This window comes from Cetobacterium somerae (assembly GCF_022430525.1).
Classification (GTDB): Bacteria; Fusobacteriota; Fusobacteriia; order Fusobacteriales; family Fusobacteriaceae; genus Cetobacterium_A.
The window spans coordinates 346,028-403,698 of the sequence record NZ_CP092520.1 but is presented as its reverse complement, the minus strand read 5'-3'; the positions used below and the strand labels follow the sequence as shown (position 1 = coordinate 403,698).

54 protein-coding genes (2 of these 54 running past the window's edge) are annotated in these 57,671 nt (G+C 28.4%); 37 read left to right on the top strand and 17 right to left on the bottom strand.

All coding sequences use genetic code 11. The annotated features are described in order from the left end of the window. The 7 genes in view from MKD34_RS10845 to MKD34_RS10815 are tightly spaced (at most 17 nt apart) and all read left to right on the top strand, a layout consistent with a single transcriptional unit that may run on beyond the window. Positions 1-1,582, top strand: the 3' portion of a protein-coding gene (locus MKD34_RS10845) for an aldehyde ferredoxin oxidoreductase (protein ID WP_240220246.1). Its footprint begins 527 nt before the window's first position; only the last 1,582 of its 2,109 coding nucleotides appear in the window; its start codon lies beyond the left edge, outside the window; its stop codon occupies positions 1,580-1,582. Positions 1,583-1,599: 17 nt separating this feature from the next. Next, positions 1,600-2,124: a hypothetical protein gene (locus tag MKD34_RS10840; protein WP_240220244.1), complete on the top strand. Its 525-nt coding sequence runs from the start codon at positions 1,600-1,602 to the stop codon at positions 2,122-2,124. A gap of 11 nt (positions 2,125-2,135) precedes the next feature. Further along, positions 2,136-2,855, top strand: coding sequence for a formate dehydrogenase accessory sulfurtransferase FdhD (gene fdhD, locus MKD34_RS10835; RefSeq protein ID WP_240220235.1), 720 nt, complete (start codon positions 2,136-2,138; stop codon positions 2,853-2,855). Positions 2,856-2,870: 15 nt separating this feature from the next. Continuing rightward, positions 2,871-3,071 carry a twin-arginine translocase TatA/TatE family subunit gene (locus tag MKD34_RS10830; protein WP_240220233.1) on the top strand — a complete coding sequence of 67 codons (201 nt, stop codon included), beginning with the start codon at positions 2,871-2,873 and terminating at the stop codon, positions 3,069-3,071. Further along, positions 3,061-3,771 carry a twin-arginine translocase subunit TatC gene (gene tatC, locus MKD34_RS10825; protein ID WP_240220231.1) on the top strand — a complete coding sequence of 237 codons (711 nt, stop codon included), beginning with the start codon at positions 3,061-3,063 and terminating at the stop codon, positions 3,769-3,771. The genes MKD34_RS10830 and tatC overlap by 11 nt, the downstream gene beginning before the upstream one ends. After that, positions 3,771-4,976 carry a molybdopterin molybdotransferase MoeA gene (locus MKD34_RS10820; RefSeq protein WP_240220228.1) on the top strand — a complete coding sequence of 402 codons (1,206 nt, stop codon included), beginning with the start codon at positions 3,771-3,773 and terminating at the stop codon, positions 4,974-4,976. Before tatC ends, MKD34_RS10820 begins: the two co-directional genes overlap by 1 nt. Then, on the top strand, positions 4,969-6,867 hold the full coding sequence (locus MKD34_RS10815; protein ID WP_240220225.1) for a molybdopterin biosynthesis protein: 1,899 nt from the start codon (positions 4,969-4,971) through the stop codon (positions 6,865-6,867). The genes MKD34_RS10820 and MKD34_RS10815 overlap by 8 nt, the downstream gene beginning before the upstream one ends. Positions 6,868-6,884: 17 nt before the next feature. Here MKD34_RS10815 and panF read toward each other — a convergent pair whose 3' ends face one another. Genes panF through MKD34_RS10800 form a run of 3 tightly spaced genes read right to left on the bottom strand, consistent with a single transcriptional unit; the run spans position 6,885 to position 9,846 of the window. Next, positions 6,885-8,333 carry a sodium/pantothenate symporter gene (panF, locus tag MKD34_RS10810; protein ID WP_240220222.1) on the bottom strand — a complete coding sequence of 483 codons (1,449 nt, stop codon included), beginning with the start codon at positions 8,331-8,333 and terminating at the stop codon, positions 6,885-6,887. An 8-nt stretch (positions 8,334-8,341) separates the two neighbouring features. After that, a complete protein-coding gene (locus MKD34_RS10805) occupies positions 8,342-8,575 on the bottom strand; it encodes a YhdT family protein (protein ID WP_240220221.1) in 234 nt (77 codons plus the stop codon). Positions 8,576-8,634: 59 nt separating this feature from the next. Further along, positions 8,635-9,846 (bottom strand): FprA family A-type flavoprotein, encoded by a 1,212-nt coding sequence (locus MKD34_RS10800; protein WP_240220218.1) that lies wholly within the window; start codon positions 9,844-9,846, stop codon positions 8,635-8,637. A 255-nt stretch (positions 9,847-10,101) separates the two neighbouring features. On the opposite strand from MKD34_RS10800, the gene lgt reads away from it, so the two are divergent. The 3 genes from lgt (at position 10,102) to MKD34_RS10785 (ending at position 13,123) form a co-directional block, all read left to right on the top strand. After that, positions 10,102-10,974, top strand: coding sequence for a prolipoprotein diacylglyceryl transferase (gene lgt / locus MKD34_RS10795; protein ID WP_240220215.1), 873 nt, complete (start codon positions 10,102-10,104; stop codon positions 10,972-10,974). Continuing rightward, positions 10,974-11,384, top strand: coding sequence for an META domain-containing protein (locus tag MKD34_RS10790; RefSeq protein WP_023050487.1), 411 nt, complete (start codon positions 10,974-10,976; stop codon positions 11,382-11,384). Before lgt ends, MKD34_RS10790 begins: the two co-directional genes overlap by 1 nt. 134 nt (positions 11,385-11,518) lie before the next feature. Further along, the gene (locus MKD34_RS10785) at positions 11,519-13,123 is read left to right on the top strand and encodes a CTP synthase (protein WP_240220212.1); all 1,605 of its coding nucleotides are present in this window, start codon (positions 11,519-11,521) and stop codon (positions 13,121-13,123) included. Here MKD34_RS10785 and MKD34_RS10780 read toward each other — a convergent pair. Further along, positions 13,120-14,238 (bottom strand): alanine racemase, encoded by a 1,119-nt coding sequence (locus MKD34_RS10780; protein WP_240220210.1) that lies wholly within the window; start codon positions 14,236-14,238, stop codon positions 13,120-13,122. The genes MKD34_RS10785 and MKD34_RS10780 overlap by 4 nt on opposite strands. Before the next feature lie 161 nt (positions 14,239-14,399). On the opposite strand from MKD34_RS10780, the gene MKD34_RS10775 reads away from it, so the two are divergent. Beyond that, positions 14,400-16,022, top strand: a complete 1,623-nt coding sequence (locus MKD34_RS10775) for a nitrite/sulfite reductase (protein WP_240220207.1) — start codon at positions 14,400-14,402, stop codon at positions 16,020-16,022. Positions 16,023-16,037: 15 nt separating this feature from the next. Here the strand turns inward: MKD34_RS10775 and pncA are convergent, their stop codons facing one another. Then, positions 16,038-16,658 carry a bifunctional nicotinamidase/pyrazinamidase gene (gene pncA, locus MKD34_RS10770; RefSeq protein ID WP_407933868.1) on the bottom strand — a complete coding sequence of 207 codons (621 nt, stop codon included), beginning with the start codon at positions 16,656-16,658 and terminating at the stop codon, positions 16,038-16,040. 130 nt (positions 16,659-16,788) lie between these two features. On the opposite strand from pncA, the gene MKD34_RS10765 reads away from it, so the two are divergent. Beyond that, complete coding sequence (locus MKD34_RS10765) at positions 16,789-17,364, top strand: GNAT family N-acetyltransferase (protein ID WP_266187488.1); 576 nt, start codon at positions 16,789-16,791, stop codon at positions 17,362-17,364. A gap of 19 nt (positions 17,365-17,383) precedes the next feature. Beyond that, entirely contained in the window at positions 17,384-18,568 is a 1,185-nt protein-coding gene (locus MKD34_RS10760) for a MalY/PatB family protein (RefSeq protein ID WP_240220194.1), read from the top strand. Between the two features lie 46 nt (positions 18,569-18,614). On the opposite strand, the gene MKD34_RS10755 is transcribed toward MKD34_RS10760, so the two are convergent. Then, the gene (locus MKD34_RS10755; RefSeq protein ID WP_240220191.1) at positions 18,615-19,226 is read right to left on the bottom strand and encodes a nitroreductase family protein; all 612 of its coding nucleotides are present in this window, start codon (positions 19,224-19,226) and stop codon (positions 18,615-18,617) included. A 62-nt stretch (positions 19,227-19,288) separates the two neighbouring features. Continuing rightward, positions 19,289-20,341 (bottom strand): alanine racemase, encoded by a 1,053-nt coding sequence (locus tag MKD34_RS10750; RefSeq protein WP_240220189.1) that lies wholly within the window; start codon positions 20,339-20,341, stop codon positions 19,289-19,291. Between the two features lie 104 nt (positions 20,342-20,445). On the opposite strand from MKD34_RS10750, the gene MKD34_RS10745 reads away from it, so the two are divergent. After that, positions 20,446-21,159, top strand: a complete 714-nt coding sequence (locus MKD34_RS10745; protein WP_240220186.1) for a 2-phosphosulfolactate phosphatase — start codon at positions 20,446-20,448, stop codon at positions 21,157-21,159. Here the strand turns inward: MKD34_RS10745 and MKD34_RS10740 are convergent. Further along, positions 21,152-22,468 (bottom strand): MATE family efflux transporter, encoded by a 1,317-nt coding sequence (locus MKD34_RS10740; RefSeq protein ID WP_240220184.1) that lies wholly within the window; start codon positions 22,466-22,468, stop codon positions 21,152-21,154. The two genes, MKD34_RS10745 and MKD34_RS10740, sit on opposite strands and share 8 nt — an antisense overlap. A gap of 98 nt (positions 22,469-22,566) precedes the next feature. On the opposite strand from MKD34_RS10740, the gene MKD34_RS10735 reads away from it, so the two are divergent. The 16 genes from MKD34_RS10735 to MKD34_RS10660 all read left to right on the top strand — a co-directional run bounded on the left by MKD34_RS10735 (position 22,567) and on the right by MKD34_RS10660 (position 39,877). Beyond that, positions 22,567-23,388: a MerR family transcriptional regulator gene (locus tag MKD34_RS10735; protein WP_240220182.1), complete on the top strand. Its 822-nt coding sequence runs from the start codon at positions 22,567-22,569 to the stop codon at positions 23,386-23,388. A gap of 52 nt (positions 23,389-23,440) precedes the next feature. Next, positions 23,441-24,601, top strand: a complete 1,161-nt coding sequence (locus tag MKD34_RS10730) for a CD0519/CD1768 family membrane protein (RefSeq protein WP_240220179.1) — start codon at positions 23,441-23,443, stop codon at positions 24,599-24,601. Positions 24,602-24,625: 24 nt separating this feature from the next. Beyond that, entirely contained in the window at positions 24,626-25,375 is a 750-nt protein-coding gene (locus MKD34_RS10725; protein WP_240220176.1) for a phosphatase, read from the top strand. Between the two features lie 17 nt (positions 25,376-25,392). After that, complete coding sequence (locus MKD34_RS10720; protein ID WP_240220174.1) at positions 25,393-26,349, top strand: nitronate monooxygenase; 957 nt, start codon at positions 25,393-25,395, stop codon at positions 26,347-26,349. Between the two features lie 66 nt (positions 26,350-26,415). Continuing rightward, the gene (locus MKD34_RS10715; RefSeq protein WP_240220172.1) at positions 26,416-27,228 is read left to right on the top strand and encodes a purine-nucleoside phosphorylase; all 813 of its coding nucleotides are present in this window, start codon (positions 26,416-26,418) and stop codon (positions 27,226-27,228) included. Between the two features lie 26 nt (positions 27,229-27,254). Then, positions 27,255-27,971 carry an HAD family hydrolase gene (locus MKD34_RS10710; protein ID WP_023052291.1) on the top strand — a complete coding sequence of 239 codons (717 nt, stop codon included), beginning with the start codon at positions 27,255-27,257 and terminating at the stop codon, positions 27,969-27,971. A 355-nt stretch (positions 27,972-28,326) separates the two neighbouring features. Then, entirely contained in the window at positions 28,327-29,310 is a 984-nt protein-coding gene (gene asnA / locus MKD34_RS10705) for an aspartate--ammonia ligase (RefSeq protein ID WP_240221574.1), read from the top strand. Positions 29,311-29,385: 75 nt separating this feature from the next. Continuing rightward, positions 29,386-30,432: a [FeFe] hydrogenase H-cluster radical SAM maturase HydE gene (gene hydE, locus MKD34_RS10700; protein WP_240220170.1), complete on the top strand. Its 1,047-nt coding sequence runs from the start codon at positions 29,386-29,388 to the stop codon at positions 30,430-30,432. Continuing rightward, positions 30,417-31,808 carry a [FeFe] hydrogenase H-cluster radical SAM maturase HydG gene (gene hydG / locus MKD34_RS10695; protein ID WP_240220167.1) on the top strand — a complete coding sequence of 464 codons (1,392 nt, stop codon included), beginning with the start codon at positions 30,417-30,419 and terminating at the stop codon, positions 31,806-31,808. Before hydE ends, hydG begins: the two co-directional genes overlap by 16 nt. Before the next feature lie 9 nt (positions 31,809-31,817). Beyond that, positions 31,818-33,005, top strand: coding sequence for a [FeFe] hydrogenase H-cluster maturation GTPase HydF (gene hydF / locus MKD34_RS10690; protein WP_240220164.1), 1,188 nt, complete (start codon positions 31,818-31,820; stop codon positions 33,003-33,005). A gap of 174 nt (positions 33,006-33,179) precedes the next feature. Next, positions 33,180-34,478, top strand: coding sequence for a Na+/H+ antiporter family protein (locus tag MKD34_RS10685; RefSeq protein WP_240220162.1), 1,299 nt, complete (start codon positions 33,180-33,182; stop codon positions 34,476-34,478). Between the two features lie 18 nt (positions 34,479-34,496). After that, positions 34,497-36,029, top strand: a complete 1,533-nt coding sequence (gene hutH / locus MKD34_RS10680; RefSeq protein WP_240220159.1) for a histidine ammonia-lyase — start codon at positions 34,497-34,499, stop codon at positions 36,027-36,029. A 12-nt stretch (positions 36,030-36,041) separates the two neighbouring features. Continuing rightward, positions 36,042-36,938: a glutamate formimidoyltransferase gene (gene ftcD / locus MKD34_RS10675; RefSeq protein WP_240220156.1), complete on the top strand. Its 897-nt coding sequence runs from the start codon at positions 36,042-36,044 to the stop codon at positions 36,936-36,938. 20 nt (positions 36,939-36,958) lie between these two features. After that, positions 36,959-38,215, top strand: a complete 1,257-nt coding sequence (gene hutI / locus MKD34_RS10670) for an imidazolonepropionase (RefSeq protein ID WP_240220147.1) — start codon at positions 36,959-36,961, stop codon at positions 38,213-38,215. Next, positions 38,216-38,854: a cyclodeaminase/cyclohydrolase family protein gene (locus MKD34_RS10665; RefSeq protein ID WP_240220145.1), complete on the top strand. Its 639-nt coding sequence runs from the start codon at positions 38,216-38,218 to the stop codon at positions 38,852-38,854. Between the two features lie 75 nt (positions 38,855-38,929). Then, a complete protein-coding gene (locus tag MKD34_RS10660; RefSeq protein WP_240220143.1) occupies positions 38,930-39,877 on the top strand; it encodes a Gfo/Idh/MocA family protein in 948 nt (315 codons plus the stop codon). Between the two features lie 38 nt (positions 39,878-39,915). Here the strand turns inward: MKD34_RS10660 and MKD34_RS10655 are convergent, their stop codons facing one another. The 5 genes from MKD34_RS10655 to MKD34_RS10635 form a co-directional block, all read right to left on the bottom strand. Next, positions 39,916-41,379, bottom strand: a complete 1,464-nt coding sequence (locus MKD34_RS10655; protein ID WP_240220141.1) for a DUF4403 family protein — start codon at positions 41,377-41,379, stop codon at positions 39,916-39,918. A 76-nt stretch (positions 41,380-41,455) separates the two neighbouring features. After that, positions 41,456-43,387: a [FeFe] hydrogenase, group A gene (locus tag MKD34_RS10650; protein WP_240220139.1), complete on the bottom strand. Its 1,932-nt coding sequence runs from the start codon at positions 43,385-43,387 to the stop codon at positions 41,456-41,458. Further along, the gene (locus MKD34_RS10645) at positions 43,384-46,245 is read right to left on the bottom strand and encodes a UvrD-helicase domain-containing protein (RefSeq protein ID WP_240220137.1); all 2,862 of its coding nucleotides are present in this window, start codon (positions 46,243-46,245) and stop codon (positions 43,384-43,386) included. The genes MKD34_RS10650 and MKD34_RS10645 overlap by 4 nt, the downstream gene beginning before the upstream one ends. A 110-nt stretch (positions 46,246-46,355) precedes the next feature. Further along, positions 46,356-48,188, bottom strand: coding sequence for a sigma factor-like helix-turn-helix DNA-binding protein (locus MKD34_RS10640; protein ID WP_240220135.1), 1,833 nt, complete (start codon positions 48,186-48,188; stop codon positions 46,356-46,358). A gap of 53 nt (positions 48,189-48,241) precedes the next feature. After that, positions 48,242-48,934, bottom strand: a complete 693-nt coding sequence (locus MKD34_RS10635; RefSeq protein WP_240220133.1) for a hypothetical protein — start codon at positions 48,932-48,934, stop codon at positions 48,242-48,244. Positions 48,935-49,111: 177 nt separating this feature from the next. On the opposite strand from MKD34_RS10635, the gene MKD34_RS10630 reads away from it, so the two are divergent. The 7 genes from MKD34_RS10630 (at position 49,112) to MKD34_RS10600 (ending at position 54,695) form a co-directional block, all read left to right on the top strand. After that, complete coding sequence (locus MKD34_RS10630; RefSeq protein ID WP_240220131.1) at positions 49,112-49,318, top strand: hypothetical protein; 207 nt, start codon at positions 49,112-49,114, stop codon at positions 49,316-49,318. A gap of 94 nt (positions 49,319-49,412) precedes the next feature. After that, positions 49,413-49,829 carry an RrF2 family transcriptional regulator gene (locus MKD34_RS10625; RefSeq protein WP_240220129.1) on the top strand — a complete coding sequence of 139 codons (417 nt, stop codon included), beginning with the start codon at positions 49,413-49,415 and terminating at the stop codon, positions 49,827-49,829. A 45-nt stretch (positions 49,830-49,874) separates the two neighbouring features. After that, the gene (locus MKD34_RS10620) at positions 49,875-50,114 is read left to right on the top strand and encodes a TIGR03905 family TSCPD domain-containing protein (protein ID WP_240220127.1); all 240 of its coding nucleotides are present in this window, start codon (positions 49,875-49,877) and stop codon (positions 50,112-50,114) included. 78 nt (positions 50,115-50,192) lie between these two features. Next, the gene (locus MKD34_RS10615; protein ID WP_240220125.1) at positions 50,193-50,417 is read left to right on the top strand and encodes a YMGG-like glycine zipper-containing protein; all 225 of its coding nucleotides are present in this window, start codon (positions 50,193-50,195) and stop codon (positions 50,415-50,417) included. Between the two features lie 108 nt (positions 50,418-50,525). Beyond that, positions 50,526-51,935, top strand: a complete 1,410-nt coding sequence (locus MKD34_RS10610; RefSeq protein WP_240221566.1) for an alpha/beta hydrolase — start codon at positions 50,526-50,528, stop codon at positions 51,933-51,935. Positions 51,936-52,067: 132 nt separating this feature from the next. Continuing rightward, complete coding sequence (locus MKD34_RS10605; RefSeq protein WP_240221564.1) at positions 52,068-53,582, top strand: ABC transporter substrate-binding protein; 1,515 nt, start codon at positions 52,068-52,070, stop codon at positions 53,580-53,582. Between the two features lie 84 nt (positions 53,583-53,666). Next, the gene (locus MKD34_RS10600; protein WP_240221562.1) at positions 53,667-54,695 is read left to right on the top strand and encodes a M42 family metallopeptidase; all 1,029 of its coding nucleotides are present in this window, start codon (positions 53,667-53,669) and stop codon (positions 54,693-54,695) included. A gap of 52 nt (positions 54,696-54,747) precedes the next feature. On the opposite strand, the gene MKD34_RS10595 is transcribed toward MKD34_RS10600, so the two are convergent. The 4 genes in view from MKD34_RS10595 to MKD34_RS10580 are tightly spaced (at most 31 nt apart) and all read right to left on the bottom strand, a layout consistent with a single transcriptional unit that may run on beyond the window. Beyond that, positions 54,748-55,536 carry a sulfite exporter TauE/SafE family protein gene (locus MKD34_RS10595; RefSeq protein WP_040406909.1) on the bottom strand — a complete coding sequence of 263 codons (789 nt, stop codon included), beginning with the start codon at positions 55,534-55,536 and terminating at the stop codon, positions 54,748-54,750. Between the two features lie 15 nt (positions 55,537-55,551). Next, positions 55,552-55,839: a GIY-YIG nuclease family protein gene (locus tag MKD34_RS10590; RefSeq protein ID WP_240221561.1), complete on the bottom strand. Its 288-nt coding sequence runs from the start codon at positions 55,837-55,839 to the stop codon at positions 55,552-55,554. Positions 55,840-55,870: 31 nt separating this feature from the next. Continuing rightward, positions 55,871-57,358, bottom strand: a complete 1,488-nt coding sequence (galT, locus tag MKD34_RS10585; protein ID WP_240221559.1) for a UDP-glucose--hexose-1-phosphate uridylyltransferase — start codon at positions 57,356-57,358, stop codon at positions 55,871-55,873. After that, positions 57,358-57,671: the 3' portion of a galactokinase gene (locus MKD34_RS10580; protein WP_240221557.1), read on the bottom strand. 874 nt of this gene lie beyond the right edge of the window; only the last 314 of its 1,188 coding nucleotides appear in the window; its start codon lies off the right edge, out of view; its stop codon occupies positions 57,358-57,360. The genes galT and MKD34_RS10580 overlap by 1 nt, the downstream gene beginning before the upstream one ends.

Below are 57,671 nucleotides of genomic sequence, written 5' to 3'. Positions count from 1 at the left end.
TGTAATTATGAACGGATTAAGTCATTCAGCAGGAGGACATGGCGGTGTATTAGGATCAAAGATGTTAAAGGCTATTGGAGTAAAAGGGACTAATGCTGTTAATATTGCTGGAAAAGGTAGAGAATTACTAAAGTTAAATAATTATATGATGAAAGATTTAATTGGAGCAAATAATCAACATGTTGTACCAAGTACTCCACAACCGTGGTCTGAGTTTCATCATAAAGGTAGCAGATGGACAGCTAGAGAAGGTTTAACTTGGGGTGCAGCAGAGGGTGGACCGATAGAAACTGGAATTGCAGCAGCAGGCGATGTAAATAAAGTGGGCTATAGAACAATGAAAGCTACATTTGATTTAGGTCCTTCAGCAGAAAAATATACAGTAAGAATGGGAGGATGTCAATCATGCCCAATTAGATGTATGAGCCAATTAAAGGTACCTAAATTACAAGATTATGGACTATCACCTTATGTAGCAAATACTTGTATGGGTTACTTTTCACCTCAAAGAGTGATGTTTAAAGGAAATAAAGATATAGAAGAGAAAGGTGACGGAAAAATGTTTGCTGCAGTTATTGGAGCATCATTAGCTGATGACTATGGAGTATGGTGTAACTATGGTCTTATTGGAACAGATTTAAAACATGGATATGAAAGTGGAATTTTTAAAAAGGTCTTACCAGAAGATGAGTATAACTCTATTCCCTGGAATTTATTAGAAGAAAAAGATCCGGCATTCTTAATTGATTTTTATAGAAGAATAGCTTATAAGGAGGGAGAATTGAGTCATCTCGGAGACGGAGCATATTGGGTTGCTAAAAGATGGGACTTTGGAGATGATTATTGGAATAACCCTAAATATGGATTATGGTCAAGATTAGGATTTCCAAAACATCATTCTAATGAAACAAATGGTCAAGTAGGGTCATTAATAAGCTGTATGTTCAACAGAGATGCTCAGAGTCACACCTTAGTAAATTTAGTTGGAAGCGGTTTACCAATAGAGATTCAAAAAGAGGTTGTAGCAGAAATTGTAGGTTCACCTGATGGAATAGACCCACCATTAAATTATAGCCCAATGAATGAATATAAAGCTAAGTTAGCTAAATGGGCTATTGTAAAAAATTGTTTACATGATTCTTTAACTCTTTGTAATTGGATGTGGCCAATGACAGTTTCTCCACATAAATCAAGAAATTATAGAGGAGATTTAGCTTTAGAATCTAAGTTTATGACTGTGGTAACTGGAGAAAATTATACAGAAGAAAGTTTAGATTTAGCTGCAGAAAGAGTATTTACTTTACATAGAGCATTAACAGTAAAAAATATGAATACGATTAATATGAGAGAAGAACATGATGGAATGACTGATTGGGTATTCGATAAAGATCCAGATATTAAAGCATTTACTCCTGGAACAGATAAGATGGATAGAGAGGATATGCAAGTTGCACTGACAATGTTCTATAAAGAGATGGGATGGGATGAAAAAACAGGAGCTCCTACAAAAGAAACTTTAAATAGATTAGGTATGGCTGATGTTGCAGTAGAGCTTGAAAGATTGAATTTATTACCAGCATAGTATTAAAAGGAAAAAATATGAATAAAGAGATTCTAGTTGAAATTATAAGAGAAGCCTCAAAATTGGGGAGATTAATTAGTGGAAAAGAATTAGAAGAGAAGCCTTTAAAATTAAAGGCTTCTAAAATTGAAAAAATAATAGATGAACTAAAAATAGATGAAAAAACAAAAGATATTGATATGATTAGAGGAAAAGTCGAAGTATATTTTTATTCAAAAGACTATATTAGTAATACATATAGAGATGTATTGTATAATTTAAAGGAAAAAAATATTGAAGAAACAATAGTAGAGTTGGTTAGAATGGAATCTAAGTTATATCCAAGACCAACTTCTTTAGAAACCTTTAAATTAAATCCTTTTAATAGAAAAGATATTGACTATTTACTAGAAAAAATATTAACAACTAAAGAATATACAGATATAAAAAGTGTGGAAGCTTCAAATGGAGCTAGATACCTATTTTCAGATATATACATGGTATTAGGCCATGCAAAAGGATTATGTGAATGGGTAGAAGTAGGTCAATTTGAAAATCCATAAAGAGGAGTAATATGTTAAGAAAAAGCAATGTATGTGAAGAAGCACCCGTAGAGCTTAGAATAAATAGAGAGAAATTGGTAACGTTTATGTGTTCACCATATGATTTAGAGGATTTAGCTTTAGGTCACCTTTACACAAGAGGAATAGTAAAGAGTAAAAATGATTTAGAAAGTATTGCAGCTTGCAAAGATGCTAGACTTATTGCTACGTATACTTTAGGAGAAGTAAAAGATGATTTATTTACTATTCCAAAGGTAGTTTTAAGTGGATGTGGAAGTGGAGCACTTTTTGATGAAAAAGTTATGCAAAAAGAAAAAATAGAATATCCTCATCAAATATCTTTAGAAAGAATAAAAAATATTGCAAGAGAGATGTTAGAGGGTGCAATAATGTATAAAAATAGTGGTGGAATGCATTGTGCATCAATTGGAAATACAAATGGTGAAGTTGTTATAAGAGAGGATATAGGAAGACATAATGCTGTTGATAAAGTCATTGGAGCAGCTTTAAATAAAGAATTTGATTTAAAAAATTCGGTTATAACAACTACAGGAAGATTATCTTTGGATATGGTACTTAAAGCCGTAGCAACTAAAATACCTGTTGTAGCTACAATTAGTATTCCAAGTAGTTTAGCAATAGAATTAGCGGAAAAATTGGGAGTTTGTTTAATTGGAAGGGTTGGAAAAAATGATCCAATAATTTACACTTTTGAAAATAGAATAAAATAAGGGGAGAGATAAAATATGTTTGGAAGATTAGGACCGTTTGAATTGATATTAATATTATGTATAGCGTTAGTAGTTTTTGGACCATCAAAGTTACCAGAAATTGGAAAAAGTTTGGGAAAAGCTATAAAAGAGTTTAAAGGGCACGCTAATGATATTAGTAAGGATATAGATCCAAATAATACGCAATCAAAGAATGAGGGAAATAGTGAAAAATAAAAATTTAACAATGCTAGGACATTTAGCAGAGTTGAGAAAAAGGATGTTATATATCGTTGTTGCTAATTTAATTACAACGTTTATTTGTTATGAATATTCAAATATATTAATTGAAATATTTTTGAAAATGAATAAAAGTATGAAGTTGGTTTATTTAACTCCTCCAGAGTTATTTTTAGCTTATCTCAAAATATCTTTAATAGGAGGAATAATTTTAGCATTACCGATAACAATTTTACAGATATGGACCTTTATATCACCAGGTCTTTATAGAAATGAAAGATTATATATAGTTGGGTCTTTTATAGGAGGATTATTATTTTTTATAACTGGAAGCTACTTTGCTTATAAGATGGTATTACCAACAATGTTAGAGTTTTTTCAAAAATTCCAAAGAGATGAGATTGCTCAAATGATTTCGATAGGGTCATATTTAGATTTCGTATTAAGTATTATTTTTACTTTTGGAGTTGTATTTGAAATGCCTGTTTTAGCAGCTTTATTAGCAAAATTAAAGCTTATAAAAGCAACAACATTAAAGAAAAAACAACCAATTATGATATTAATAATATTTATAGTAGCAGCAGTAATGACACCACCAGACATAATATCTCAAATTATGTTAGCACTTCCAATGATATTATTATTACAGTTAAGTATAGGTATTTGTTGGTTAATAAATAAATATCAGGAGGAATAATGAGATTTTTTAAAACAGTGAGTTTAAAAGAAGCTATAGATAGTATAGTATCAAAATTAGATAAAGAATTAAAAATAGAAGAGGTCTTATTAAAGAACTCTTTAAATAAAATTATAGCAGAAAATATAGTATCAAATATAGATTTACCATCATTTAATAGGTCTACAGTAGATGGTTATGCTGTAAAAGCTAAAGACATTTATGGAGCTAGTGAATTTTCTCCAATCCCTTTAAAAAATATAGGAGATGCGAAAATGGGAGAGGAAAATATTAGTAAGATAGAGTTAGGCCAGTGTATGTATATTCCAACTGGAGGTATGCTTCCTGTTGGAGCAGACGCTATGGTTATGATAGAGGATTGTGAAGCTTTAGGTGAAGAGATATTAGTTAATAAAGGTGTCGCACAACTTTCAAATATAATTGTAAAGGGATCTGAGATAAAAAAAGATGATTGCTTAGTTAAATCAGACGAAAGAATAACATCAAGTCATATAGGTGTTTTATCTTCTATTGGAATCTCTAAAGTTAAAGTTTACGAGAAAATAAAATTTGCAATTATTTCTACAGGAGATGAAATTGTAGAGTTAGGAAAAGAATTAAAAATAGGTGAGGTTTATGATATAAATACAAATATTTTTAGAGCTCTAATAGAGGAGGGATTAGGAGAGGTTACCAACACATTTTTAGTAAAAGATAATTTAAGCATACTATCATCAACATTAAAGGAAGCTTTGGAAACAGCTCATGTTGTATTAATCTCTGGTGGAAGTTCTGTAGGAGTGAGAGATTTTACAGAAAAAGCGATAGAAGATATAGGTGGTAATATATTTGTTCATGGAATATCTTTAAAACCTGGAAAGCCCACAATAATAGCAAAATATAAAAATAAATTTATCTTTGGAATGCCAGGACACCCTCAATCAGGAGTAAATGTTTTTAAAGCTCTGGTTGAACCAATATTTTTAAATAAAAAAAGAGTGAAAATATATGGGAAGTTAAAAGAAAATATTTATGGTGACCCTGGAAAAACATGCTTCATAAATGTTAAGTTAAAGACAGAGGATCAAAAAGTACAAGTTTATCCAGTTGTTAGTAAGTCTTCTATGATAAGACCAATTTTAGATGGAGATGGTTATATAGTTATACCAGAACATAAAGAAGGGCTTTATAAAGGAGAGTTAGTGGAGGTTGTATTAAATGTCTAAAAGAAATATTTATATAGATAATATTGATGTAGAATTAGCTTTAGAAAAATATTTTTCAGAAATATCTTTTGATTTTAAAAGTGAAAAAATATCAGTTTTAGATTCAGTAGGAAGAGTTACTTATAAAGCAGTTTATGCTAATTATTGTTCTCCTACATATGCAGCAAGCGCAATGGATGGAATTTTTCTTTTTTCAGAAAAAATAAAAGAAGCGACGGAAGTAACCCCTGTGTACTTAAATGAAAATGATTTTAAATATGTAAATACAGGAAATCCACTGGATTTATCTTTAGGGGATTGTGTTGTTATGATTGAAGAGTTAATTGAATTAGAGGATGGAAACTTTAAAATTATAAAGAATGCAAAGCCGTGGCAACACATAAGGCCAATAGGTGAAGATATTGTAGTAGGAGAAATGTTAATAAAGTCGAATCATAAAATTTTACCTCAAGATTTAGGAGCACTTATAACTGGAGGAATAAAGGAGATAGAGGTTTATAAAAAACCAATAGTAGCTATTATTCCAACAGGAGATGAAGTTATAGACATATTTAAAGAGGAATTTAAGGAGAAATCGGTAATCGATTGTAATTCATATATATTTTCAGCTCAAATAAAAGAGTGGGGTGCGATACCTCATATTCAAGAAAAGTTAAAAGATAATTATAATGAAATGAAAAAAACATTAAATGAACTTTCTAAAAAATATGATGTTTTAGTTGTAAATGCGGGGTCTTCAGCAGGTAGTAAAGATTATACAAAAAGTGTGATTGAAGAGATAGGAGAGGTTGTTATTCATGGGGTAGCAATTAAACCTGGAAAACCAACAATATTAGGAAAAATAAATGGAAAACCAGTTATAGGAATACCAGGCTATCCAGTTTCAGCATATTTAGCGATGGATATATTTATGAAACCACTTTTAGAAAAGATGACTAATATTTTTAATGTTGAAAATTTTATAGAGGGAAAATTAGGAAAAAATATAGCATCGTCTTTAAAACATAAAGAGCTTGTGAGAGTAACTTTACATAAAAGCAAAGATGAATATATAGTAATGCCTTTAGCTAGAGGAGCAGGTATTACAACGAGTTTATCAAAAGCGGATGGAATTTTGGAAATATCTAAATCAGTTGAAGGGATTGGTTTAGGAGAGAGAGTAAAGGTAAGGTTATTAAAACCATTAAAAGAGATAGATAATAATTTAGTATCAATAGGAAGTCATGATATTATTATGGACTTAATTGGAGATTCTATAAAGTTATGCTCTACTCATGTGGGAAGTTTCGGAGGGATATTAGCAATAAAACAGAGAAATACAGATATTGCACCTATTCATATGTTAGATGAAGAAAATGGAGAATATAATGTTTCTTTTATAAAAAAATATTTTCCCGATGAGGATATGATGTTGGTAAAAGGTGTAGAAAGAATCCAGGGGTTAATAGTCCAAAAAGGAAACCCTTTAAATTTAAAAGAAATCAAAGATATATTAGAAAAAAATGTTAAATTTGTAAATAGACAAAGAGGATCAGGAACGAGAATACTTTTAGACTATTGGTTGAGAGATGAAAGCTTAGATTATAGAAATTTGAAAGGCTATGATTATGAAGTTGCAACTCATTTAGATGTAGCAATGGCTATAAAAAATGAAACAGCTGATGTTGGATTAGGAATAATGGAAGCTGCTAAAATAGCAGATTTAGATTTTATTCCCTTGGCTAAAGAGGAGTATGATTTTTTAATAAATCCAGAGATAAAAAATAGTGAAAAAATTAAAGAATTTATTAAATTTTTAAAATCTGATTTTATAAAGAGAAAAATAGAGAGTTTAGATGGATATAGTTTAAATAAACCAGGTGAAGTTATAGAAATAAAATGCTCGAGATAATCTCGAGCATTTTATATTTAAAGATTGAAGAAGGTATCAATAGTTTCCTCATCAGGTTTTTCACCTAAGAAAGAACCTAAAATGAAGACTAATAAACTCATAGCAATAACTGGAACAATTTGATGAAGACCAGAAAAGCTAATTTTAAAAACAGAAAAATATATGTATGAAGCTACACCAAAAATCATAGAAGATATAGCACCAAGAGCGTTAGCTCTCTTCCAATATAATCCCATAATAATAGGACAGAAAAATGCCGCTTCTTGACCTGCTAGAGCAAAAAGATTTATCCAAACTAAAAGTTCAGGTGGATCAAGAGATAAAAGGAAAACAATTACTCCTATAAATAATGAAGTAAATAGTGAAAGCTTTTTAATTTTTTTATCTCCAGGATTTGGATTAATATAGTTAATATATAAATCTTTGACAATAGTTGCAGATGATAAAATTAAAAATGAATCAACGGTAGACATAATAGCAGCAAGAGGCCCACCTATAAATACACCAGCTAAAATAGGATGTAATTTTGAAATTGCTAAGGTTGGAATTATTTTATCACCAATAGTTATTCCAGGAAGAATAGCAACTCCCATAACTCCAATTAAATGCATAACAAGCATTAAAATTCCAACAACAGATGTTCCAATAATCATAGCATTGTGCATTGATTTACTATCTTTAAATCCCATACATCTAACAGATGTAGCAGGAAGACCAAGAATAGCGACTCCTACGAGCATCCAGAAAGAAAGAATAAAAGGTTTAGCAATTGCTCCACCAGAATCTGGTGTCAAAAGAGCAGGATTTGTTTGTTCAATTGTTCTCATAATATTTTCCATTCCACCACCATTTTTTAAAAGAGTGAAAAATAAAATACCTGAAGCAATTAACATAACCCCACCTTGAATAGCATCTGTTAAAGCAACAGCTCTAAATCCACCAATAGTTGTATAAGTAATTATGACAAAGGAAAAAATAACTAATCCAACAATATAAGGAAGACCAGTAACACTTTCAAAAAGTCTTGCTCCACCAACAAAGTTTGCAACAACAGTTCCAATAAAGAAAACTAACATAATAACAGATCCTAGAATAACAACAATATCGTTTTTATACCTTGCTCTAAGTAAATCAGTGATAGTAAGGCCACCAATTTTACGTGATATTATAGCTAAACGCTTTCCTAAAATTCCTAAGGTTAAAAAAGCAGTAGGTGTTTGAATACATGCAAGTAAAACCCAACCAAGTCCCAATTTATAAGCAACTCCAGGTCCCCCTATAAATGAACTAGCACCAATATAAGTAGCAATAATTGTCATAGCAAGAACAAATCCACCCATATTTCTGCTTCCAATAAAGTATTCTTCCATAAAATCAACGTTGTTATTATTTTTAATTTTATTAACTTTCCAAGCTACACCTAACATTAAAAAAAGATATAAAATAATTGGTAAAAGTATAAGCATTAATCCTCCTAATCTAAATTGATATCTTTAAAAAAGCATTTAACAGCTACAAAAACTAATATATTTATAACAACTAATCCTAAAACACAAGAATAAAAAAACCAACTAGGTAGTCCTAAAATAAATTCATTGGTATCTGATTTATAAATATATGCAAAATAGTACCACCAACAAAAGTAAAAAAGATATAGTAAACAAGTAATAATTGCTTCTTTATTGATTTGTTTAATATTATTTTTCATAAAAACCTCCTTAACGTAAAAAAAGAGAGCAAATTATGCTCTCCTTAAAGTTTTAGACACTATTGTCTTTCACTTTTTAGCTTTTCAGCCATAGCTTTAGCAATATTTTCTAATTTTCTTTGATCTTCTGGAGTTGGTTCACCTTTAGCTTCAACAGCATCAGCAATAACTTCTAAACCAGGAAGTGCATCAGCAAAAGCTTGTATTCCTCTTACTCCACCACCACTCCATAACATGTTTCCAAAAATTCCAAGATATCTATTTTTTAAACCGTAATTTTTTAATTTATGTAAAAGTCCTTGTAAAACAGGATAAACATCATTGTTATGAGCTGCAGATCCAATAATAAGCCCTTTGTATTTCCAAATATCGCTAATAATATAAGAGTGATCAGTTTTTGAAGCATCATATATTTTTATATTTTTAATTCCATTCCAAGCAAGTTCTCTAGCAATAACATTTGCCATTTTTGCAGTTGTTCCATATAGTGTACCGTAAACGATAACAACGCCTTCTTCTTCAGGAGTAAAACTTGCCCAATTAGCAAAGTGATTAATAACTACAGATATATCTTTTCTCCATAAAATTCCGTGAGAAGGACAGATATATTTTATTTCAAGTCCACCTAATTTATTAATAGCATTTAAAACTTGAGGTCCGTATTTTCCAACGATATTAGAATAGTATCTTCTCATTTCATCTTCATAGAAAGAGAAATTGATTTCATCATCAAAAATTCCTCCGTCTAAAGTTCCAAAACTTCCAAAAGCATCATTCGAGAATAAAATTTTATCAGTCATATCGTATGTAACCATTGATTCAGGCCAGTGAACCATAGGAACCATAGCAAAAGTTAAAGTGTGATGTCCTAAACTTAATTGATCTCCTTCTTTGATACAAATAAATTTAGCTTCATCAAAATCAGGTATAAAAGCTTTAATCATTTTTAGTGTTATTACGTTACCGATAAGTTTTGCCTCAGGGAAATGAGCCATAACTTCTCCTAAAGAGCCAGAGTGATCAGGTTCCATATGATTAACTATAATAAAGTCTAGAGCTTTTCCTTTTAAAATTCCATTGATTTTTTCAATAAATAATCCAGCTGTTGAGAAGTCAACTGTATCAATGATACAAGTCTTTTCATCGTTTATTAAATATGAGTTATAGGCAACACCTTGCGGTAATGGCAAATAATTTTCAAATCTTTCAGTTTTTCTATCGTTAGTTCCAATCCAGAAAACTTTTTCTGTAATAGGCGCATGATAATGCATATTTTCCTCCTTGATATTTTAGTCTATATTAACTGCTTATATTTTAATCTAAAATCGTTAAAAATTCAACTATAATTGTAAAAATAAACAATAATTAAATATAGGTTAACAAAAACTATACAAAAAAAATATAAAAAGGACATTGATTTATTAAATAATGTAGAAAAAATTAAAAAAAGTTTTACGAAAATTAGAAGTGGTGATATAATCAAATCAAAGCTAGATATATAAAAATTACAAATAGGGAGATTTTATATGAATCCAATATTTTTACAAATAGGAAGTTTTAAATTAAGTTATTATGGATTATGTTACGCAATAGCGTTTTTTATAGGAATAGAATTATTAAAAAAAGAAGCTGATAAAAAAGGAATATCAAAAAATATTATTGAAGATTATGCTTTTGTTGCAATGCTGTCAGGACTTTTAGGAGGAAGATTGTATTATGTCTTGTTCAATTATACTTATTACTTTTCTCATCCTCAGGATATAATAGCTGTATGGAAAGGTGGAATGGCTATACATGGTGGTATAATTGGTGGATTTATAGGAACTTTAATCTATGCTCATAGGAAAAAGTTGAATCCATTTTTATTAGGAGATATGGTTGCACCATTGTTACTTTTAGGGCAAGGGATAGGTAGGTTTGGAAATTTAGCTAATGGAGAAGTACATGGTGTTCCAACATTTACTCCATTGAAAGTAATATTTAATTTAAAACCAAGTTTTTATCAATGGTATAGTAGTTATAATTTAATGAGTTTAACTGAAAAAGCTCAATATAAAGAGTTAGTTCCTTGGGGATTAGTATTTCCAACATCATCACCAGCAGGATCAGAATTTCCTAATTTGCCTCTTCATCCAGCAATGCTTTATGAAGCAACACTTAATTTTATAGGTTTTTTCTTTTTATATTTTTTTATGAGGAAAAAAAATTATGCTACGGGAACAATCTGGTGGACATATATAATAATATATAGTATTAATCGTATAATTGTGAGTTTCTTTAGAGCAGAAGATTTAATGCTGTATGGGTTTAGAGCCCCGCATGTTGTAAGTTTTATAATGTTGTTGATAGCAGCAATAATTATAATAGTTATTAATAAAAAATCAGGGAGTGATAAATAATGAAAAAAATCTTAGGAATACTATTAATGATTTCAGTTTTATTTGGAGGGTGTTCAAGCTTGACAACAAAAAATAAAAGATTAGTAGGGAAAGAGTATATTTTAATTCAAGAGAATTCTATTCCAAATGTACTAATAGGGTTTGACGAACATAATTTTTATGGATTCTCTGGATTAAATAATTATTTTGGAAGATATGAGAAAAAAGGAAATAAAATCAAGTTAGAAAAATTAGGATCAACTTTAATGGCAGGTTCAGATAAAGTTATGAAGATGGAATCTGAATATTTAGAGAAGTTAGATACAGTTCAAACATTTAAAGTTGAAGATGACATATTAATTTTTAATTTAAAAGATGGGTCTACTTTACAATATAAGGAAAATAAAAAAGTTGACAAAAAGTTAAAATAATGGTAAAAAATAATATCAAAATAAAAAATATCCAAGGAAAATAAGTTTCCTATAAAAAATTGGATTAAGTTAAGGCGAAATTTTTTTTTTCGCCTTTTTTTTTTCGATTTTTATAAAACAAATGGAGGATATTTATGAAAAAAACTAAGTATGTATTTGTAACAGGAGGAGTTGTATCATCTTTAGGAAAAGGGATTACAGCAGCGTCATTAGGAAGATTATTAAAAGAAAGAGGATATAGTGTAACTATTCAAAAATTTGATCCATATATAAATATAGATCCAGGAACAATGAATCCTTATGAGTATGGAGAAGTATTTGTAACTAATGATGGAGCTGAGACAGATTTGGACTTAGGTCATTATGAAAGATTTTTAGATGAAAATTTAACAAAATATAATAATATAACAACTGGTAAAGTATACGAATCTGTAATAAATAAAGAAAGAAAAGGTCAATATTTAGGGAAGACTGTTCAAGTAATTCCACATATAACAAATGAAATAAAAGCTAAAATAGAGTTAGTTGGAAAAGAAAATAATTCGGATATAGTTATAACAGAGATTGGTGGTACAGTTGGAGATATTGAATCTACACCTTTTTTAGAGGCTATAAGACAGTTTAAATATGATGTAGGAAGAGATAATGTTTTATATATTCATGTGACACTTTTGCCATATTTAAAGGCTGCTGGAGAATTAAAAACAAAGCCATCTCAGCATTCAGTAAAAGAACTAATGAGTTTAGGGATAAGGCCTGATATTTTAGTTTGTAGAACAGAACATCCTGTAAGTTTAGATATAAAAAGAAAATTATCAATGTTTTGTGATATTGATGAGGATGCTGTGATAGAAGCTCCAGATGCTAAGACAATTTATGAAGTGCCGCTTATAATGGAAGAGAACGGATTAGCTAACGTTGCATGTAAAAAATTAGGAATTGAAAATAAAAAACCAACTTTAAAGACTTGGAAAGAAATTGTAAGAAAAATTAAACATCCAACTGATAGGATTAAGTTGGCCGTTGTAGGAAAATATATTGAATTAAAGGATGCATATATAAGTATAAATGAGTCTATAGAGCATGCAGCATACGAACTTGGATTAAAAGCTGAAATTCATTATATTCAAGCAGAAGAGCTAGATACAAAGACTTTAGAACAGTTTAATGGAATATTAATTCCTGGTGGATTTGGAGATAGAGGAGTTCAAGGCAAAATTGATGCAATAAAATTTGCAAGAGAAAATAGAATTCCATTTTTAGGTATTTGTTTAGGGATGCAAAGTGCAGTAATTGAATTTTCTAGAAATGTTTTAGGTATGGAAACAGCTAACTCTACAGAATTTGATAAAAATACAGAGTTTCCAGTTATAGATATTTTATTAGATCAAAAAAATATTAAAAATTTAGGTGGAACAATGAGATTAGGACTTTATCCATGTAAATTGGAAAAAGATAGTTTAGCTTATGAGTTATATCAAGAGGAGCTTATATATGAAAGACATAGACATAGATATGAATTTAATAATATTTATAAAGAGATAATTCAAAAAAATGGTCTAAAAATATCTGGAACGTCTCCAGATGGAACTTTAGCAGAAATTGTAGAGTTACCTAAAGAGTTACACCCATTTTTTATAGCGGGTCAGTTTCATCCAGAATTTAAAAGTAGACCAGGAAAACCACACCCGCTATTTTTAGGGTTTGTAAAAGCTATTTATAAAAGAGAAAATAATTAGTCAAGAGAAATTTTTCTAGAATTTCCTCTAATATCAACCTCAATAATTTTTTCAATAGTTCCGGCTCTATGACCTATTAAGTAGTTTGTCATATTAGCTGCTGAACATGAATGGTTAGGGATAATTTCAATTTTATCACCAATTTTTAGGGCCGAAGGGCCCTCTTTTTTTACTTTTGCCACTTCCTCAGATAATCCAATAACAGTAAGTTCAGGATGATTTTTAACAATTCCAAATCCTTTTGTTAAAGAGTTTCCGTGTGCTCCTTGATCAAGTCCTAAACATTTACTACCACAATCAAGAATAAATAAATCTTCAGATGGATGAGAAACCACAGTTGCTAAAACAGTTAAAGCACAATCGTTTTCTTCTGCAGCACCTAAAGCTATTTGAATAGCATCAAAGAAGACATAGTTTCCAGGTCTAGAAACTGTTATTTCTTTAGATTTTATGGCATTTTCAAAAGTTGGAGTAGTTCCAGTAGCAACAAATTCAACAATAGCACCATTTTCAACTAAAAGATTTTTAGCTAAAGTCATTACATTAATCTCTTTTTCTGTGATTTCATTAACATGATTTTTTGAAAAACCATATACTTGACCAGTATGAGTAGAAATACCTTTGAAAACAAGGTTAGGATATTTTTGTAATGAATTATATAAATTAACACTTTCTTCAGGTGACACTCCAAATCTATTTAAACCACTATTTATTATAATTTGATAATTAATTGTATTTTTACCTAATTTTTTTGAAAGTTCAATTGCAGGAATTTCATTGTCAAAAGCAACAAATAATTCACATTGTGCACTAAGAGCAATTATTCTATCTAAGTTACTATCTCCAATAACAGGATAGGCAAGCATAACTTTAGTTACTCCACTTTTTTTTACAACAGATTCAGCCTCATCTAAAGTTCCAACTAAAACACCTTTAGCCCCAGCCTCAATTTGCATTTTAGTAATTTCGCTACTTTTATGAGTTTTTAGCATAGGGAATAATTCTACAAGATTTTCATCAGCTAAATTTTGATATTTTTTTATATTATTTTCTAATGCATCTAAATTAACTAAAAAACTTGGTGTAGTTAATGATGATATATTTTTTTTGTTCATATATAAACCTCCAATTTAAATTCTAATAAAATATACAACACTTTTTCTTTAAAGTCAAACTTTATTTTTTATAAAAAATAAATTAAAAATTTATTAAAAGGAAAAATAAAGATATGTTGAAGATAAATAATATTAATAAATTTTTGAAAAGAGGTATTATTATGGAAAGAATTGAAGAAAAATTAAAAGATATTGAAAAAGAATATTTAGAGCTTCAAGAGGGAATAACAGAATATTCAAATAATAATTTGAAATCAGCAGATTTAAAAAAAAGAGGATCAAAATTTGGAATTTATGAGCAAAAGGGTAAAAAAATGATGTTGAGACTAAAAGCTGTTGGAGGAGAGCTTTCAATAGAAAAATTTAAATCTTTGGCTAGCATAATGGAAAAAGAAGAAATTCCATATTTACACCTTTCAACAAGACAGAATTATCAACTTCATGAAGTTGAATTTGAAAGAGTGAAAGACACAATAGAGCAATGCAATTCAAAAGAGATGTATTTTAGAGGTGGAGGTGGAAACACATTTAGAAGTATCTTAGTTTCTACATACACAGGAGTTGATAAAAGAAATATATTTGACGTAATGCCATATGCAAGAATGGTTGAAAATGAAGTATTTTTTATGGATAAAGCTTTTGATTTTGGAAGAAAGTTAAAAATAGGGTTTTCAAACTCTTTAGACGATGAGTTTGTTATGGCTGTTCAAGATATGGGATTTGTTGCAAAAGAGATAAATGGTGAAAAAGGTTTTAAAGTTTACTGCGGTGGTGGAATGGGAAGAGGTAGTAAAATTGGACATGTTTTAATAGAATTTTTACCTGAGACAGATTTACTAAGAGCAGTTAAAGCTTTAATAGATTTATTTTATGATCGTGGAGACAGAGTAAACAGAATGCAAGCAAGGCTGAGATTCTTAGTTGAAAAAATGGGATTTGAAGGTTTTAAAAAATTATATTTAGATTACTTTGGAAAAGAAACTATAGTTAATGGAAAGATACCTAAAATAGATTATGAAAAAAAAGTAAGAGAGTTAAAACAATTTGATGAAATTGAGAATTCAGAGACATTTAATTTATGGAAGGACATTTGTACTAAAGAAACTAAATTTAAAGATGTAGTGTCTCTTGTGCTATATGTAAAAAATGGTGATTTAACTGCAAAAGATATAGAAAAGTTATATATATTAATGAAGGATATAAATACTCCAACTATAAGGGCTACTATTAATCAAAACCTAGTTATTCCATTGGTTCATAAATCAGCAATTCCTTATATATACAAATATCTAAGTGAAGCAATTCCAGAGATAGTAACAGAAACTATTTCGATAAGAGGACAAATTAGAGCATGTGTCGGTGCAAAAGTATGTATGATAGGAGTCCAAGATTCTCAAAGTATAGCAGACGCAATAGGAGATGAATTAGATCAATTAGCAAAAGAGTTTCCTCAGTATAGAAAAATTATATTTAAAGAAGCTAAAAATATAAGAATTTCAGGATGTCCAAGCTCATGTGCAGGAGTACCGGTAGCACCTTTAGGATTTATTGGATTAAAAAAGAAAATAAATGATAAATTAACTGATTGTATGCAAGTTTATATGGGAGGAATATTGACTGATTCAATTCAATCATTAGCATTTGAAATACCAAATTTAATTTTACCAATAGATGAAATACCAATTTTGGTAAAATCTTTGTTTAGAGATTATTTAGAAATATTACAAGTTTATGATATTACTTTTAGTAATTATATGTATGAAAGAAGATTAGAAGAATTTTAAATAAAAAAGTGACGATTAATTTAAATCGTCACTTTTTATTATTTTTGCACCCTTTTCCTTCATCTCTTTGAGAGCATTATTAGAATCGTTAAAAGATAGATTAACACCTTTACAACCATCTTCTATAACATTAACTTTAAAACCTAAATCAAGAGCATCTAAAACTGTATGTTTAACACAGTAGTCTGTAGCTAGGCCTAAAACAAAAATTTCTGAAATTTGATTGTTTTCTAAAAGAGATAACAGTTCAGTGCTTTTTAATTTTCCATTATCAAAAAAACCACTATAAGAGTCAATTTCAAAATTAGTTCCTTTATAAATAATATGTTTAATTTCTTTAAGATTTGGATGGAAGTTAGAGCCATAAGTATTTTCAACACAATGTTCAGGCCACCAAACTTGTGGGAGATTATTTAAAATACCAATTTCTCCGATAGTTCCATTAGAATTTTTTGCAAAACTTTTATGATTAGCTGGGTGCCAATCTTTTGTAGCTACAACGAAATATTGATTTTTATTAAAAAAATCAATAACTTTATTAACAATAGGGATAATTTCATGAGCATCTTTAACTGCTAAAGCCCCACCTTCACAAAAATCATTTTGAACATCAACAACAATCAAAGCTTTCAAAATAAACCTCCTAAAAATTCATTTTTCACAGTATAGCAGCTAAAGAAAAAAATGTAAATTAAAAACAACTTGGAAAAAGGATTTCTATTTGTTATTATTGTATATATAAGTATAAAATTTAAGGAGGGGGAATATGAACGTAATATTAGGAATTATATTTTTTATTTTAGGAAGTTTAGTTGTTTATATTTTTCAAAGAAAAAAATATAAAAAAATGACAGAAGAAGATTTTGTTTGTGAGGTAGTACAAAAGGCTTTTATAAGAGAAAAATTTTCAGATCATAATGAACATAAGTTAGTGAGGGAATTATTAAAAAGCGATGCTTTTATAAAAGATTTATCATTGACAGCAAAATTTAAAGGTATGATAGTAGGTTATATTCTTTTTACAAAAGTTAAGGTAGGAAATGATACATTGTTAACTTTAGCTCCATTAGCAGTATTACCAAGATTTCAAAAAAAGGGTATTGGTAAAAGCTTGGTAGAAAAAGGTCATAAAATAGCTAAAGAGTTAGGATATAAAGGAATTGTTGTTTTAGGTCATGCAGATTACTATAAAAAATTTGGTTATGAACCAGCTTCAAAATGGGGAATAAAATGTCCTATAGAAGTACCAGATGAGAACTTTATGGCAATTGAATTATATCCAGGAGCTCTAAGTAATGTAAAAGGTACAGTTGAATATCCTAAAGAATTTGGAATAAATTAGGTAAAAGGGAGTGGAGATTATGAGCTTTAATAATTATGTTGAAAGAAAAGGTTCAGATTCAAGAAAATGGAGTTTAGAAGGTATGCTTGAAATGGCTTCTTATGTAGATGAGAATAGTATTCCTATGTGGGTTGCAGATATGGATTTTAAAGCTCCAGATTTCGTAGAAAAAGCTTTGTTGGAAAGAGTTAATCATGGTGTATTTGGTTATAATACAGTTGGTGACGATTACTATAATAGTGTTATATTTTGGTTGAAAAATAAGAATAATTGGGATATAGAAAAATCTTGGATAGTTCCAACAAGTGGAGTCGTTCCTGCCTTATGTTATGCAATTCAAGCATTCACTGAACCTGGAGATGGAGTAATAGTTCAAAATCCAGTATATCCACCGTTCAAAGGATCTGTAGAGTTAAACAATAGAAAAGTGGTAAATAATCCATTAAAATTGATTCAGGATAGATATGAAATAGATTTTAAAGATTTAGAAGAAAAATTGAAAGACTCAAAAAATAAAATGTTAATTTTATGCAATCCTCATAATCCAGTCGGAAGAGTTTGGAATGAAAATGAATTAAATAATATTGTAGAGTTGTGTTTAAAATATAAAAAAATAGTAGTTTCAGATGAGATACATAGTGATTTAATACTATTTAATAATAAATTTACATCAATGGGAATTTTAAATAAGAAAATTTATGACTATTTAGTTGTTTGTACATCAATAAGTAAAACATTTAATTTAGCAGGTTTAAAAGCATCAAATATAATAATACCTAATAATAATTTAAGAGAAAAATTTATAAATGAAATGTTTAAAGTGGCTGCTAAGCCGGTACCAAATATTTTTGGAGCAATTGGAGTTAAAAGTTGTTATTCGAAAGCAGGTGAGAATTGGTTAAATAGTTTATTGAAATATCTTGAAGAGAACTATTTATTTCTAAAAAAATATTTAGAAGAGAATCTACCAAAAGTAAAATGTTTACCAATAGAAGGAACATATTTAGCTTGGATAGATTTTAGAGAGTTAAATTTAGGTGAGGAAGAATTAAAAAATAAATTAGAAAAAGAAGCTAAGATTGTTATTGATGGTGGAGAGATATTTGGAAATGAAGGAAAAGGATTTATAAGACTAAATTTTGCATGTCACAAATCGATTTTAGAAGAAGCATTGAAAAGACTAGAAAAAGCATTAAAAAATTAGTTAATAAAAAAACAAGCAAGAATTTTAAACTTGCTTGTTTTTTACTTTATACAACTGTACAAATTTCATTGAAATTTAATCTTCTTTCTCTTGGATTTAAAGTTTTAGTTTCATCAAAATATCCTATTGAAAGAAGCATAACTACTGTTTTATCTTCATCAATATTAAAAAGTTCTTTTACCTTATCTTCATTAAATCCAATCATTGGATGAGTATCAACACCATGATCTTTTGCACATAGCATAATTGACATTGCTAAAAGAGAAACATCTCTTACAGCCATAGCGTTTCTTTTAACTTCTGTAGGATATAAAACAGTTTCACACATATTAATAAGCTGTCCAACTTTTTCCTCTTTTAATCCTAAATCAATTTTTATATTCCACATAGGATTGTCTCGACCATATCCAAAAGTATCTCCGACTAAAATTAAAGTCATAGAAGCTTCTTTTATTTTAGGTTGATTACAAGCTGTAAAAAGTTTTTCTTTAGCTTCAGTAGAACGAACAGCAATAATTTCCCAAGGTTGAAGATTAAATGCTGATGGAGCAAGAACAGCCTCATTTATAATATCTTCAAAAAGTTTCAAGTCAAGCTCTCTATTTGGATCAAAAAAATTAACACTTCTTCTTTTAGAAATAACATCTTTAAAATTCATATTAATACACCTCCACAAAGATACTTAACTATATATACTGAGATTGAAGAGAAAATCTTTTATTATTTAACGACAAATCTAGGAATTCTAGAGTTTATAAGAGTAGTATATTCGTAATGATCCATTTTTAAAAAAGCATTACATTTATCGAAATCTTTATAAATTTCTACAAAATCACCTAAATTAACAGAATCATCTATAAGAACAAATGATGTATCCATACTAATGTGAACTATAGGGTATTCTTTATTATTTATATGGCACAAGATATTTGTATTTCTTTTAGAAAATCCATCTCCATAACCAATTTTTATTTTTCCAACTTTTGAATAGTTATTTATAAATATATTTTTTATACGTTCATACCCAATAAAATCTAAATCTGAAAAATTCTTTATATTATATATAGGACCAGAAAGAGTCCAAGAACGCTTAATATTGTAATCTATAATTCCAGGATCTAGCATTCCTAGAAGACTTATTCCACAACGAACATGTGTAGAACCATTTCCTAATCCTAAGAGTGTGGCAGCACTATTTTGAGAATGTATAATATCAAAATAATTATTTCCAATATAATTAATTGATTCAATAAACTTATTTTGAATATCGATGGTTTCATCAATATCAGAACTAAAAAAATGTGTCATAGCCCCCTTAAAATGAAGATTATTTTTTATTATAATATCTTTTATAGAATCAATATCATTTTGAATAAATCCATTTCGAGCAAAACCAAAGTCAAATTTTAAATGAAGTTGAGAAAAGTTGATCTTTTCTTGAATTAGCTCTAAAAGTTCGTCAGTGCTATTAATAACCATTTCTAAATTTTTATATTTTTTTAAAATTGAAAAATCTTCAACCGTTTCAAAAATTAAAATAGTAATATTAGGAATGTTAAGTGAAAGAATTTCAAGAGCTTCCGATTCTCTAGCAACAGCAAAATAGTTGCACCCGCCACTTACTAAAATAGGAACAACCTCTTTTAAACCATGGCCATAAGCATTCGCTTTAACTACTGCAATAACTTCTTTTTTTGTGTAATTTTTAATATAATTATAATTATGAATTATATTTTTTTGAATAAGTTGTATTTTGAAACCATCTCTTCCCATAAGAACACCCCGCATATATTTTTATATTGCTACTATTATTACCATATAATTCTTTAAATTTCAAAAGAAATATTATAAAATACAAAATAAGGAGATGATTAAATATGAGAGTAGAGGTTTTAGAATCAGCAAAATGTGCCTTAAAAAAGGAGTTTAATGGAAAAAATGTTGTTGTAATTGATGTATTAAGAGCTACAACAGTTATGGTCACGGCTTTACAAAATGGTGCTAGCTGTATATATCCCTTTAAAGAGATAGATGAAGCGAAAGAGAAATGGAAGGCGAAAAAGGATGGATTTTTAGCAGGAGAGAGGAGAGGACTTAAAATAGAAGGGTTTAAATTTGGAAATTCTCCTCTAGAGTTCACTAAGGAAGCTATCCAAGAAAAAGAAATTTTCATGACAACAAGTAATGGAACACGAGCTATAGAGAATGCTTTAAGCGCTGATAATTTATATATAGCTTGCTATTTAAATATATCTGCTATTTCTGAAAAGCTTTTAGAAAGTGAAAAGGATGTTGTTATTCTTTGTGCAGGAACAGATGATGAATTTTCATTAGATGATAGTTTATGTGCTGGAATGATTATAAAGAAAATGTCTGAAAAAATTAAATTAGAAATGAATGATTTAGGATTAGCACTAAAAAAGATTGCAGATCTAACTTCAAGTGTAAAAGAAATTTTATCTGAAAGTAAACACTATAGTTATTTGAAATCTATCGGTTATGAAGATGATTTAGAATATTGCATAAAGGTAGATATCTTTAATATTGCTCCATTATATGAAAATGGAAAAATAAAACTTCCTCTTAAATAGAAAGAGGAAGTTTTTTTAATGATTTTTTCATTAATGGAATGCTAATACCGAGACAAATAAGTTCAGCAATAGGAATAGCTAACCAGATGCCAATCTCACCTATGAATACAGGTAATATAAAAAGAGGAATTAATACAAATATAATTGATCTTCCACAAGATATAAATGCTGACTCAAAAGGTTTTTCAATAGATGTATGAAAACTGCTAGATATTATATTAATAAATGATAATAAATATGCAAATGTAAAGAAAAATATGGCTTTGTTAGTTAAATCTGCTAGTTCCTTATTTCCATTTGAAAAAAGATAGATTATTTTATCGCCAAATAGGTGCATTCCAATGAAAGTTGTTAATCCAATTGCTGCTCCAGATTTTAAAGCAACTTTGAGAACATCTTTAATTTTATCAATTCTGTTAGCGCCTAAATTATATGAAATTATAGGTTGTAAAGCTTGAGAAAGACCATAAAGAGATATGTTGACAATTGAATTAATATAAAAAACAATAGTTAGTGCAGATACACCTAAGACACCAATATTTTTCATTATAATAATATTGAAAATATAGATGGTAATGGCACTTGAAATAACAGTTAGCATTTCAGAACTACCATTGTAAAAAATCTCTTTAATATCTTTTAATGTACATATTATTTTTCCGAAACGCATATGATGAAAAAGAGTTAAGGCTCCAAACATATTTGCAAAACATGATGCTATAGCAGCTCCTTCCATTCCCATACCTAATTTTAAAACAAATATATAATCTAGAAAAACATTAGCAATAAAGCAAACAGAACCACTAATAAAAACTTGGTTAGGTTTACCAGCTATTCTGACAAAAGTTTCAGTAAAAATAGGCATACTAAAGAATATAGAACCTGGAATAAGTATAGCTAAGTATTTCTTTACAAGAACATAAGTTTCATCATTAGCTCCTAAAAGCATTATAACTGTTTCAAAATTTGATAATAGAAGAACAGATATTATAAGAAGCGTGGTTAAAAGTAAAACTAAAGTTAAACTTGTAAGTCCTTTGGCTCTGGTTTCATTTCCATTTCCAGAAGCTATTCCAACTATAACTCCTCCACCAATACAAATCATAAGAGCAATACTAAGTAATAAATTAATAAGAGGCATGGACAGATTAACAGCTGCTAGTCCTTGTGCTCCGACGCCCTTACTTAAAAAAAGACCATCAACCATAATTTGAAGCGAAACAATTAACATTCCTAAAATACTAGGTAAAGCAAACTTAAAGAATAATTTTTTGACACATCCATTTTCTAAAGTGATATTTTGTGACATTTTTCTCTCCTCTATGAAATTAAAATAATATTATATAAATAAACAGTTATATATGGTATTATAAACTATATACTTAACTATATTGTCAAGGAGAAAATATGAAAAATAGATATAAAATTTCTGAATTAGCAAAATTGGCGAATATTTCAAAGCAAACTCTTATTTTTTATCATAAAAAAGATATATTAGTTCCAGAATATATAGATGAAATTAATGGGTATAGATACTATTCCAATTCTCAAATATGGGATTTATTTTTTATTATAACGTTAAAAGAAGCTGGATTTTCTTTAGAAGAGATAAAAAATTATATAAAAGTAAAAAATCCAACTAAAAATATAGAGTTTTTAGAAGAGAAAATTTATGATATAGATAAAAAAATTGATGAGTTAAGAAAAAGTAAAAATAGGATAACTGAAAAAATAGTGTGTTTAAAAGAGATGTTAAGCAATTTAGAAGAGAAAGTTGAAATAACTAATTTAAAAGAAATGAAAGTATATTTTATAAAAATAAAAGATCCTTTGGATCAAAAAGAAATAGCAGAAACATATGATAAATTACAAAGGTTAGGAAATAAAAATAATATAGAAGAAATAATTTATATATCAGAAGTAAAAAAATATGATTTGTACGAAGGATCAGAATTGCCACTAAGTAAAATTGGTATTTTAGTTCCAGATAATCAATCAATAGCAGGTGAAGAAGTTTTAAAAAGTAAAATTTGTGTTATGTTAAAGCATAAAACTACTTTTGATATGATAAAGTTGACCTATGAAAATTTATATCGTTTTATAAAAGATAATGAGTTTGAAATTGAGGGAAACTCTATTGAAGTGGGAAATGAAGTTGTGGTACCCTTTGAAAATGGCTTTGGAGGGATAATAGATATATATATTCCTATAAAAAAATTTGAAAAATAGTAAAAATTAAGATATTCTATAAGGTAGCAAGGAAGTAAAGAGGAGAAAAAACATGGATGCAAAAAAATCAAGAAGAAAAAAAGCTATGGGCTTAGAGGGTGTTGTATGTATAGCAATACTTTCGACATTAATCTATTTAACATCTAGTAAAATGGGTGGAATCAATATGATTAATACAATTATAAAAACGGCTCATGATTTACTGTTAAATACAGTGTTCTTTATAATGGGAGTATCAGTTATTGCAGGAGCATTTGCAGGAATTTTATCAGAATTTGGAGTAATTGCAATATTAAATAAATTATTATCACCACTAATGAAACCATTATATAGATTACCTGGAGCTGCAGCTTTAGGAGTTTTAACTACATATATTTCAGATAATCCAGCTATTTTAAGTTTATCAGCAGATAAAGGATTTACTAAATATTTTAAGAAATATCAGTTGCCAGCTTTAACAAATTTAGGAACTTCTTTTGGAATGGGATTTATAGTTTCTACATTTATGATAGCTCAAAGTGGTAGTATGAATGAAAATCTTGTATTTCCAGTTGTTCTAGGAAACTTAGGAGCTTTTATAGGTAGTATAGTAAGTGTTAATCTAATGATTAATTTTACAAAAAAGATTTTTAATGAAAAGAAAGAATCTTTAGAAGATGAGTCTGTAGATTCAGATTTCTTTGAATATAGAGATATAAGGGATGGAAATGTATTAGAAAGATTATTAGAAGCTTTATTAGAAGGTGGAAAAAATGGAGTACAAATGGGAATGGAAATAATTCCAGGAGTTTTGATAATTTGTACAACAGTTTTATTACTAACTAATGGACCAGGTCCACAAGGTTACACAGGAGAAGCTTATCAAGGGATTGCATTATTACCTTATATAGGTGAAAAACTACAATTTATTTTAAAGCCACTTTTTGGATTTACAAGTGCAAAAGCTTTGGCATTTCCAATAACATCATTAGGAGCAGTAGGAGCTGCATTAGGATTAGTACCTAGATTTATCAATGATGGAGCAATAACATCTAGAGAAATTGCAGTATTTACAGCTATGGGGATGACATGGAGTGGATATTTAAGTACTCACGTAGCAATGATGGATAGTTTAGGTTATAGAAAGTTAACAGGAAAAGCTATATTTAGTCATACAATTGGTGGAATAGTTGCTGGAGTAGTAGCTAATATTCTTTATACAGTTTTTATGTAGTTTAATTATTAAAGGAGATCAACTATGAAAAATTATAAGATTGATTTACATATTCATACAAATGTGAATCCTCATGCATTTAGCACATTAGAAGAAAATATAGGTGCAGCTTCAAAAAAAGGAATGGAAGTTATAGCAATAACTAATCACGGACCAGCTTTACAAGATACTCCACATTGGTGGCATCTTGTTAATATTGCTATTTTACCAAAGGAAATAGAAGGGGTAAGAGTTATAAAAGGGGTAGAGGCTAATATTTTAAATGAAAATGGAAAGTTAGATATAAATCAAAAAATTTATGAAAATATGGAGTTAGTTTTAGCAGGATTCCACGTTGTAGATGAATATGGAAACATAGATGATATCGAGAAAAATACACAAGCTATATTGAGTTTGATAAAAAAGCAAAAAGCTGATATAATAGTGCATCTGGGGAATCCAATTTTTCCAGTAGACTATGAAAAAATAGTGAAGGCAGCTAAAGAAAATAACGTGGCGTTAGAAGTTAATAACACCTCTTTAGGAACAATTACAAGAGTTGGTTCAAAGAAAAATTGTAAAAAAATGTTAGAACTAGCTAAAAAAGAGAGATGCTACATAGCTTTAGGAACAGATGCTCATTATTCAGGTCACATAGGAGAGTTTCAAAGAGCAATTGAACTTTTGGAAGAAGTTGATTATCCAGAAGAGTTAATAATAAATAGTTCGAGAGAAACTTTTGATAAATTTTTAAAGCTGAGACAAGAGTTGAGAACCAAAGAGGTAAACTCTTAATTTTGGGAGGAAAGAAGATGCAAAAAAATAGAATTTGTGAATTATTAGGAATTAAATATCCAATTATCCAGGGAGCAATGGCGTGGATATCAAATGGAAATTTAGCAGGACATGTGTCTAAAGCTGGAGGATTAGGTATAATTGCTGGTGGAGGAATGCCGCCAGAAGTTTTGAGACAAGAGATTAAAAAGGCAAAATCTATTACAGATAATCCTTTTGGAGTTAACTTAATGTTAATGATGGAAAGTGTTGCAGAGCAAATAGATGTTTGTATAGAAGAAGGTGTTAAAGTTGTAACAACAGGTGCAGGAAATCCAGGAATATATATGGAGAAATTAAAAGCAGCTGGAATAAAAGTTATACCAGTAGTAGCATCAGTAGCTTTAGCAAAAAGAATGGAAAGAATAGGTGCAGATGCGGTAGTTGCAGAAGGATTAGAAGCAGGAGGACATATTGGAGAAATTACAACTATGTCTTTAGCAACTCAAGTAGCTAGAGAGGTTTCAATTCCTGTTATAGTTGCAGGAGGAATTGCAAGTGGAGAGCAATTTTTAGCAGCTTTAGCTTTAGGAGGAGAGGCTATTCAGGTTGGAACTATATTTATAGTTGCTCATGAGTGTGATGTTCATGAAAATTATAAAAATTTAGTATTAAAGGCTAAAGATAGATCAACAGTTACAACAGGAAATTATACAGGACATCCTGTAAGAGTATTAAATAATAAATTTGCTAAAGCAATATTAGAATTAGAGGTAAAGGGAGCTCCGAAAGAGGAGATTGAAGATTTAGGAAAAGGAAAATTAAGATTAGCAGTTGTAGATGGAGATATAGAGAATGGAAGTGTTATGTCAGGACAGGTTGCTGGATTAGTTAAAGAAGCTTTAAGTTGTCAAGAGATTGTAGACAAGTTAATGAAAGAGCTAAAAGAAGAAAAAGTAAGATTAGATGAAACATTCTCAAAAATAGTTTTCTAATAGTAAAAAAACACAAGGGTGGAGAGATCTACCCTTTTTATCTAAAAAATAAGGGGAGAAAATATTATGTATAATAAAGTAATGGAGACTGTAGAGTTTTTAAATTCTAAAGTTATAAATAGACCTAAAATAGCTATAATTTTAGGATCTGGATTAGGTGGATTAGTAGAATATGTTGAAAATAAGGTTGTAATACCTTATAAAGATATACCAAATTTTCCTATTTCAACAGTTGCAGGCCATGCAGGAGAATTAGTTTTTGGTACAATAAATAATGTAGAAGTTTTAGTAATGAAAGGAAGATTTCACTACTATGAAGGGTATAATATGAAAGAGGTTACATATCCTCAATATGTATTTAAAAAATTTGGAATAGAGACAATGATTGTAAGTAATGCAGCTGGTGGAGCAAATAGAGATTTTAAGCCAGGAACGTTAATGATAATTAATGATCATATAAACTTTTTTGGAACAAATCCATTAATTGGGTCAAATGATGAAAGATTTGGACCGAGATTTCCAGATATGTCTGAAACATATAGTAAAGCTTTAATTGAAAAAGCAAAAAAAGTAGCTAATAAACTTAATATTGAATTTGAAGAAGGAGTATACTTGGGATCTTCAGGTCCAACATATGAAACAGCTGCGGAAGTAAAAATGATGATGACAATGGGAGCATCTGCAGTTGGAATGTCGACAGTTCCGGAGTCAATAGTGGCTAACTACTTAGGAATTAAAATATTAGGAATCTCTTGTATAACTAATATGGCTACAGGAATAGCTACTAAACCACATTCACATGAAGAAGTTGTAGAAATAGCAAACCAAACAGGAGAGAGATTCTGTAAATGGATTGCTGAAACAGTAAAAGAGTTGTAATAATAAACTCATAGGAGGTATAAAGTATGAAAGCAGCATTTTTTGATATTGATGGAACAATTTATAGAAACTCACTATTAACAGAGCATTTTAAGAAACTTATAAAGTACGAATTACTTGATATTAGAGAATATGAATTAAAGGTAAAGGATGCTTTTAAAAAATGGGATGAAAGAGTAGGAGACTATGATAAATATCTAGAAGAAATAACAACAACATATGTTGATGCTATAAAAGGATTATCTCTTCAATACAATGATTTTATTTCAGATCAAGTATTAGAATTAAAAGGAAATAGAGTATATAAATTTACAAGAGATATGATAAAATGGCATAAGGAACAAGGACATAAAGTAATTTTTATTTCTGGAAGCCCAGATTTTTTAGTTTCAAGAATGGCTAAAAAGTGGGGAGCAGATGATTATTGTGGATCAATATATCATTTTGAAGATGGAAAACTTTCAGGAGATATTTCTCCAATGTGGGATTCGAAAAATAAAATGATAGCAATAAATAATTTTTGTGAAAAATATGATATTGATTTATCAGAAAGTTACGCATATGGAGATACTAATGGTGATTATAGTATGCTTAATCTTGTGGGGCATCCTAGAGCTATAAATCCATCAAGAGAGTTATTATTAAAAATAAAAACAGAAGAAAATTTAAAAAATAAAACTGAAATATTTGTAGAAAGAAAAGATGTTATCTATAAAGTTTCAGCAGATGTAGAAATTTTATAAAAAAAACTTGACAATTTTACAAAAAAGTTTTATTATTAGTCCAATAATAAAAATAAATTTTTAAAAAGAGGAGGAAGTTATGTCTATAAATTTCAATAATAATAATTATAATTGTAATAATAATAATAACAATAATAACAATAATAATTTATTGAAATTTGTGATGAATAATTTCCGTTATCTCGAAATAAAAAAGAATTTAAATTTAATTAGGTAGATTTATTTGTTTAAAGTAAATTTATTTAGGTGCATCTTTAAGTAGGTGTATTATATAATATTAAATTAGAACTCTTAACTATTTCCGCTAATGGAGATGTTAAGAGTTTTTTATTTTTATAAAAAAATTGGAGGTAGTATTATGTATAAGACAAAGTTAGATATCATGGAAACAGAGATTGCAATTAAAGAAGTAAAGGATTTCTTTGAAAGAGATTTAGCTAAAAAACTTGATTTAACAAGAGTTTCAGCGCCTTTATTTGTAACACCTGAAAGTGGTTTAAATGATGATTTAAATGGTATCGAAAGAGCAGTAGCTTTTGATACAAAGTGTAAACAAGAAGCAGTAATAGTTCACTCTTTAGCAAAATGGAAAAGAATGGCTCTTCATAAATATGGTTTTGACTCTGGAAAAGGTCTTTATACAGATATGAACGCAATCAGAAGAGATGAAGATTTAAGTCCAATTCATTCTTATTATGTAGATCAATGGGACTGGGAAAAAGTTTTAGAAAAGGATGATAGAACAACTGAAACTTTACAAGAAACTGTAAAAAAAATATATAGTTCATTAAAAGATACAGAAAGTTATATTAGAAATATTTACCCTCAACTTTCAAAGAAATTACCTGAAGAGATAACATTTATAACATCTCAAGAGTTAGAAAAACTTTATCCAGAATTAACTCCAAAAGAGAGAGAACATGAACATGCAAGAAGATATGGAGCAATATTTATAAGTGAAATAGGAAAAGTTTTAGAATCAGGAGAGAAACATGATGGAAGAGCACCAGATTACGATGATTGGGATTTAAATGGAGATATAATTGTATATTATGAACCATTAAAAATAGGTTTGGAGTTATCGTCAATGGGAATTCGTGTATCAGAGGAATCGTTAGCTAAACAGTTAGAGATAGCAGGAGCAGAGAGAAGAAAAGAGTTAGAGTTTCATAAAAAACTTTTAGCAGGCGAGTTACCGTACACAATAGGTGGCGGAATCGGGCAGTCAAGATTATGTCTGTTTTTCTTAGATAAACTACATATTGGTGAAGTTCAGGCTTCTTTATGGCCACAAGAAGTAATAGAAGAGTGTAAAGCTAAAAATATTCCATTATTATAAAAAGTAAAAATAAACTTGTCTTTCTGGACAAAAAGGGTATATAATTGGTATGTTATATACTTTTGGAGGTGAAGGATGAGGTATTTAATAGATAAATTATCTATAGAAAATGATTTATCACAGGAAGAGTTAGAAGTGTTACTTACTAATCTAACAGAAGAAGATAGAGATTATTTAATAGATAAAGCATATGAAGTAAGAAAACAATATTATGGAAATACTGTTTTTTTTAGAGGATTAATAGAAATTTCTAATATATGCAAATGTGATTGTTTTTATTGTGGTATTAGAGCTTCTAATAAAAAAGCTAATAGATATAGATTATCTAAAGAAGAAATTTTAGAGTGTTGTTATAGAGGTTATTCATTAGGATATAGAACCTTTGTTTTTCAAGGTGGAGAAGATAGTTATTTTTCTGATGAGCTTTTAGAAAGTATAATAAAAACTTTAAAAGGTAAATACTCAGACATAGCTATTACTCTTTCTCTTGGAGAAAGAGGAGAAGAATCTTTTAAAAGATTATATGAAGCAGGAGCAGATAGATATTTATTGAGACATGAAACAGTAAATGAGAAACTTTATAAAGAGCTTCATCCAAATATGTCTTTAGATAATAGAAAAAAATGTTTAGAATCTCTTAAAGAAATTGGATATCAAGTGGGAAGTGGATTTTTAATAGGATTACCAGGGTTAAAACTAATAGACTATGCTAAAGATTTAATTTTTTTAAAAAAACTTAAACCGCATATGGTAGGCATTGGACCATTTATTCCCCATGAAGATACTCCTTTAAAAAATGAAAATGGAGGAACTGCTTACGATACAATTACTTTACTTGCAATAATAAGGCTTCTTTTACCAGATGTATTATTACCAGCAACAACTGCTTTGGGAACAATAGATCCTAAGGGAAGAGAGAAAGGATTTAAAGCAGGAGCTAATGTAATTATGCCAAATCTTTCTCCAATGGAATGCAGAAAAAAATATGCTTTATACAATGGAAAGGTCTTTTTAGGTAAAGAGTCAGCAGAAGAGAAACTAAAGATTGAAAATAGCATTTTAGAAGCTGGTTTTCAGCCAATACTAACAAGAGGAGATAATGTCAGATGGAAAAGAAAATAAATTTTATTGATCAAGAGTATATAGAAAAATTATTAGAAGAATCTAAAGTAACAGATTACAAAGAGATAGATAGAATATTAGATAAAGCTAGCAATAAAGAGGGATTAACACATAAAGAGGTTGCATCTCTTTTACAGATAAAAGATGAAAATCAAAAGAAAAGACTTTATGAAATTGCAGGAGAGTTGAAAAAATCAATTTATGGAAATAGAATAGTTGTTTTTGCACCTCTTTATGTAAGTGATTATTGTGTAAATAATTGTACATACTGCGGATATAAAAGAGATAATAAATTCCCAAGAAAAAAACTAACTAGAGAACAAATTCAAAATGAAGTTAAATTATTAGAGAAAATGGGACATAAAAGACTTGCTTTAGAATTAGGAGAAGATCCTGTAAATGTACCTATTGATTATGTGCTAGAAGCTATTGACGCAGTTTATACAACTAAATTTGAAAATGGTTCTATAAGAAGAATAAATGTAAATATTGCAGCAACAACAGTTGAAAATTATAAAAAATTAAAAGATGCTGAAATAGGGACATATATTTTATTTCAAGAAACATATCATAAGCCAACCTATGAGAGAGTTCATCCTAAATCTTTAAAAGGAGATTATGAATATCATTTAACTGCTTTTAATAGAGCAATGGAAGGTGGAATAGATGATGTTGGTGCAGGAGTTCTTTTTGGATTAGCAGATTATAAATATGAAATTATAGCATTAATGATGCATAATGAATATTTAGAAAAGCATTACGGAGTAGGATTCCATACAATATCTGTACCTAGAATAAAAAAAGCTGAAGGAATGAGTTTAGATGAATATCCTCATCAAATAGATGATGATACATTTAGAAATATTGTGGCTATAATAAGATTAGCTGTTCCATTTACTGGAATGATTCTTTCAACGAGAGAAACTGCTGAGTTAAGAAGAGAGTTAATAAAATATGGAATTTCTCAAATAAGTGCAGGTTCTTCTGCTGATGTTGGAGGATATACAGACAGAGAAGAAGGTAAAACTCAGACACAATTTGAACTGGCTGATCATAGAACACCTCTAGAGGTATTAAAAGAACTTTTAGATCAAGATTGCATACCAAGTTATTGTACAGCATGCTATAGAATGGGAAGAACAGGAGATAGATTTATGCAATTAGCTAAAAGTGGAAATATTCAAAATGTTTGCTCGCCAAATGCATTATTGACTTTAATGGAGTATGCTATGGATTATGGAGATTTAGAATTAACGGAAAAAGTTGAAAAAGTTATAGCAAGAGAGATAGAAAATATAAAAAGAGAAGATATTAAATTATTGACTTTAGAAAAATTAGAAAAAATAAAAAATGGAGAAAGAGACTTGTATCTTTAGGAGGAGCTTATGAAAAATACCCCAAATTCAAATAGGTTACATATAGGGATTTTTGGAAAAACCAACTCTGGAAAATCATCTCTTTTAAATGCTATTACAGAGCAAAATATAGCGATAGTTTCAGAAATTGAAGGAACTACAACTGATTCTGTAGTAAAAGCTATGGAGTTTTTACCTTTTGGACCAGTGTTATTCATAGATACTGCCGGATTAGAGGATAATACAACTCTTGGAAAGTTAAGAGTGAAAAAAACTTTGGACGAATTAAAACGAACTGATTTTGCTATTTTAGTTATGGATGCAACAAAAATTGATATGGCGTTCTATAAAGATCAGGAAATTCAATTTAAGAAATATAATATACCATTTTTATTTGTTATAAATAAAGATGATCTTTTAACTGAAAACGAAAAAGATGTTATAAAAAAGATATTTCCAAGAGCAATATTTGCTTCAACAAAAAATAGAGATTCTATTTTAATGTTAAAAGAAAATATTTTAAAAGAAATAACTAAAGAAAAAGAGGAGCCAAAACTTTTAGGAGATTTAGTTCCTTATAATGGGAAAGTTTTAATGGTTGTCCCTGTAGATTCAGAAGCTCCTAAAGGGAGATTGATACTACCTCAAGTTCAACTTATAAGAGAGTGTCTTGACCATGGAATAAAAAGTTATGTGGTAAGAGATACTGAATTAGAAAGTGCATTAGAGGATATTAAAAATATTGATTTAGTTGTAACAGATTCTCAAGCTTTTAAAAATGTCGATAGAATTTTAAATGATAGAGCTAAATTGACAAGTTTTTCAATTCTTTTTGCTAGACAAAAAGGAGATTTAAATGACTTGATTAGAGGTGTAAAAAAACTTAAATCTTTGAATCATGGAGATAAGATATTAATTGCAGAAACTTGTACTCACAATACTTCTCATGAAGATATTGGTAGAGTAAAAATTCCAAAACTTGTAAAAAATTATACTGGAAAAGAGATTGAATTTACTTTTGTAGGAGGAAAAGATTTTCCGGAAGATTTATCAAAATATGCTTTAGTTATTCATTGTGGAGCTTGTATGATAAATAAAAAACATATGCAAAGTAGAATAGATGAATCAATGTCGTTAAATGTTCCAATAACAAATTATGGATTGGTTATAGCTGAAGTAACTGGAATTTTAGATAAATCCTTAGAAATTTTTAAATAAAAAATATTTATAAAAATAAAAAGCCATAAAATTAATTCTTTTTTAATTAATTTTATGGCTTTTTTTATTTAAGTTATTAATATAAATAAATTTATATATAGCTATTGACTTCAAAATATCTGTGAGGTAATATAAGTACCACTTAAGAAAATAAAAAAGTAAAGGGAGGGCCATATGATTTTTAATCCAGTGATATTATCAGTTACTACTATGATTGTACTAAGTTTATTAAAATTAAATGTAATTCTAGCAATATTAGTGGCAGCTTTAGTAGCAGGGGCAACTTCAGGAATAGGTATAAACGAAACTATGAAAACTTTAATAGGTGGAATGGGAGGTAACTCTGAAACAGCACTTAGTTATATTCTTTTGGGTACGCTAGCTGTAGCAATTAATAGCACAGGAGTAGCTGCACTTTTATCAAAAAAGATATCTAAAGTAGTTAGTGGAAAAAAATGGATATTAGCATTAATTATTGCTGTAATAGCTTGTTTTTCTCAAAATTTAATTCCTGTTCATATAGCTTTTATTCCAATATTAATTCCACCTTTATTGAAATTAATGGATGAATTAAAAATGGATAGAAGAGCTATGGCATGTTCTTTAACATTTGGATTAAAAATGCCATATATAGTTCTTCCTGTAGGATTTGGATTAATTTTTCATGGAATAATTAGAGATCAAATTGTTAGTAATGGTATGAATATAGAGTTAAGCCAAGTTTGGAAAGCTACTTGGATTTTAGGAATTGCTATGTTAGCTGGCTTATTAATAGCTGTCTTTGTAAGTTATAGTAAACCAAGAGATTATAAAGAGTTATCAATAGGTGGAGTACATGAAGATATTCCAGAGAAAATGGAACTCAAGCATTGGTATACTTTAATATCAGCAATTATAGCTTTTGGTATACAACTTTATACAGGATCACTTCCTTTAGGAGCAATTGTGGCAATAGGATTTATGTTAGCTACAAAAGTTATTAGATGGGATGAAATAGATGGATTAATAAGTGGTGGAATTGGAATTATGGGATTGATAGCATTTATTATGCTGGTTGCAGCAGGATACGGAAGCGTTATTAGAGAGACTGGAGCAATAGCACCGTTAGTACAAGGTGTTGTTGGTGTCGTAGGGGGAAGTAAATTGATGGGGTCATTTGTGATGCTATTAGTTGGACTTTTTGTAACTATGGGAATAGGAACATCTTTTGGTACAATTCCAATTTTAGCAGCTATATACGTTCCTTTATGTATAGAATTAGGAATATCTCCATTAGGAACTATTGTATTAATCGCATGTGCAGGAGCTTTAGGAGACGCAGGATCACCTGCATCAGACTCAACATTAGGACCAACAGCTGGATTAAATGCTGATGGACAGCATGATCATATAAGGGATACATGTATTCCAACATTTATACATTATAATATACCTCTTATAATAGCAGGGGTTATTGGCGGAGTATTATTCTAAAAAGGAGGCAGGATTGATTTGGAACTACTAATAGGAAACAAAAAACTAACTTTAGAGGATTTAATTAATGTTACAAGAAATGGGTATGAGGTAAAAATTTCAGATGAAGCTAAAGAAAGAGTTTCTATAGCTAGAAAATTAGTGGATGACTACGTAGAAGAAGGAAAAATATCATATGGAATAACAACTGGATTTGGAAAATTTTCAGATAGTATAATTTCTAAAGAGGAAACTGCTACGTTACAACGAAATTTAATAATAAGCCATGCATGTGGTGTAGGAAACCCATTATCAATAGATCAAGTTAGAGGAATAATGCTTTTGAGAGTAAATAATTTGATTCAAGGTCATTCAGGAATACGTCAAAAAGTTTTAGATTTATTAGTAGAAATGCTAAATAAAGGTATAACACCATATATACCAGAGAAAGGATCATTAGGTGCATCAGGAGATTTAGCACCATTATCACATATGGTTTTAGTTATGTTAGGACTGGGAAAAGCTTATTATAAAAGTGAATTATATACCGGGGAAGAAGCCTTAAAAAAAGCGAAAATTAAACCTATAAAAAGTTTGTCTTCTAAGGAGGGATTAGCACTTATTAATGGAACTCAAGTTATGACATCAATTGGAGCTCATACAGTATATGATGCAATAAATTTAATGAAGCATTTAGATGTAGCAGCAAGTTTATCTATGGAAGCTTTAAATGGAATTATTTGTGCTTTTGATCCAAGAATACAAGAAGTGAGAGGGCATTTAGGACAAATTAATACAGCAAAAAATGTAAATAAGATTTTAAAGAATAGTACTGCAATAACAAAGCAAGGAGAATTAAGAGTTCAAGATCCTTATGCACTTAGATGTACACCTCAAGTTCATGGGGCTAGTAAAGATGCTTTAAATTATATAAGAGATAAAGTTGAGATTGAAATGAATGCAGTTACGGATAATCCTATAATTTTTCCAACAGAAAATGAAGTTTTATCTGGAGGAAATTTTCATGGCCAGCCAATGGCATTACCTTTCGACTTTTTAGGAATAGCTTTAGCAGAGATGGCTAATATATCTGAAAGAAGATTAGAAAGATTAGTCAATCCATCTTTGAATAACGGGTTACCGGCATTTTTAGTTGAAAATGGAGGAGTTAACTCAGGATTTATGATTGTTCAATATAGTGCAGCTTCTTTGGTTTCAGAGAATAAGGTTTTAGCTCATCCTGCATCTGTTGATTCAATACCATCTTCAGCTAATCAAGAGGATCATGTATCTATGGGGACTATAGCTGCTAGAAAAGCTAATGAAATTTTAGGAAATGTTAGAAAAGTAATTGCAATGGAAATTTTAGCTGCATGTCAAGGCATTGATTTGAGAGATGTAAAAAGATTAGGTAAAGGAACAAATGAAGCTCATACATTAGTGAGAGAAATAGTTGAATTTTATGATAAAGATAGAGTTATGTATATTGATATAGAAAGAGTAGAGGAGTTAATTAAAACTAATAAAATAGTAGTAAAAGTAGAAGAGAATGTGGGTAAATTAAAAATATAGTTGGGGGTAAAAATGAAGAAGTTAGTTCAATGTGTTCCAAATTATAGTGAAGGAAAAGATTTAGAAAAAATAGCAAAAATAGCAGCACCTTTTAAGAATAATAAAAATATAAAGTTTATGGGATGTGAACCAGATGCTGATTATAATAGAACTGTAATTACTGTAATAGGAGAACCAGAAGATATTGTGGCAGCAGTAGTTGAATCAGTTGGAATAGCTACAGAATTAATCGATATGAATGTTCAAAAAGGAGAGCATTTAAGAATGGGAGCAACAGATGTTATTCCATTTATTCCAATAAAAGATATGACAATGGCGGAATGTGTAGAACTTTCAAAAATTGTAGGCGAAAAAATATGGGAAAAGTTTAAAGTACCAGTATTTTTATATGAGGAATCAGCTACAGCACCTAATAGAGTTTCGTTACCATCTATTAGAAAAGGTGAATTCGAAGGAATGAAAGAAAAATTAAAGTTAGAAGAATGGAAACCAGATTTTGGAGAGAGAACTCCTCATCCAACAGCAGGAGTAACTGCAGTAGGAGGAAGGATGCCTTTAATAGCTTTTAATATAAATTTAGATACAACAGATATAAATATAGCGAAAGAGATATCTAAGGCTATAAGATTTTCAAGTGGTGGATTTAGATTTATTCAGGCTGGACCAGCTGAGATGAAAGAAAAAGGAATTGTTCAAGTAACGATGAATATAAAGGACTATAAGAAAAATCCTATTTATAGAGTATTTGAAACTGTAAAAATGGAAGCAAAAAGATACGGAGTTAATGTTCTTGGAAGTGAAATAATAGGAGCTGTTCCAATGGAGGCTTTATCTGATTCAATAGAATATTATTTAGGATTAGATGGGTTTAAAATAGATAAAATAATAGAGAATGAGTTATTAAAGTAGAATTTTTATGAGGTGAGTTTATGAACGCAGATTTAATAATTTACAACATAGGACAATTAGTAACAGGTAAAGAGATACCGTTAAAAGATGGAGAAAGTCCAATGGAAAATATTGAAATTTTAGAAAATGGATATATAGTAATTTCAGGAAATGAAATAATGGAAGTTGGACAGGGAGAAGTGCCGTCAAAGTTGATAAAATTTACAACAAAATTAGTAGATGCAGAAGGATGTGTAGTAACTCCTGGATTAATAGATTCTCATACTCACCTAGTGCATGGAGGTTCTAGAGAAAATGAATTTTTAGATAAAATTCAAGGTGTGCCATATTTAGAAATTTTAGAAAATGGTGGAGGAATATTAAGTAGTGTAAGAGCAACTAGAGAGTTAAGTGAAGAAGAGCTCCTTGATAAAGCAAAAAAATCCTTAAGAAAAATGTTATCATTTGGAGTAACAACGGTAGAATCTAAAAGTGGATATGGATTAGATAGTGAAACAGAATTAAAGCAACTTAAAGTTAATGAAAGATTAAACCATGAACAAGAAATTGAAGTAGTTTCAACATTTATGGGAGCTCATGCTTTACCAGAAGAATATAAAAATAAAAGAGAAGAGTACCTTGAGAAGATTGTAGATTTACTTCCAATTATAAAAGAGCGTAATTTAGCTGAGTTTTTTGATGTCTTCTGTGAAGAGGGTGTTTTTTCAAATGAGGAAAGCAGAAGATTGTATTCAGAGGCTAAAAAATATGGATTTAAATTAAGAATTCATGCAGATGAGATAGTAAACACTAAAGGAGCAGAGTTAGCAGTAGAGTTTGAAATGAACTCGGCAGACCATTTAATGGCAATAAGTGATGAAGGTATAGAAGCTCTTAAAAATAGTAAAACAATTGCAAATCTTTTACCTGGAACATCTTTTAGCTTGGGAAAAGCATATGCACCTGCAAGGAAAATGATAGAATCAGGAGTTCAAGTAGCACTATCAACAGACTATAATCCTGGATCATGTCCAACGGAAAATTTACAATTAATAATGCAAATTGCAGCTTTAAAATTGAAGATGAAGCCTAAAGAGATTTTTAAAGCAGTAACTATAAATGCAGCAAAGTCTATTGGTCGAGAAAAAAGAATAGGTTCAATTGAAGAAGGAAAAAAAGCGGATTTTGTAGTATTTGATGCTAAAAATATAGAGTATATTTTATATCATTTTGGTGTAAGTCATACAAAAAAAGTTTTCAAAAATGGATGTTTAGTTTATAAAAAGGTAGGAGGATAAATGAAGCTAGTAGAATTATCAGTTAAAGATTTTTTAAACATAGTTGATTCTAAAAGTCCAGCCCCAGGGGGAGGTTCAGTATCAGCTTTGGTATCGGCATTAGGGTGTACTTTAGGAAGAATGGTTGCTCACTTAACGTTTGATAAAAAGAAATATAAAGAGTTACCTGAAGAAGAACAGATTATTTTTAAAAATGCTTTTGAAGAGATTGATGATTATAGAAAAGTTCTTGAAGAATTAGTAGATAAAGATACAGAGGCATATAATTTAGTTATGGCAGCTTATAAACTTCCTAAAGAAAATGATGCTGAAAAAGAAATTAGAAAAATAACTATTGAAAAAAATCTAAAATTAGCAATTGAAACACCTTTAGAAATTTGTAAAATTTCAAAAAAAACTTTGAAAGCATTAAAAATTATATTAAAATATGGTAATAAAAATGCAATTACAGATTTAGGTGTGTCAGCAATACTACTTTACTCTGGAATAGAAGGTGGTATTTTAAATGTCAAAGTTAATTTAGCAGGTTTAGATGATGAACGATTTAAAATGGAAACTATTAATCAGTTAGATGAAATATTAGTTGCATCAAAAGAGTTAAAAGATGAAATTTTGAATGTAGTTAACAATAGCCTATAACTTTAAACAGCAAGAGATGACATAAAAATTATGTCATCTTTTTTTTGAAAATTAAGTTTTATAAAGGAGATACTAATGATAAAGATAGCGATAATAGGTACTAGTAAAATTTCAGATGAATTTGCAAATGCTATTCAAAAAGTTATGGGATGTGAGCTTAAAGCAATTTATTCAAGAAATTTTGAAAAAGGATTAATGTTTGGTAAAAAATATGGAGTAGAGGATATAATTATAGAGTTTGAAGAACTATGTAAAAGAGAAGATTTAGATATGGTTTATATAGCGAGTCCTAACTCGTTGCATCATAACCAGACTTTAGAGTTATTAAAAAGTAAAAAACATGTATTGTGTGAAAAACCTATGGGAATTAATGAAAAAGAAATTGAAGAGATGTATAGAGTAGCTTATGAAAATAAAGTGAGTTTAATGGAAGCTATGAAAAATACATTCTTACCTAATTTTAAGTCAATAGAAAAAAATATCTATAAAATAGGTGATGTAAGAGGTTTTATAGGAAATTTTTGTCAATATTCATCGAGGTATGATAATTTAAAAGATGGAGAATTAACAAATATTTTTGATCCCAAATATGGAGGGGGGGCGCATTTAGATATTGGTGTTTATCCATTGTATTTTATATTGAGACTTTTTGGAATTCCATTAAATAGTAAAATAATAAATTATACTTTAGAAAGTGGAGTTCCTGGGATTGGAAGTGCACTTTTAGAGTATAAAAATATGACAGGAGTAATAGTTTATTCAAAAATAACAAACAGTTATATAGGAAGTGAAATTCAAGGAGAAAAAGGTTCGATTATAATAGATAGTATTTCTAATATAAAAGAGGTAAAAATTTGTTATAGAAATGGTGAGATTGAAAATATTAGCGTTCCTCAAGAAGAAAATAGTATGATTTATGAATTAGAAGAGTTTATAAATTTGATAAAAAAAGATAAAGTTGAATCAGATATAAATACTAAAGAAATATCAAAAGAGGTAATAAGAATATTAACACAAAAATAGAGGAGATATTCTCCTCTATTTTTATAATAAGTATAAAATTATTCAGATATTTCAATAGTTGCTTTACCACTAGTATTGAAAATAGCTGAAATAGAATCATTATTTATATTAAGACCTACGATTTTAAAAGTGTTTATAGTAGATTTTAAATTGATATTTTTTTCTAGTTCAATATTTTCAACTTTTGTTTGTAAGTAATTTTGAGCTAATTTCATTTCATTTGCTGGATTAAAAGATAGATAATTATTTTTAATTAAATTTATTATTTTATTTTTAAAGAAATAATTTCCTATTTTTAGTATAATGCTATCAGTTTCTAATGTATAATCAAAATCGTCACCACTTAAAGTTCCAGTTTCATTATTAAAATTAGGTTTTACACTAGCCTTTATAGTTCCAATTGGATGTAAAAAACTAAAGATAGATAGATTAAAGTCAGATGTAGCATACAAAGTTGAGTTTTCTGAAGATATATTTATATTTTTTATATTTGAAGATATACCTGATGTCAATTGAATATCTTTATTAGTTAAATTTGTATTTATAACTTCATTTAAGCTTTTATATGATGCTGAAACAGGTAATATAATATTAAATGAATCGTTTACAAATCCATAATTCATATTAGGAAGGGTTGTAAGATTTAAAGCAGCAGGTTTCTCGCCAAAATATAGATGAAGATTAACATCACTACCAACTTTAATTCCTAAATTATTATCAGTAGTAACTAAGTTAGAATATCTTGCTGATTGTGGATTTACTGTTAGCCAAAGTTTATATTCAGGATTAACTAAAATAGGTTCTTTAAATTCTAACCAATATTTTTCAACAAGAGATCTTAAGTCAAAGGCTTGAATTTTATTATCAAGTTCCTTTGTAGCAGTTCTTAATTTTGAAACAATACTTTTTTCCAAACTATCTCCAATATTTATATCGGTTTTTAAATTAAGACCATAAATATTTAAAGTTAATGGTAAATTATTGTTAGAGATATTTAAAAATGGTGTGCTATTAGCACTTATTTGCCAATTGGGAGATATACTAACGATACTTGATATTCCAGCAGTACCATTTAGTGCAATTTCAGTACTTTGACTTTCTCTACTCCAACTTGCTTTAAAGTTTCCATTAATATTAGTGACAGCTTGAATTTGTTGTTCTTGTGCTGAAAAACTAATAGGAGAACGATTTATTTTATAAGCCCAAACAAAAGATTCTGAAAATTGTGAGAATTTTTTATCTACACTTCCAAGAATATCAAGTCCAAATCCTAATAGATTATTTTTGCCACCATTAAAAATTTGATTTCCAGAACCTGAATCTTCAATTGTATAAGGTAATTGATTATTAATAATATTTTCAACAATAGATTTTTTCATCATAATGTCTACATCAACTTTAGATGTAGAATTATCTTCTGAATAGGTATATGTTCCTAAAATAAATGGTAGAGCAAAGAGTGATAGATTATATTTATTGATAAAAATTTTATTATATTTCATATAAACCTCCTGTTAAATAGGTTAAAAGATATAAAAATATAGAAGTCACAATGGACTTCTATATTCTGTAATCACATTATCTATGTGTTTTTATTTTTGGGAAATATTTAGTGTGTAAAAGCTCATGAGCCTTTCTACTTAAAGGATAATCTAAGTACTTCTCATAAATAGCAAGCACCTGTGGATTTTCATGAGATCTTCTATATTCAGAAGCTACGTCAATATTATTTAAACCTTGTGCTCTCTTTTCAAGAGTTTCTTGTTTTTTTATAGCTTTAGGTTGTCCACCACCACCGATGCAACCTCCTTTACATGCCATGATTTCAATAGCATGATAGAATTCTTCACCACTTCTAATTTTGTCTAGCATTTTTTTAGCTTCTTCAAGACCATGAGCAATACCGATTCTTAGTTCAATATGACCAATTGTTAAATCACAACTTCTAAATCCATCCCAACCTCTTAAAGCTTCAAATTCAATATTATCAATTCTTTCACCAGTAATCATTTCAATAGTAGATCTAGTTGCAGCTTCGATAACTCCTCCTGTTCTACCAAAAATAATACCAGCCCCAGAGTACTCTCCTAATGGATTGTCAAACTCTTCTTCTTCAACTGCATTTAAATCAATTTCAGTTTCTTTTAATATTTTTATCAATTCTCTTGTAGTGATAACATAATCAGTATCATAGTTATCTCCTCTAGAAAATTCATCTCTAGAAGCTTCATATTTCTTAGCTAAACATGGCATAATAGCAACAGTTGTTATTTCATCTCTTTTATATCCTTTTTCTTTAGCCCAAATATCTTTAGCTATTGTAGAGAAAATTTGCATAGGAGATTTAACTGTTGAAGGTACATCAAGCATATCAGGATAGCTTTGTTCAATAAATTTAACCCAAGCTGGACAGCATGAAGTAAGGATTGGTAATCTAACATTGTCATCACCTTTAAAGAATGCTTCTAATCTTTGTTGGAACTCTGTAGCTTCTTCCATTATAGTAAGGTCAGCTGCCCAAGTAGTATCGAAAACAAAATCTACTCCAAGCATTCTAAGAGCACCATTTATTTTTTTCTCAATATTAACTCCAGGTTCAAATCCAAAAGCTTCACCTAAAGCAACTCTAACTGCAGGTGCCATTTGAGTGATAACAACTTTACCTGGTGTAGATAAATCTCTAAGGAATTTTAAACTGTTATCTCCTTCATTAATTGCGTTTACTGGGCAAGCAGCAACACATTGACCACAGTGAGTACATCTTTCAATATCAATACGATGTCTCTCTTTTATTTTTCCTTCAATACAATGAACTGGACAAACTCTAGCACAAGCGGTACACCCTATACATTTGCTTGTAATTCTAAATTTAACTAATTGTGGACACTCTCCAGTATAGCATCTATGTTCTTCAATATGCTCTTCAAATTCATGATAAAAAGCATCAATAGCTTCTTCTATTAAATTGTGTTTTTGTTGAGTAGTTTCTTTTATATTTTTAGAAAGTTGTCTTAAAAGATAAAGGTCTCTCATATTTCCTTTACCTTTAGAGATTCTATCTAAAACTCTCCAAGATCTTTCTATTTCAAATTTTGCAATAAGATACTCTCTATACTCTCCTTTAGAAAGTTTTCCTAAAATAAACTCAATATAATATTTAGCAAATTGAACAATACAACTTTCGTTAGATAAAACGATTAGTGCTTTTGGATGTTTTGAATCAAAAAAGTGATCAAAATCAACAATTTCATTTAATGATTCTTTAGTAGCAAATCCTCCAAAAGGTAATCCAAATTGAGCTGCTTTAAAGTCTTTTCCATTTTTCATTCCTCCTGCAATATCTAAAATATCTTTTAGAGTAGCATTTTCAGGAATTTCATAGATTCCTGGATTATTAACTTTTCCAGAAATTGTAATTAGTCTGTTTTCTCCTACAAGTCCCCCCATAAGATCGCTTTCCATAAAGACAGAACCTAAAGTTGTTCTAAGTAAGTTTTGCTTCTTGTTCATAAATTCTCCTTTTTATTTTTGTAGTTTTTTATTATATTCTTATATAAAATTAATTTCCTTTTTTCTAGATTATTATTAGAAAGGTCTGTTAACTTATTAAGTAGTTCATTAATTGTGTTCTCATAAGAGTTTAAATCAAAAACTCCTTTATGTAATAAAAGTTTAAAAATAGGAATGCTTTTTAAATATGTTGGAAAAAATAATTTATTGTTAAAATTAAAGTTAAACTTAATGAAAATATTTAAGAATATCGACTGAAGTTCTTTTGATAAAGTCATATTATATAAACAATAAAAAGGTACTAAATCTTTACCTTTTACGAAAGTATTTAAATTACCACCTAGATACATTATCATTTCAAAAAGTACAGGATCGGTTTTAACTAAAAGAGCTTTGTGTAAAGCGGTTAATTTATCTTTTTTGTCAAAACTATTTATATTTTTATTGAAAATAAGTTCATCTAGTTCCGCAACCTTATCTTGAAAATTAGGAAGATTCTTAAAATAATCTTGTAAAATTCCACAACGGGCTAACCTTATACCTGGAATATTATTTAAATTTTGATAAAAAATTAATGCTTCATTGAAACGCTTCATTTTTAAGAGTAAATCTCCGACGAAGTTGGAATCTTTTCGCTCTTTATAAAGTTGGATAATTTTTTGAAGCTCTTTTTGGGTATATCTATTCTCTAAAACACCTTTTTTAATTCCTTCTTTAATTTCCTTATCTTTATAAGCTATTCCAAAAGAACGATTGCATTCAGCAGCAGTAAAAAAAAGATTATTTTCAATAGCAGTATCGATGATTAATTTTCTATAAAAAACTTCTTTACTTTTTAATAATTTATTTGAAAGTTTAGTAATTGCATATTTAAAATTAAGGTCTGATATATCATTTTCAAGATCTCTTTCTAAAATCCATGTAGGTTCCCCAGCTTTTTCAAAAGCATATTGAGCTTCACTTAATTGTTCAAGTTTATAAAGTTTAATTCCTTCTTTTAACCAATCATCTTTTTCGTTTAGAGCATCATTAGTACTCTTTGTTATATTAATATTATCATTTGGTGTTAAAAAATTATGAAGTTCTTGTAGAACTTTATTATTTTCTATATTAGATTCCATGATGATAAGGTTTTCCTGGGCTCTAGTAATTCCAACATAAAAAATATTAAAATATTTTCTGTACTTTTGATCATGTTTAGTGACTTTAGAAAAAATTTTTTCCCATTGTGACTTATAAGTCGATGATAGATTGTAACAAATGATATTACTGTACTCTAATCCTTTAATTTCTTGAATAGAAAAAACTCTATGCTTATTATTTAATTGTTCAAGAAGTTCAGTTTTTGTTTTTGCATCAGAAACAACGATAGCAGTATTAGCATCATTTTGTGCTTTTTCAAGGAGAGAAAAATTTACTGTAGTTAGGTTAACTTCACCATCTTTTTGAATAGCAATCTCTTTGTAATCATCACTTCCTAAATTTCCAATGTATGAACTTCTAAGTTCAGCAAAATAATTAGCTAAATCTACAATTTTTTTACAACTTCGATAATTTTTAGAAAGAATTTTTATATTAACTTTTTTATTGTATTTAGAGTAAAAAAGATTTTTCATTCTTTCAAAGTTGAAAAAAGTTGCATTTATCATTTGATGTATATCTCCAGCTAAGAATAAGTTTTCTTTATTTTTAACAAGAGAAGTTAAAGCAAAAATTTGTAACTCTGTTAAGTCTTGAATTTCATCTATTATAATAAAGTCAAATTGAATATCTTTTTTTAAAAGAGTTAAAGAAAGATCATTTAAATCAAAAAGATTATTATCATCTAACCATTGGTTATACTTTAAACATATTTCATAAAAAAATATTCGATTTTCTCTATCTAGTGTTGAATATTTAGAACTTAAGTTTAAATAATCCTCTAACGCTATTGTCCGTTGATTTAAGTCTCTATTCCAATTATCTGCATTTCCTTTAATCATAAGCCCTTTAATAATTCCATTTATTTCTGAATAAATCTCTTCAATAGAAAGATTAAACTTTTTTCTATTAGGATAGGAAAGAAGAAAAAATTCTTTAAATTTATTAAATTCAATAATTTGTTTTGATGAAACTTGTAATTTTTGACATATAAACTCTTTTAATGTAAAAAAATCAGCAATTTTTTTACCCTCTTTTCGAAATTCTAAATATTGTTCAAAAGAGTTATCTTTTAAATATCTATTAGCTGTTAAATACAGAATTTTTGATATATCATAAAACTCATAATTTTCTTCTAAATTTAAAAGTTTTCTTAATGTTATTGTACTTTTACCACTACCAGCACTACCGGCAATAAAATGAGGAGGTAAATCTACAAGACACGAATATTGTTCATCATTTAAATAATAGTATTTATATTTTTTATTATAAAAATTTTCTACAAAATGAGAATCATCAATAATTTCATAAGTAATTAAATTATTATAGTTAAAGAAATTTTCATCAATAGATTCTATATTGTCCTCTTTATCAAAGACTATAAAATCTTTTAAAGAACTTTCATTAATCTCTTTTCGCTTAGCTTTTTTTATAGCCATATCATGAGAGGAATAAATAAGAAAAATAAGATTCCCTTCAATATCATCTCTTGAAAAGCTATTAAGAAGAAAAAAAATACGGTCACCACTATCTACTCTAAACTCGTAAAGAGAGTTAGCTCCTGCAATTTTTTTAATCCAAAAACCTTTAGGAAGATTATAAGACAAAATTTTATAATTTTTAATTGTATTATAAAAAAAATAAAGTTTATCAAGAACCTTTTTATTTTTTTCAATGGGAATACTTTTAAAAAAATAATCAGTAATTAAAAATTTCATATGTATACTCCAAAAATTTGACTTAATTAAATATTATATCATTTTAGTTAAATTTTCAAGAAGTTTAAGAATTAAAAAGAAAAAAGAGTCTAGATTTAACCAGACTCTAATCATTTTGTAATACTTTTTTTACTAAGTAAGTTACATCCACCCTTATATTCAGGAAAGTAATATCTAACTAAAGAAGCAATAAAGTATTTATTTATATTATTTTTCTTAATAAAGGCTTTAAAACTTTTATTAAGATTTATTTTACTTATTAATTCAGGTATAGATACATTACCATCATTATCATTAGAGATAATAAGTTCCTTAAAAAGTTCAATTTCATTTTTTGACATTTGAACAAAATTTATTAATCCGATAAAAGACCTATCAAAACTTATAATTTTATTCGAATTATCAATGGCATTATTTAAAGAAACGTTAGAATAATTAAGTTTTTCTTGTATATAACTTTTTTCTAATATTTTACCTTCAGTTTCAATAAATTTTTCAAGTTCATCAACTCTATTAAATCCCTGATCTCCAATTGTTAAAACTCTACTATTACCATTTGTAGTTAAGTTTAATTCTTGAGCAAAATGATATTTAAATAATGAGTAAAAAACATGATCAGAGTAAATACCAATACTATTTAGTATGCTTTCTAAATTTTTATAAACAGCAATACTATCAATATAATTTTCATTAAAAGAAAGAATAGTATTTTTTAAATTTAAAAACTCTTCAACATTATATTTTATTTTATTTATATGAATATAAGTTCTAGAATCTGTCATTATAATACCATCTATTCTTGAAAGTAGACCTTCTAATCTACGAGCTAAGTAAATTGCAGTGTTATCATTCATATTCTTAATCTCTTCAGAATAAAGATTGTAATCTAGTCTAGAGTTAATATCTTCAATAATTAACTTAATTGTATTTTCATCGACTCTCAATGGATGAGAAACTAGTTTAACAAAATAAAGCTCTAAAATATCTTTATATCCACTATTTTGAACATAATATTTTCCATGTTTCTCATACCCTAATTTTGTTATTATTTTTTCAATTTCTTCTTGGGTAATCCATTTAAAGCTTTTAAAACTACTTCTAATTGTTTTTACGTTTTCTGTAGTTAAAATATTAGTAAATTCTAGTGAATAGAAAATTTTAAAAAATCGTTCTCTTTTATCAAAAAGAAATAAATCTAAGAAATCTATATAAAAAGGTCTTGAGAAAATTTCATTTCTTTTTAAGAAGCTAACTAAAAAACGATAATCTTTGCCAAAAAGTTCGAACATTTCATCTAGAGAGATTTCATCTTTAAAATCAGCTTCGATTTTTAGTGCAATATTTAGATTTGTATTTTTAAACACATTTGCAATAATTTGTTTTAATTTTATTTCAATTTGTCTTGTTCGTTCACGACTAATATTTCTTAGGGTACCAATCTCTTCTAAAGTTTTATTATTTTCAAGTCTATCAACTAAAAGTTGAATATCATCTTGAGAAAGAGTGGTTTTAATTTTTTTTAAAGTTTCTTCCAGAGGAAGTGTAGTAGTACATATCTCATATATTCTTTCAAGTTCATTATTAGTTAGTTGTAAAGAATCAATATCCTTTTGATTATAGTTTAGAAATTCTCCAACTGTTATTCCTTCAATATGCTTTATATTAAAAATTATTTTGTCTAACCGACAATCAACAATCTTTTTAAAAGTTTTTTGTTTTGAAAATCTTTCTACAATTTCAGACAGATCATTTTTTATATCTGCAATTCTTCCAGGACCAACACCAGGTACTTTGGAGTATTGAGTTAGTAACTCCTCATCTATTTCAGATAGGTAAATTACATTATTTTCCTGACAAAAATTTAAAAATTTTAATTTTTTTTCATCAGGGTAAATAAATCTATCAATTCTAAGGTAGTTGCACCATAATTTGTATGTACTCATCAAAATTTCCTCCCCAAAACTCTACGCCTAATATATAAACTAGGTAAAAGCTATTATATTTTTCTTTCGGCATTATATGATTCATATTTTTGTTTAAAAGCATCTATATCTTCTTGAGCAAATCCAAAATCATTAAGCGATTGAAAATCGAAAGATTCTAAATCAACCATAAATTCAATATTTTGCTCAGATAAAATGTTTAAAAATTTTCTAGATTTTTGATAAATTTTAGTTACCTTATCACCTTTCATTAAGAAAGTTTTCACATCCCAATCAATAATTCCCTTTTTATAATCTAAAAATTTTTGAAGTCCTTCTTGTACATAACGATCTTCTTTTAAAAGTGTTGAAAACATCTCTTCATTTATTTCTTGTAAATATTTAATACCAGATTCTAAAAGTTTTTCTCTAATACTTACAAATTTATTAGCTGAATAAAAGTAATGTAAATCAACTAAAAAAGAGTATTGCCATTGTTGTTTCGGAATAATTCTATTTAATTTAATGAAATTCTCCTTTAACATTCTATTTTCTTCTTGTAGATTTCTAAGATTTTTTTCCATAAGTTGCCATTGCTTAGAATAGTCAGTATTTGGCTTAGATTGCAAAGAAGAGTAATTACTAATAAGAACCTCTTTCTCCTCCAACTCTTTTTGAAGATTTTGTAACTTCTCACTTAAAGTTAGATTAATTTTTTCGAGTTCCTTGATGTTCTTATTGTTAAAAAGTTTAAATAAAAAACTCATAGCTCTCCCCCTTATAGATTAATACTTTATTTATATATAGATATTATACTAACTGATATCATTATAATTCATTTTAATCAAAAATTCAATTTAAAATATAGTATTCTTCAAATATTTGACATTATATAATACATAAAGTAATATATTATTATATCAAAGAAGTTTAAGGAGGAAATTATGGTTCAAAGGTTGATAATATATAACTTAATAGTACTAACTTTTGATGCATTTACATATTTTTTTATGAATGAAAAATATAGAGGTTACTTAGGTATTAATGATTATATTAGATTATTCAGTAATCCAATGTATAGAAAAAGTCTTCTTACCAAAATTTTTATAGTAGATTTTATAGTTGTGTTGTTTTTTATCTTATTTAAATAAAGCGTTTTCAATTAAATTATATAAAATATGTATTGATTTATAGTAAAAAATGGTCTACAATATTAGTATTGAAATTAAAAAAACTGGAGGAACAATGTTAATAAGTAGAGAAGTTGATTACGGTATAAGAATCGTACTTTTATTGTGTGAAGCAAATAGAAAAATGGATGCAAAGGAGATTTCTGAAATTTCAGGTGTTTCTATAAGATTTACACTTAAAATTCTTGGAAAATTAACTTCATCTGATTTAGTGGAATCATTTCGTGGTGCAAAAGGTGGCTATGTAGCAGCAAAGAAGCCAGAAAATATAAGTGTATACGATATAGTAGAAGTTTTAGAAGGTGGAATTAAAGTAAACGGATGTTTTGAAGATAAAACAAGTTGTACAACTTCTAAAATGGCTTTATGTGGATTAAGATGCAAATTAGAGGGAGTTAACTTAAAAATAAAAGAGGAGTTAGAAAAGATAACTATGGATAAACTTGAAAACTGCTCAGGATATGACTCATAATAATCTTATATATTTAACAAGAATTTAAAAGGGAGATTTTGGGAAATGAAAATTTTAAAAACAAAAGGTGTTTGTGCAAAAGAGATTGGTATAAAATTAAATGGAAACGTTGTTGAAAAAATTGAATTTTTCGGAGGATGTGACGGGAATACAGTTGCTATTGAAAAATTAGTTGAAGGAATGACAATAGAAAACGTAATAAAAAAATTAGAAGGTATTGATTGTTCAGAGAGAGGAACATCTTGCCCAGATCAGTTGGCTAAATTATTGAGAGAATTAGTTTAAAAGCAAGGAAATTATAAAGTTAGATAGTATAATAAATTGAATTATTGTGTTGATTTAATTTTATAGGAGGTCCTTAAAATGAAAAAATTATTTTTAGGTTTAATTTTAGGTTTAATGTTAGTAGGTTGCTCGAATATGACATCTAGAGAGAAAAGTGCATTAGTAGGAGCTGGAGCTGGGGCGTTAGTTGGAACAGCAATTTCAGGAGACTCTAAAGGTGCTTTAATAGGAGCTGGAGTTGGAGCTTTAGGTGGAGCAGCAGTGGATAATTATAATAAAAAGGGTAATGTTCTAGGAAATTAGAGCTAGATAAAATTTACTAAAAAAGCAAAAAGCTATTATCAACTTATAGAAAGTTTGATGATAGCTTTTATTAGTTTAGATATATATAAATTAAAGGGGGGATTATTTGTGAAAACAGTCATCAATATAATTAAGAAATTTTTAATTTTTCTTATAATATTAATATTAGTAGTTCAATTTACTAGAGCTTATTTATATAATAAAATGGCACCAGAACTAAAAAAATGGCACGAAAAAAGTAAATATGAAGAACCATCCTATGAAAAATTTAAAACAATTGATGAATATTTAGTTGCGGAAAAAGAATTTTTAGAAAAAACTTATGCAGAAGTAGAAATTAAATCAAAAGATGATTTAACAAGATTTTCTAAAAATGGTATATTATCACCAATAAATGAAAAAGGTGAAAATATAAATAGTTCTTTTGAGCTTATTCCAGAAGAAATTAAAGGTGGAGTACTTTTACTTCATGGATTAACAGATTCACCTTTTATGATGAGAGATGTGGGTCAAATTTTTTATGAAAAGGGATACTATGTTTTAGGATTAAGATATAAATACCATGGAACTTTTCCAGGAGAGTTACCGAAAATATCTCAAAAAGATTTTGAAGAAGCTGCAATATTTGGTTCTAAAATGATAAAAGAAAAATTAAAAGATATAAAAAATCCAGAGTTTTATATGGTAGGGTTTTCAACAGGAGCAGCAGCAACTTTACAATATATGACTCAGAGTGTAAAGAAAGATAAAGATTTACCTAGGCCTAAAAAGGTATTTTGGTTATCACCAGCTATGGGAGTATCTTCTGCAGCAAAATTTGGTTTTTTAGATAGTTGGGTTAGTATGATTCCATACTTTAAAAAGTTTCAATGGTTAGATATAAATCCAGAATATGATCCGAGTAAGTACAACTCTTTTCCTAAAAATCCAGGAATTCAAGTATATTATCTAATAAAAAAAGCAAAATTAAATTTTTCAAAGTTGAGTAAAGAAGAAAAAATGAACTTACCTCCTATTTATAGCTACACTTCATTAGTAGATTCTACTGTTCTAGATAAAGATTTATATGATATTTTTCAAAAAATGGAAAATCCAAATAATAAGCTAGTTATTTTTGATATAAATAGAAAATTTGAAGATTTTTTTAAACCAAACTTAATAAAATTGAATTTAAAAGACGAAATGTCAGAATTAAATTTTAAATTTAATGTAGCATTTATTAGTAATTACAGTAGTAAAAAAGATGATGAGGTAGCTATCTTAAACTATAATAATAATGAATTTTCAGAAGAAAGTAAATCAAACCTTAAATGGAATGAATCCAATTTTTCTTTATCACATGTAGCGATACCAATATCACCTGATAATTCTATTTATGGAAGAGATTCAATACTAGGTGGTTTGAATTTAAAAGGAGAAAATAATTCTCTATATTTATCTCCTAATCTTTTGTATAGATTGAGGTATAACGAATTTTTTCAGTATATTGAAAATGATATAAAAATGGTACTTAAGTAAAAGTTATAGAATATTTCTATAACTTTTTTTCTTTTTTGTAATATATTGAAAAAAATTTTCAAAATTGAATTGACAAAATTTTAAAGAAGGAGTAGTATTTTAAAAATTACAAACTCGGGGAGGTTTAATAAAATGAAGAAAAAATATTTATTTGGGTTAGCATTAGCTTGTTTAGCTATATCAGCTTGTGGTGAAAAAGAGAGTGGGATAGAGAAAGAAGAGAAATCTAAAATAGTAACAGTTTCTTTGGGATCTAAACCTAAAAGCTTAGATCCAGCTATGTATAATGAAATTCCGTCTCTTTCTATAGTAGAGCAAATATACAATACGTTATTTCAAATTGATGAAAATGGAAAAATAGCTCCAGAATTAGCTGAATCTTATGAGTATATAACACCAACAGAATTAGTAATAAAATTAAAAAAGGGCATCAAGTTTCATAATGGAGATGAGTTAAAAGCAAATGATGTTATATTTAGTTTAAATAGAATGATAGAAAAACCAGCTACCAAAGTAATGTTAGATGCTATTGAGAGTATTGAACCAATAAATGATTATGAAGTTAAAATAAAATTAAAAGAACCATCGGCACCCTTATTATATACATTGTCATATCCTTTAACTGCAATATTAAATGAAAAGTATACAAAAGAAAAAAATGGAAATATTGCTACAGATGCTATGGGAACTGGAGCATTTAAATATAAGAATTGGGGAGATGGAGAAAAAATACAATTGGTTGCCAATAAGGAATATTTTGGCGATAAAGCTAAAATAGATGAACTGATATTTAGAGCTATTCCTGAGAATACAAGTAGATTAGCAGCACTAGAAACAGGAGAGATTGATATAGCAACGATTGCACCAATTGATGTTCAAACTGTAGAGGGAAGTTTGGACTTATATGCAGTGTCATTTCCTACAACATCAACAGAGTATTTGACTTTGAATACAGCAAGAGAACCTTTTAATAATAAGGATTATAGAAAAGCTTTAAATTATGCTATAGACAAACAAAGTATAGTAGATGCAGTTTATTTAGGAAAAGCAAGTGTGGCAAATACAATAGTAAATCCTACAGTTTTTGGAAGTGACCAAAAAGTTGGAAAAATAGATTATAATCCAGAAGTAGCTAAAGAACTTTTAGAAAAATCAGGGGTAAAAAATAAGATAATAAAAATTATGTCTAATGATAATCCAGTAAGATTACAAGCTGCTCAGATTATACAAGCCAATTTAAAAGAGGTTGGAATAAATGCAGAAATTGAAACTGTAGAATGGGGAACTTACCTACAAATGACAGCTCAAGGAGATTTTGATGTGTTTATAGGGGGATGGGTAGCTGGAACTTCAGACTCGGATATAGTTTTATTTCCTTTATTACATAGTAGCTATAAAGGAGGAGCTGGAAATAGAGCTAATTTTGAAAATTCTGAATATGATAGATTAGTTGAGTTAGGTAGAAAATCAACAGAGAGTTCAGAAAGAATAGAGGCTTATTCAAAAGCACAAGAGATTTTAGCAGAGGAGAATCCACTAGTTCCATTGTATTATAAAAATGAAAATATGGGATTAAATAAAAGAATAAAGAATTTTATCCCAGTTGCTAATACAATTCATAATTATGCGGCAATTGAAATTCAATAATAAATCTTCTTGACAAAGGTGAAGAAGAAGAGTATTATAGTCAACAATTTAGATAAAAAATAAAAAAAGGGAGTGTTGAGGGGTATGAAGTTAGATTTAAATTATACACTACAATTTACACAAGAAATTTTAGCTATTCCAAGTCCAGCTGGCTATACAGAAAAAGCTATGAATAGAATAGCTCAAGAGTTGGAGAAGTTAGGATTTAAATATAGTTACAGTAAAAAAGGGTGTTTAATTGTGAAAATAGAAGGGGAAGATTCTACTTATACAAGATTATTATCAGCTCATGTTGATACACTAGGTGCTGTAGTAAAAAAAGTAAAAAGTAATGGCCGTTTAGAGCTTATAAATATCGGAGGATATGCTTGGGGATCTGTAGAAGGAGAAAATGTTATTATTCATACTTTAGATGAGAGAGAATACGAAGGAACATTATTACCTATTAAAGCATCGGTTCATGTGTATGGAGATATTCCAAGAGAAATGCCAAGAATAGCTGAAAATATGGAAGTTAGATTAGATGAAGAGGTATACTCTGAAAGCGATACTAGAGCTCTTGGAATTTGTCAGGGAGATTTTGTAAGTTATTATACTAAAACTAAAATAACAGAATCAGGATATATAAAATCAAGATACTTAGATGATAAGCTTTGTGTAGCTCAAGTACTAGCTTATCTAAAATATTTAAAAGATAATAATAAAAAACCAAATAATAATTTATATGTTTATTTTTCAAATTTTGAAGAGGTAGGACATGGAGTATCAGAAATACCAAAAGATGTAGATGAATTTGTAGCACTAGATATTGGACTTGTAGCTGATGATGCCCACGGTGATGAAAAAAAAGTTAGTATTGCTGCAAGAGATAATAAAACGGTTTATGATTTAAAAATAAGAAAAAGATTACAAGAGGCAGCTGATAAGAACGGTATCAATTATACAGTAGGTGTTTATAATAGATATGGATCAGATGCTACAGCATCAATTCTCCAAGGTGCAGATTTAAGATATGCTTGTATAGGACCAAATGTTGATGCAACTCATCACTATGAAAGAACTCATGTAGATGGAATAGTAGAAACTATAAAATTGTTAATAGCATACTTTTAAATAATAAAAAACCCTCTAATTAAAGAAGAGGGTTTTTATTATTTGGTTATATTTATAGTTGTTGTAAAAAAGTTATAGCCATTTTAGCAGTAACAATAGTTGTTATAACAAGAAAAACAGGTCTTATGAACTTTGTACCTCTTGTAACAGCAACTTTGGCACCAACATTAGCTCCAATTAGCATTACAACTCCAACTGTAAGGGCGTACATATAAGCAATTTTTCCATAGTATATAAATGTTATAACACTAGCAATATTACTAGCTAAATTTAAAAATTTTGAATTTCCACTCGCTCTGATGAAATCCAATTTAAAAATTTCAATAAATCCAAATATTATAAACGAACCTGTTCCAGGACCAAAGAATCCATCATAAAATCCAAGAGAAAATGCCATTAAGATTCCAAGTTTTAAATTTTTTGAATTTACTCCTTGAAAATTATCATGGCTACCTAAATTTTTATTTTTTAAAGTATAAATAAGAACGAAAACTAGTAAAAAGAATGCAATAGGATATAGATATTTTGAATCAATCAAAATAACTGCTTTAACTCCTAAAATAGCTCCAATGAAGGAAAAAGGAATTAGGTATTTTATTAAATCCCAATTTATTTTTCCTGAACGAGCAAACTTAAAAGCACTACCACTACTTGAAAAAAAAGCTGCTAGTTTATTTGTTCCAAGTGCCATATGAGGATCTAATCCTGCAGCTAAAAAAGCTGGTAAGCTAATTAATCCACCTCCACCAGCAATAGCATCAACAAATGCTGCACAGAAGCAAGCTGAAGCTAAAAACATAAAGTTAATTAAAGAAATCTCTGAAAAAAAGGTTTCTAACATTAAAACGCCCCCTAGTTAATTATTTGTTTTGAGTATATCATTAAATATATTTTTACACAATCTCTCTTTTTCTAACTTAGTTAGTTTTTTAATTCGAATTTCCTCTTTGGATGCTTCAGATCTATTTTCTTTAATAAAAACAACCTCAATTTTTGTAGGTTTATAAATTTTTGTATATTTAGCTCCTTTTCCACTAATATGTTGTTGAAATCGCTTTGTAACATTTGTTGTAATACCCGTATATAAAGAGTTGTTTTCACATCTTAGAATATAAACGTACCATTTTTTATTTGAATTATTCATATCATCCTCATTATAATAGTTATATAAAATATTATAATGTGTCTGTGAAGTTTTTAAAAGCTTTTTTTCCAGTATCATCTCTTTTGAAGACCCCAGCATGCTCTAAAACTGTAGAGAAAGTTTTTCCTATCTCTTCTTTTAAAATATCTAATGTTACAATATCATCTCTTTTTGACACTATATTTTTAATCCAATCATAATGTTTACCAAGAGTAGGATTCTCTTTTAAAGTAATTTGCCAATTTGGATTTTGTAATTCTTTTTCTAAAAGAATCATTTCTTCTTGAAGTCTTCCAGGTAAAATAGCAAGTCCCATAACTTCAATAAGTCCTATATTTTCTTTTTTTATGTTATGAACTTCAGAATGAGGATGGAATATTCCCATAGGATGCTCATCAGAGGTTCTGTTATTTCTTAAAGCTAAATCTATTTGATATTCAGCGCCTACTTTTCTAGCAATAGGAGTAACGGTATTGTGAGGAATACCTTCAGAATAAGCTATAATATCAACAGTTTCGTCACTATAATTTTTCCATTTTTCAAAAATATATTCAGCTGCTTTAGATAGAGTTTCTTTATTTTTTGAAGATATTCTAATAACAGACATAGGCCATTTAATGGTTCCGCAACTAACTTCAGGAAAAGCTTTCATTTGAAATTTATTTTCGATTGGAGCTTTTTCCATTGGGAATGTATGCTTTCCAGCTTGATAATGATCATGAGATAAAATTGATCCTCCAACTATAGGTAAATCAGCATTAGAACCAATACAATAATGTGGAAAGATTTCAATAAATTCTAAAAGTCTATCAAAAGTATCTTTGCCCATTTTCATAGGTCTGTGATCTTCACAAAAAACTATAGAGTGTTCATTATAATAAACATATGGAGAAAATTGAAAATACCAATTTTCAGACTTTAAATTCATAGGAATAACTCTATGTGTTTGTCTAGCTGGATGATTTAATCTGCCACTGTATCCTACATTATCTAAACATAAAAGACAACTAGGATAAGAAGACTTAGGCATATTTTTTTCTCTTTCAATATCTTTAGGATCTTTTTCAGGTTTAGCCAAATTAATAGTTATTTCTAAATCGCCGTAGGGAGTATTTGAAAACCAATGTAAATTTCTTTTAATTCTAGCGTCTCTAATATAATTGGTATTTTTTGAAAATTCATAATAGTTAGCTGTTGCTTTTTCAGGTGAAATTTTAAAATCGTTATTAAACTTATTAATAACTTCTTTTGGTCTTGGAGTAATACAGTTCATTAACTTAGTATCTAAAAGTTCCATTTCAGACGGAGAGTCATTAATCAAATTATTTTCAATAGCCCAGTGACAAATATCTAGAAGTATAATTTCAATATCTCTTCCTGTTTTAGGTTCTTCTTTTTTCCACTCTTTTAAATTTAAAACATCGAGTAAAAGATTTCTAGAGTAAATTTCTTCACATGAATCGATTAGTTCTTTTTGTAAGCCGTAGTTTAGTAGTTCTTGTATTAAAGAGTTAATCATTAAAAATCACCTAACTTTTTAGCTCCATCTCCTGGATTACCAATATAGAATGTAGCTTCTAGACCCGTTTTTTCTTTGTATTTTTTACCAACATTTTCAATAAATTTTTCAATACAATCATTTTTTACTAAAGATACAGTACAACCACCAAATCCTGCACCAGTCATTCTAGAACCGATAGTTCCCTCTTCTTCCCAAGCTGCTTCAACTAAACTATCAAGTTCAAGACCAGTAACTTCATAATCATCTTTTAAAGATTTGTGAGAATCATTCATAAGTTTTCCAAAAGTTAAGATATCTCCGTCTTTTAAAC

Bases quoted from the DNA above. Each gene is read 5' to 3' on its own strand.
- MKD34_RS10840 (WP_240220244.1), top strand. From the start codon at position 1,600: ATGAATAAAGAGATTCTAGTTGAAATTATAAGAGAAGCCTCAAAATTG.
- MKD34_RS10755 (WP_240220191.1), bottom strand. From the start codon at position 19,226: ATGAATTTTAAAGATGTTATTTCTAAAAGAAGAAGTGTTAATTTTTTT.
- fdhD (WP_240220235.1), top strand. From the start codon at position 2,136: ATGTTAAGAAAAAGCAATGTATGTGAAGAAGCACCCGTAGAGCTTAGA.
- MKD34_RS10820 (WP_240220228.1), top strand. From the start codon at position 3,771: ATGAGATTTTTTAAAACAGTGAGTTTAAAAGAAGCTATAGATAGTATA.
- MKD34_RS10640 (WP_240220135.1), bottom strand. From the start codon at position 48,188: ATGAGTACATACAAATTATGGTGCAACTACCTTAGAATTGATAGATTT.
- MKD34_RS10600 (WP_240221562.1), top strand. From the start codon at position 53,667: ATGAAGTTAGATTTAAATTATACACTACAATTTACACAAGAAATTTTA.
- MKD34_RS10785 (WP_240220212.1), top strand. From the start codon at position 11,519: ATGAAAAAAACTAAGTATGTATTTGTAACAGGAGGAGTTGTATCATCT.
- hydF (WP_240220164.1), top strand. From the start codon at position 31,818: ATGAAAAATACCCCAAATTCAAATAGGTTACATATAGGGATTTTTGGA.
- MKD34_RS10595 (WP_040406909.1), bottom strand. From the start codon at position 55,536: ATGTTAGAAACCTTTTTTTCAGAGATTTCTTTAATTAACTTTATGTTT.
- MKD34_RS10745 (WP_240220186.1), top strand. From the start codon at position 20,446: ATGAGAGTAGAGGTTTTAGAATCAGCAAAATGTGCCTTAAAAAAGGAG.
- MKD34_RS10790 (WP_023050487.1), top strand. From the start codon at position 10,974: ATGAAAAAAATCTTAGGAATACTATTAATGATTTCAGTTTTATTTGGA.
- MKD34_RS10650 (WP_240220139.1), bottom strand. From the start codon at position 43,387: ATGAACAAGAAGCAAAACTTACTTAGAACAACTTTAGGTTCTGTCTTT.
- MKD34_RS10740 (WP_240220184.1), bottom strand. From the start codon at position 22,468: ATGTCACAAAATATCACTTTAGAAAATGGATGTGTCAAAAAATTATTC.
- MKD34_RS10715 (WP_240220172.1), top strand. From the start codon at position 26,416: ATGTATAATAAAGTAATGGAGACTGTAGAGTTTTTAAATTCTAAAGTT.
- MKD34_RS10730 (WP_240220179.1), top strand. From the start codon at position 23,441: ATGGATGCAAAAAAATCAAGAAGAAAAAAAGCTATGGGCTTAGAGGGT.
- panF (WP_240220222.1), bottom strand. From the start codon at position 8,333: ATGCTTATACTTTTACCAATTATTTTATATCTTTTTTTAATGTTAGGT.
- MKD34_RS10665 (WP_240220145.1), top strand. From the start codon at position 38,216: ATGAAGCTAGTAGAATTATCAGTTAAAGATTTTTTAAACATAGTTGAT.
- MKD34_RS10760 (WP_240220194.1), top strand. From the start codon at position 17,384: ATGAGCTTTAATAATTATGTTGAAAGAAAAGGTTCAGATTCAAGAAAA.
- MKD34_RS10710 (WP_023052291.1), top strand. From the start codon at position 27,255: ATGAAAGCAGCATTTTTTGATATTGATGGAACAATTTATAGAAACTCA.
- galT (WP_240221559.1), bottom strand. From the start codon at position 57,358: ATGATTAACTCTTTAATACAAGAACTACTAAACTACGGCTTACAAAAA.
- hutI (WP_240220147.1), top strand. From the start codon at position 36,959: ATGAACGCAGATTTAATAATTTACAACATAGGACAATTAGTAACAGGT.
- MKD34_RS10685 (WP_240220162.1), top strand. From the start codon at position 33,180: ATGATTTTTAATCCAGTGATATTATCAGTTACTACTATGATTGTACTA.
- MKD34_RS10635 (WP_240220133.1), bottom strand. From the start codon at position 48,934: ATGAGTTTTTTATTTAAACTTTTTAACAATAAGAACATCAAGGAACTC.
- lgt (WP_240220215.1), top strand. From the start codon at position 10,102: ATGAATCCAATATTTTTACAAATAGGAAGTTTTAAATTAAGTTATTAT.
- MKD34_RS10605 (WP_240221564.1), top strand. From the start codon at position 52,068: ATGAAGAAAAAATATTTATTTGGGTTAGCATTAGCTTGTTTAGCTATA.
- MKD34_RS10800 (WP_240220218.1), bottom strand. From the start codon at position 9,846: ATGCATTATCATGCGCCTATTACAGAAAAAGTTTTCTGGATTGGAACT.
- MKD34_RS10645 (WP_240220137.1), bottom strand. From the start codon at position 46,245: ATGAAATTTTTAATTACTGATTATTTTTTTAAAAGTATTCCCATTGAA.
- hydG (WP_240220167.1), top strand. From the start codon at position 30,417: ATGGAAAAGAAAATAAATTTTATTGATCAAGAGTATATAGAAAAATTA.
- MKD34_RS10735 (WP_240220182.1), top strand. From the start codon at position 22,567: ATGAAAAATAGATATAAAATTTCTGAATTAGCAAAATTGGCGAATATT.
- MKD34_RS10620 (WP_240220127.1), top strand. From the start codon at position 49,875: ATGAAAATTTTAAAAACAAAAGGTGTTTGTGCAAAAGAGATTGGTATA.
- MKD34_RS10630 (WP_240220131.1), top strand. From the start codon at position 49,112: ATGGTTCAAAGGTTGATAATATATAACTTAATAGTACTAACTTTTGAT.
- MKD34_RS10660 (WP_240220143.1), top strand. From the start codon at position 38,930: ATGATAAAGATAGCGATAATAGGTACTAGTAAAATTTCAGATGAATTT.
- MKD34_RS10750 (WP_240220189.1), bottom strand. From the start codon at position 20,341: ATGGGAAGAGATGGTTTCAAAATACAACTTATTCAAAAAAATATAATT.
- MKD34_RS10830 (WP_240220233.1), top strand. From the start codon at position 2,871: ATGTTTGGAAGATTAGGACCGTTTGAATTGATATTAATATTATGTATA.
- hydE (WP_240220170.1), top strand. From the start codon at position 29,386: ATGAGGTATTTAATAGATAAATTATCTATAGAAAATGATTTATCACAG.
- MKD34_RS10625 (WP_240220129.1), top strand. From the start codon at position 49,413: ATGTTAATAAGTAGAGAAGTTGATTACGGTATAAGAATCGTACTTTTA.
- MKD34_RS10775 (WP_240220207.1), top strand. From the start codon at position 14,400: ATGGAAAGAATTGAAGAAAAATTAAAAGATATTGAAAAAGAATATTTA.
- MKD34_RS10725 (WP_240220176.1), top strand. From the start codon at position 24,626: ATGAAAAATTATAAGATTGATTTACATATTCATACAAATGTGAATCCT.
- MKD34_RS10780 (WP_240220210.1), bottom strand. From the start codon at position 14,238: ATGAACAAAAAAAATATATCATCATTAACTACACCAAGTTTTTTAGTT.
- MKD34_RS10720 (WP_240220174.1), top strand. From the start codon at position 25,393: ATGCAAAAAAATAGAATTTGTGAATTATTAGGAATTAAATATCCAATT.
- ftcD (WP_240220156.1), top strand. From the start codon at position 36,042: ATGAAGAAGTTAGTTCAATGTGTTCCAAATTATAGTGAAGGAAAAGAT.
- MKD34_RS10590 (WP_240221561.1), bottom strand. From the start codon at position 55,839: ATGAATAATTCAAATAAAAAATGGTACGTTTATATTCTAAGATGTGAA.
- MKD34_RS10615 (WP_240220125.1), top strand. From the start codon at position 50,193: ATGAAAAAATTATTTTTAGGTTTAATTTTAGGTTTAATGTTAGTAGGT.
- MKD34_RS10805 (WP_240220221.1), bottom strand. From the start codon at position 8,575: ATGAAAAATAATATTAAACAAATCAATAAAGAAGCAATTATTACTTGT.
- MKD34_RS10655 (WP_240220141.1), bottom strand. From the start codon at position 41,379: ATGAAATATAATAAAATTTTTATCAATAAATATAATCTATCACTCTTT.
- MKD34_RS10815 (WP_240220225.1), top strand. From the start codon at position 4,969: ATGTCTAAAAGAAATATTTATATAGATAATATTGATGTAGAATTAGCT.
- MKD34_RS10765 (WP_266187488.1), top strand. From the start codon at position 16,789: ATGAACGTAATATTAGGAATTATATTTTTTATTTTAGGAAGTTTAGTT.